The 56,020-nt window shown below is 74.6% G+C and carries 49 protein-coding genes, 1 tRNA gene and 1 pseudogene (1 of these 51 cut by a window edge); 29 read left to right on the plus strand and 22 right to left on the minus strand.

What is annotated here, in order from left to right; genetic code table 11:
• Window positions 1–97 precede the first annotated feature (97 nt).
• From ACFXAM_RS04770 to ACFXAM_RS04780, 3 genes are all read left to right on the plus strand, one after another.
• Entirely contained in the window at window positions 98–1,117 is a 1,020-nt protein-coding gene (locus tag ACFXAM_RS04770; protein ID WP_380287558.1) for an N-acetylglucosamine kinase, read from the plus strand.
• A 118-nt stretch (window positions 1,118–1,235) separates the two neighbouring features.
• A complete protein-coding gene (locus tag ACFXAM_RS04775) occupies window positions 1,236–1,772 on the plus strand; it encodes a hypothetical protein (RefSeq protein ID WP_380287559.1) in 537 nt (178 codons plus the stop codon).
• 92 nt (window positions 1,773–1,864) lie between these two features.
• Entirely contained in the window at window positions 1,865–2,299 is a 435-nt protein-coding gene (locus ACFXAM_RS04780) for a YybH family protein (RefSeq protein WP_380287560.1), read from the plus strand.
• A gap of 89 nt (window positions 2,300–2,388) precedes the next feature.
• Here the strand turns inward: ACFXAM_RS04780 and ACFXAM_RS04785 are convergent, their stop codons facing one another.
• Both ACFXAM_RS04785 and ACFXAM_RS04790 read right to left on the minus strand, forming a co-directional pair.
• Entirely contained in the window at window positions 2,389–2,796 is a 408-nt protein-coding gene (locus ACFXAM_RS04785) for a RidA family protein (protein ID WP_380287561.1), read from the minus strand.
• 85 nt (window positions 2,797–2,881) lie between these two features.
• On the minus strand, window positions 2,882–3,448 hold the full coding sequence (locus ACFXAM_RS04790; protein WP_380287562.1) for a DUF4291 domain-containing protein: 567 nt from the start codon (window positions 3,446–3,448) through the stop codon (window positions 2,882–2,884).
• Window positions 3,449–3,670: 222 nt separating this feature from the next.
• Here ACFXAM_RS04790 and ACFXAM_RS04795 point away from each other — a divergent pair, with 222 nt between their 5' ends.
• The 3 genes from ACFXAM_RS04795 to ACFXAM_RS04805 are packed head-to-tail and all read left to right on the plus strand — an operon-like array spanning window position 3,671 to window position 5,888.
• Complete coding sequence (locus ACFXAM_RS04795) at window positions 3,671–4,114, plus strand: hypothetical protein (protein ID WP_380287563.1); 444 nt, start codon at window positions 3,671–3,673, stop codon at window positions 4,112–4,114.
• Window positions 4,115–4,116: 2 nt separating this feature from the next.
• Complete coding sequence (locus ACFXAM_RS04800; RefSeq protein WP_380287564.1) at window positions 4,117–4,956, plus strand: hypothetical protein; 840 nt, start codon at window positions 4,117–4,119, stop codon at window positions 4,954–4,956.
• Window positions 4,957–4,976: 20 nt separating this feature from the next.
• Window positions 4,977–5,888 carry a transporter substrate-binding domain-containing protein gene (locus ACFXAM_RS04805; RefSeq protein WP_380287565.1) on the plus strand — a complete coding sequence of 304 codons (912 nt, stop codon included), beginning with the start codon at window positions 4,977–4,979 and terminating at the stop codon, window positions 5,886–5,888.
• Here ACFXAM_RS04805 and ACFXAM_RS04810 read toward each other — a convergent pair.
• Both ACFXAM_RS04810 and ACFXAM_RS04815 read right to left on the minus strand, forming a co-directional pair.
• A complete protein-coding gene (locus tag ACFXAM_RS04810) occupies window positions 5,773–7,668 on the minus strand; it encodes a glycoside hydrolase family 3 protein (RefSeq protein ID WP_380287566.1) in 1,896 nt (631 codons plus the stop codon). The genes ACFXAM_RS04805 and ACFXAM_RS04810 overlap by 116 nt on opposite strands.
• Window positions 7,665–8,423, minus strand: coding sequence for a tyrosine-protein phosphatase (locus ACFXAM_RS04815; RefSeq protein WP_380287567.1), 759 nt, complete (start codon window positions 8,421–8,423; stop codon window positions 7,665–7,667). Before ACFXAM_RS04815 ends, ACFXAM_RS04810 begins: the two co-directional genes overlap by 4 nt.
• 201 nt (window positions 8,424–8,624) lie before the next feature.
• On the opposite strand from ACFXAM_RS04815, the gene ACFXAM_RS04820 reads away from it, so the two are divergent.
• Window positions 8,625–9,422: a GntR family transcriptional regulator gene (locus ACFXAM_RS04820; RefSeq protein ID WP_380287568.1), complete on the plus strand. Its 798-nt coding sequence runs from the start codon at window positions 8,625–8,627 to the stop codon at window positions 9,420–9,422.
• A 4-nt stretch (window positions 9,423–9,426) separates the two neighbouring features.
• Here the strand turns inward: ACFXAM_RS04820 and ACFXAM_RS04825 are convergent, their stop codons facing one another.
• Window positions 9,427–10,059, minus strand: coding sequence for a TetR family transcriptional regulator (locus ACFXAM_RS04825; RefSeq protein ID WP_380287569.1), 633 nt, complete (start codon window positions 10,057–10,059; stop codon window positions 9,427–9,429).
• Window positions 10,060–10,295: 236 nt separating this feature from the next.
• On the opposite strand from ACFXAM_RS04825, the gene ACFXAM_RS04830 reads away from it, so the two are divergent.
• The 7 genes from ACFXAM_RS04830 (at window position 10,296) to ACFXAM_RS04860 (ending at window position 17,623) form a co-directional block, all read left to right on the plus strand.
• Complete coding sequence (locus ACFXAM_RS04830; RefSeq protein WP_380287570.1) at window positions 10,296–11,870, plus strand: ABC transporter substrate-binding protein; 1,575 nt, start codon at window positions 10,296–10,298, stop codon at window positions 11,868–11,870.
• Complete coding sequence (locus ACFXAM_RS04835) at window positions 11,867–12,838, plus strand: ABC transporter permease (protein ID WP_380287571.1); 972 nt, start codon at window positions 11,867–11,869, stop codon at window positions 12,836–12,838. Before ACFXAM_RS04830 ends, ACFXAM_RS04835 begins: the two co-directional genes overlap by 4 nt.
• Window positions 12,825–13,688 carry an ABC transporter permease gene (locus ACFXAM_RS04840; RefSeq protein ID WP_380287572.1) on the plus strand — a complete coding sequence of 288 codons (864 nt, stop codon included), beginning with the start codon at window positions 12,825–12,827 and terminating at the stop codon, window positions 13,686–13,688. The genes ACFXAM_RS04835 and ACFXAM_RS04840 overlap by 14 nt, the downstream gene beginning before the upstream one ends.
• Window positions 13,685–14,704 (plus strand): ABC transporter ATP-binding protein, encoded by a 1,020-nt coding sequence (locus ACFXAM_RS04845; protein ID WP_380287573.1) that lies wholly within the window; start codon window positions 13,685–13,687, stop codon window positions 14,702–14,704. The genes ACFXAM_RS04840 and ACFXAM_RS04845 overlap by 4 nt, the downstream gene beginning before the upstream one ends.
• Window positions 14,701–15,729 (plus strand): ABC transporter ATP-binding protein, encoded by a 1,029-nt coding sequence (locus tag ACFXAM_RS04850; RefSeq protein WP_380287574.1) that lies wholly within the window; start codon window positions 14,701–14,703, stop codon window positions 15,727–15,729. Before ACFXAM_RS04845 ends, ACFXAM_RS04850 begins: the two co-directional genes overlap by 4 nt.
• Before the next feature lie 127 nt (window positions 15,730–15,856).
• The gene (locus tag ACFXAM_RS04855) at window positions 15,857–16,978 is read left to right on the plus strand and encodes a PucR family transcriptional regulator (RefSeq protein WP_380287575.1); all 1,122 of its coding nucleotides are present in this window, start codon (window positions 15,857–15,859) and stop codon (window positions 16,976–16,978) included.
• A gap of 186 nt (window positions 16,979–17,164) precedes the next feature.
• Window positions 17,165–17,623: a hypothetical protein gene (locus ACFXAM_RS04860; RefSeq protein ID WP_380287576.1), complete on the plus strand. Its 459-nt coding sequence runs from the start codon at window positions 17,165–17,167 to the stop codon at window positions 17,621–17,623.
• Between the two features lie 41 nt (window positions 17,624–17,664).
• On the opposite strand, the gene ACFXAM_RS04865 is transcribed toward ACFXAM_RS04860, so the two are convergent.
• Together ACFXAM_RS04865 and ACFXAM_RS04870 are read right to left on the minus strand one after the other, a co-directional pair.
• A complete protein-coding gene (locus ACFXAM_RS04865; protein WP_380287577.1) occupies window positions 17,665–19,278 on the minus strand; it encodes an FAD-dependent oxidoreductase in 1,614 nt (537 codons plus the stop codon).
• Window positions 19,279–19,322: 44 nt separating this feature from the next.
• Window positions 19,323–20,240: a diiron oxygenase gene (locus ACFXAM_RS04870; RefSeq protein WP_380287578.1), complete on the minus strand. Its 918-nt coding sequence runs from the start codon at window positions 20,238–20,240 to the stop codon at window positions 19,323–19,325.
• 254 nt (window positions 20,241–20,494) lie between these two features.
• Between ACFXAM_RS04870 and ACFXAM_RS04875 the strand changes: the two genes are divergently transcribed.
• Window positions 20,495–23,038 (plus strand): SpoIIE family protein phosphatase, encoded by a 2,544-nt coding sequence (locus ACFXAM_RS04875; protein WP_380287579.1) that lies wholly within the window; start codon window positions 20,495–20,497, stop codon window positions 23,036–23,038.
• Between the two features lie 100 nt (window positions 23,039–23,138).
• Window positions 23,139–23,375 (plus strand): chaplin, encoded by a 237-nt coding sequence (locus tag ACFXAM_RS04880; RefSeq protein ID WP_380287631.1) that lies wholly within the window; start codon window positions 23,139–23,141, stop codon window positions 23,373–23,375.
• A gap of 332 nt (window positions 23,376–23,707) precedes the next feature.
• Here the strand turns inward: ACFXAM_RS04880 and ACFXAM_RS04885 are convergent.
• Window positions 23,708–24,214, minus strand: a pseudogene (locus tag ACFXAM_RS04885) (TetR/AcrR family transcriptional regulator); the annotation flags it as partial.
• Window positions 24,215–24,361: 147 nt separating this feature from the next.
• Here ACFXAM_RS04885 and ACFXAM_RS04890 point away from each other — a divergent pair.
• Both ACFXAM_RS04890 and ACFXAM_RS04895 read left to right on the plus strand, forming a co-directional pair.
• Entirely contained in the window at window positions 24,362–25,600 is a 1,239-nt protein-coding gene (locus ACFXAM_RS04890) for a glycoside hydrolase family 1 protein (protein ID WP_380287580.1), read from the plus strand.
• A gap of 44 nt (window positions 25,601–25,644) precedes the next feature.
• A complete protein-coding gene (locus ACFXAM_RS04895; protein WP_380287581.1) occupies window positions 25,645–27,906 on the plus strand; it encodes a glycoside hydrolase family 3 C-terminal domain-containing protein in 2,262 nt (753 codons plus the stop codon).
• Window positions 27,907–27,915: 9 nt separating this feature from the next.
• Here ACFXAM_RS04895 and ACFXAM_RS04900 read toward each other — a convergent pair whose 3' ends face one another.
• The 4 genes from ACFXAM_RS04900 to ACFXAM_RS04915 form a co-directional block, all read right to left on the minus strand.
• Window positions 27,916–28,797 (minus strand): ABC transporter ATP-binding protein, encoded by an 882-nt coding sequence (locus tag ACFXAM_RS04900; RefSeq protein ID WP_380287632.1) that lies wholly within the window; start codon window positions 28,795–28,797, stop codon window positions 27,916–27,918.
• A 44-nt stretch (window positions 28,798–28,841) separates the two neighbouring features.
• Entirely contained in the window at window positions 28,842–31,682 is a 2,841-nt protein-coding gene (locus ACFXAM_RS04905) for a hypothetical protein (protein WP_380287582.1), read from the minus strand.
• Between the two features lie 43 nt (window positions 31,683–31,725).
• The gene (locus tag ACFXAM_RS04910) at window positions 31,726–35,061 is read right to left on the minus strand and encodes an FtsX-like permease family protein (protein ID WP_380287583.1); all 3,336 of its coding nucleotides are present in this window, start codon (window positions 35,059–35,061) and stop codon (window positions 31,726–31,728) included.
• Between the two features lie 261 nt (window positions 35,062–35,322).
• Window positions 35,323–35,787 (minus strand): hypothetical protein, encoded by a 465-nt coding sequence (locus tag ACFXAM_RS04915; RefSeq protein ID WP_380287584.1) that lies wholly within the window; start codon window positions 35,785–35,787, stop codon window positions 35,323–35,325.
• A 307-nt stretch (window positions 35,788–36,094) separates the two neighbouring features.
• Between ACFXAM_RS04915 and ACFXAM_RS04920 the strand changes: the two genes are divergently transcribed.
• The 5 genes from ACFXAM_RS04920 (at window position 36,095) to ACFXAM_RS04940 (ending at window position 43,994) form a co-directional block, all read left to right on the plus strand.
• A complete protein-coding gene (locus ACFXAM_RS04920) occupies window positions 36,095–36,535 on the plus strand; it encodes a peptidase inhibitor family I36 protein (RefSeq protein WP_380287585.1) in 441 nt (146 codons plus the stop codon).
• A gap of 112 nt (window positions 36,536–36,647) precedes the next feature.
• A complete protein-coding gene (locus ACFXAM_RS04925; protein ID WP_380287586.1) occupies window positions 36,648–40,418 on the plus strand; it encodes an endonuclease/exonuclease/phosphatase family protein in 3,771 nt (1,256 codons plus the stop codon).
• A 132-nt stretch (window positions 40,419–40,550) separates the two neighbouring features.
• Window positions 40,551–41,903, plus strand: a complete 1,353-nt coding sequence (locus tag ACFXAM_RS04930; RefSeq protein WP_380287587.1) for an NAD(P)/FAD-dependent oxidoreductase — start codon at window positions 40,551–40,553, stop codon at window positions 41,901–41,903.
• Between the two features lie 99 nt (window positions 41,904–42,002).
• Window positions 42,003–43,091: a hypothetical protein gene (locus tag ACFXAM_RS04935; RefSeq protein WP_380287588.1), complete on the plus strand. Its 1,089-nt coding sequence runs from the start codon at window positions 42,003–42,005 to the stop codon at window positions 43,089–43,091.
• 33 nt (window positions 43,092–43,124) lie between these two features.
• Entirely contained in the window at window positions 43,125–43,994 is an 870-nt protein-coding gene (locus ACFXAM_RS04940; RefSeq protein ID WP_380287589.1) for a DUF3592 domain-containing protein, read from the plus strand.
• 48 nt (window positions 43,995–44,042) lie between these two features.
• Here ACFXAM_RS04940 and ACFXAM_RS04945 read toward each other — a convergent pair.
• The 3 genes from ACFXAM_RS04945 to ACFXAM_RS04955 all read right to left on the minus strand — a co-directional run bounded on the left by ACFXAM_RS04945 (window position 44,043) and on the right by ACFXAM_RS04955 (window position 45,220).
• Window positions 44,043–44,126 (minus strand) — tRNA-Leu (locus tag ACFXAM_RS04945).
• A gap of 43 nt (window positions 44,127–44,169) precedes the next feature.
• Window positions 44,170–44,355, minus strand: a complete 186-nt coding sequence (locus ACFXAM_RS04950; protein ID WP_380287633.1) for a DUF397 domain-containing protein — start codon at window positions 44,353–44,355, stop codon at window positions 44,170–44,172.
• Complete coding sequence (locus tag ACFXAM_RS04955; protein WP_380287590.1) at window positions 44,267–45,220, minus strand: helix-turn-helix domain-containing protein; 954 nt, start codon at window positions 45,218–45,220, stop codon at window positions 44,267–44,269. The genes ACFXAM_RS04950 and ACFXAM_RS04955 overlap by 89 nt, the downstream gene beginning before the upstream one ends.
• Before the next feature lie 169 nt (window positions 45,221–45,389).
• Here ACFXAM_RS04955 and ACFXAM_RS04960 point away from each other — a divergent pair, with 169 nt between their 5' ends.
• The 3 genes from ACFXAM_RS04960 to ACFXAM_RS04970 all read left to right on the plus strand — a co-directional run bounded on the left by ACFXAM_RS04960 (window position 45,390) and on the right by ACFXAM_RS04970 (window position 46,850).
• Entirely contained in the window at window positions 45,390–45,851 is a 462-nt protein-coding gene (locus ACFXAM_RS04960) for an ATP-binding protein (protein ID WP_380287591.1), read from the plus strand.
• 83 nt (window positions 45,852–45,934) lie between these two features.
• On the plus strand, window positions 45,935–46,429 hold the full coding sequence (locus ACFXAM_RS04965) for a hypothetical protein (RefSeq protein ID WP_380287592.1): 495 nt from the start codon (window positions 45,935–45,937) through the stop codon (window positions 46,427–46,429).
• Window positions 46,430–46,559: 130 nt separating this feature from the next.
• Window positions 46,560–46,850 carry a hypothetical protein gene (locus ACFXAM_RS04970; RefSeq protein WP_380287593.1) on the plus strand — a complete coding sequence of 97 codons (291 nt, stop codon included), beginning with the start codon at window positions 46,560–46,562 and terminating at the stop codon, window positions 46,848–46,850.
• 54 nt (window positions 46,851–46,904) lie between these two features.
• Here ACFXAM_RS04970 and ACFXAM_RS04975 read toward each other — a convergent pair whose 3' ends face one another.
• The 3 genes from ACFXAM_RS04975 to ACFXAM_RS04985 form a co-directional block, all read right to left on the minus strand.
• Window positions 46,905–47,411 (minus strand): cupin domain-containing protein, encoded by a 507-nt coding sequence (locus ACFXAM_RS04975; RefSeq protein ID WP_380287594.1) that lies wholly within the window; start codon window positions 47,409–47,411, stop codon window positions 46,905–46,907.
• A 188-nt stretch (window positions 47,412–47,599) separates the two neighbouring features.
• On the minus strand, window positions 47,600–48,973 hold the full coding sequence (gene gltX / locus ACFXAM_RS04980; protein WP_380287634.1) for a glutamate--tRNA ligase: 1,374 nt from the start codon (window positions 48,971–48,973) through the stop codon (window positions 47,600–47,602).
• A 129-nt stretch (window positions 48,974–49,102) separates the two neighbouring features.
• Window positions 49,103–50,065: a GlxA family transcriptional regulator gene (locus ACFXAM_RS04985; protein ID WP_380287595.1), complete on the minus strand. Its 963-nt coding sequence runs from the start codon at window positions 50,063–50,065 to the stop codon at window positions 49,103–49,105.
• Window positions 50,066–50,152: 87 nt separating this feature from the next.
• Here ACFXAM_RS04985 and ACFXAM_RS04990 point away from each other — a divergent pair, with 87 nt between their 5' ends.
• Window positions 50,153–50,776, plus strand: coding sequence for a cysteine hydrolase family protein (locus ACFXAM_RS04990; protein ID WP_380287596.1), 624 nt, complete (start codon window positions 50,153–50,155; stop codon window positions 50,774–50,776).
• On the opposite strand, the gene ACFXAM_RS04995 is transcribed toward ACFXAM_RS04990, so the two are convergent.
• Window positions 50,763–51,605, minus strand: coding sequence for an SDR family oxidoreductase (locus ACFXAM_RS04995; protein ID WP_380287597.1), 843 nt, complete (start codon window positions 51,603–51,605; stop codon window positions 50,763–50,765). The two genes, ACFXAM_RS04990 and ACFXAM_RS04995, sit on opposite strands and share 14 nt — an antisense overlap.
• Before the next feature lie 102 nt (window positions 51,606–51,707).
• On the opposite strand from ACFXAM_RS04995, the gene ACFXAM_RS05000 reads away from it, so the two are divergent.
• Window positions 51,708–52,655, plus strand: a complete 948-nt coding sequence (locus tag ACFXAM_RS05000) for a sigma-70 family RNA polymerase sigma factor (protein WP_380287598.1) — start codon at window positions 51,708–51,710, stop codon at window positions 52,653–52,655.
• Between the two features lie 165 nt (window positions 52,656–52,820).
• On the opposite strand, the gene ACFXAM_RS05005 is transcribed toward ACFXAM_RS05000, so the two are convergent.
• From ACFXAM_RS05005 to ACFXAM_RS05015, 3 genes are all read right to left on the minus strand, one after another.
• A complete protein-coding gene (locus ACFXAM_RS05005; RefSeq protein WP_380287599.1) occupies window positions 52,821–54,326 on the minus strand; it encodes a trypsin-like serine peptidase in 1,506 nt (501 codons plus the stop codon).
• A 109-nt stretch (window positions 54,327–54,435) separates the two neighbouring features.
• The gene (locus ACFXAM_RS05010) at window positions 54,436–54,954 is read right to left on the minus strand and encodes a DinB family protein (protein WP_380287600.1); all 519 of its coding nucleotides are present in this window, start codon (window positions 54,952–54,954) and stop codon (window positions 54,436–54,438) included.
• 38 nt (window positions 54,955–54,992) lie between these two features.
• A complete protein-coding gene (locus ACFXAM_RS05015) occupies window positions 54,993–55,568 on the minus strand; it encodes a nucleosidase (protein ID WP_380287601.1) in 576 nt (191 codons plus the stop codon).
• 351 nt (window positions 55,569–55,919) lie between these two features.
• On the opposite strand from ACFXAM_RS05015, the gene ACFXAM_RS05020 reads away from it, so the two are divergent.
• Window positions 55,920–56,020, plus strand: partial view of a hypothetical protein gene (locus ACFXAM_RS05020; protein ID WP_380287602.1) — the start only. Its footprint extends 1,258 nt past the window's final position; 101 of the gene's 1,359 nt are visible here — the first part of the coding sequence; its start codon is at window positions 55,920–55,922; its stop codon lies off the right edge, out of view.

The raw sequence follows: 56,020 nt of genomic DNA on the forward strand, positions 1-56,020 counted from the left end.
GTGGGGGAGCGCGGGCCGGATCGCGGGCGGAGACACCCCACCCCCGGCCGGGAAAGACCCCCGGCCGGGCCACGTACGACGAGCCGCGGGAACCCCAATGACCCACCAGCCCGAACCGCACCTGCCCGGCGTCCTCGCCATCGACGCCGGCAACTCCAAGACCGATGTCGCCCTCATCGGCGCCGACGGCACCGTCCTCGGCTCGGCCCGGGGCGGCGGCTTCGTCCCGGCGGCCGTCGGCGCCGCCACCGCCGTCGACGGCCTCGCCCCGCTGGTCGAGGAGGCCGCCGCGGCCGCCGGCGTCACCGGCTGGAGCGGCCCGCTGACCGGCCACGTCAGCGCCTGCCTGGCCAACGCCGACCTGCCGGTCGAGGAGGAGGCGCTGCGCGTCGCCCTGGAGTCCCACCCCTGGGGCGCCAGCAACACCGTCGTCAACGACACCTTCGGCCTGCTGCGGGCCGGCACCGACGGCCCGCGCGGCGTCGCCGTCGTCTGCGGCGCCGGCATCAACTGCGTCGGCCTGCTGCCCGACGGCCGCACCGCCCGGTTCCCGGCCCTCGGCAACCTCACCGGCGACTGGGGCGGCGGCTGGGGCCTGGCCGGCGCCAGCATGTGGCACGCCGTGCGGGCCGAGGACGGGCGCGGCGGGCCGACCGGCCTGGCCGCCGCCATCGCCGAGCACTTCGGCCTGCCCACCACCGGCGCCGTCGCCGAGGCCGTCCACCTCGGGCACCTGCCGTCCGCGCGGCTGCACGAGATCGTCCGGGTGCTCTTCGCCGTCGCCGGGACCGGGGACGCCACGGCGCTGTCGCTGATCGACCGGCAGGCCGACGAGATCACCCGGCTCGCCGTGGTCGCCCTGCGGCGCCTGGAGCTGCTGGAGACGCCCACCCCGCTGGTGCTCGGCGGCGGGGTGCTCGCCTCCCGGCAGCCGCTGCTGATCGACAACCTGACGGCCCGGCTGGCGGCGGAGGCACCGCTCGCCGAGCCCCGCGTCGTGGTCGCCCCGCCGGTCCTCGGCGCGGCCCTGCTCGGGCTGGACCACCTGGCGGCCGGGCCGGAGGCCCAGGAGCGGGTGCGCCGGGCCTACGACCCGGCGCACCCGGTCGCGGCGTAGCGCCGCGTCCTCACCCCGCCTCCGCCCCCGCCGGGTCCGCACGCCCGGCGGGGGCGGTCCTCCGGATCCCCGGTGCAGGAGCTGTCTCGTCCGGCCGGGTTCCTGGGAGACTCGGCCCATGACCGCGCCCCGTCGCCTGCTCCTCGCCGCACTGCTCTGTTGCGCCGCCACCAGCGGGCTCGCCGCCTGCACCCCGATCGACGAGGACCCGACACTGGCGATGGCCTCGGACGACATCGAGGACCCCGAGGACGGCGAGGACACCGAGGACGAGGAGTTCTGGGACTCCTCCGGGGCCGACGCCCCGCCCGGTCTCGACGCCGCCTCCCCCACCCCCTGCGCCGCCCCGGCCGGCCACCGCACCGTGCGGGTCCTGGCCGTCGTCGGCGGCCGGCTGACCGTCCGCCCCGCCTGCGCCCCCGACGCCGCACCCGCCGTCCATCCGCTCGCCGCGCACGCCACCGCCACCCTGGTCGACCTCCCCCACGACGAGCCCGCCAAGGAGGTCCAGCTCCCCGTCCTGCTGGACCACCTGGACACCTGTCTGGACGGCGGCGAACCCGAGCTCCCGTACGCCTGCTACGGCGACACCTACGACGTGGTGCTGGACGCCCGCGGGCGGATCACCCGGATCCGGGAGCTGCGCGGTCCGTGACCGGGCTTGACCTCAACCGCGGTTGAGGTTGTCGGATGGTCTCCGGCGGTGGTCACCACCGCGGAACGCCGATGCGGGGAGAGGTGCTGGTCGTGGCTGACGGGGTGCTGGTGGCGGGGGACGTGCCGGTGGCGGTGCGGGAGGCGGTGACCGGGGTGGTCGCGGCGCTGGAGGACGCGTTCAACCGCAAGGACGCGCAGGCGCTCGGCGCGCAGTTCGGCGAGCAGGCGTCCTGGACCAACGCGGCCGGCCGGCGGCTGGACGGGCGGGAGGCGATCACCGCGTTCAGCGGGCCGGCGATGCGGGAGTTCCTCAAGGACGCCCACGCCCGCTACGAGGTGGTGAAGCTGCTGGCGGTCGCGGACGGCGTGGTCGCCGTCAACGTGGCCCAGACGCCCACCGACGCCGGGGGCCGCCCGGTGGCGGGCCCGCACGGCCGGGCGCTCTACGTGCTCGCCCGGCAGGCGGACGGGTGGAAGATCGTGGCCGGTCAGAACAACGCGGTCGATGCCCAGTCCGCAGCGTAGGTCCTGACCGGTCCCGGACCGGGGCCGCCTCCCGATCCCGTGATCGTGCCGGGGAGGCGGCCCCCTTTCGTCGTCCGCCGTCCCGGCCGTCAGGGGGCGGGGCGCACCGCGACGGCGTCGATCTCGACGAGCATCCCGGGCAGCGCCAGCGTGGCCACCCCGCCGAGGGTCTGGGCGGGCAGGCGCTCGCCCCAGGTGTAGCGCAGGGCCTTGTTGAGGATCTCCAGCTTCTCCTGGTCGTGGTCCTTGATGAACGAACCGAGCCGGACGACGTTCTCGAAGCCGAGGCCGACGGCGGTCAGCGCCCGCCGGAGGTTCTCCAGGGACAGTGCGACCTGGCCGGCGAAGTCCTCCACCGCCACCTGGCCGTCGGCGTCGGAGGCGTACTGCCCGGCGAGGTACACGGTCTCGCCGGCGGCGGAGACGACGTGGCTGTAGCCGAACGGCCTGGGGTCGTGCAGGTCGGCGGGGTTGGTGATGACGCGGTTGTCGCTCACGAGTGCGGTGCCTTCCGGTGCGGTGTCCACGGTCCGGCCGGGACAACGCCCGACGGACCGGCGGTCATCCCGCCCTGACGGCACATCACCCATTGGCACCAAGGCGCCGGGCGAGCGGGCGCGGCAGCGGGTAGGGGCGCTCCGGGGGCAGCAGCCGCTGCGCCTGGGCGGTGCGGCCCTGCTGGAGCAGCCCGGCGATCCGCCGCACCTGCGGGGTGAGGTCGGTGATCCCGGTGACCCACTCCTCGGCGAAGGTCCGGATCAGGGTGCGGCCCACGCCGACCTGGATGCTGTAGTGGTTGAGCGCGGTGCCGCGCAGCGAGCGCTCCGGGTCCCACTGGAGATGCACCTCGGCGCGGGCGAGCAGCGCCGGGTCGCCGGTGGTCAGGACGGCCCGCCCGAGCGCCTCCTCCCAGCCCGCCCGGGTGATCCGCACCGCGAGGACGCACTCCTGGCCGGGCTTGCGGGCCCAGTTGCTGCGGTGCATCAGCCAGCGGAACGAGGGCTTGATCCACGTCATCCGCCCGAAGGAGAACGGCGGGACGAACCGCCCGGCGGCGAGGGCCGCGTCGGCGACGGCGGGGGCGTACGCCTGGTAGACGACGACGGTGGCGGCGTCGAAGTCCGCCCGGATCGCGTACAGCTGTTCCATGGGGCCCGACTCTGCCACGGGCCCTCGGCCCGGTCGACCGGATTCCCCCTCCACCCGCACGGCGGCCGCGCGGACCGCTCGTGATCCCAACCACTCTTGAAAGATCATCATTTGACCGGCCATCAGCCACGACGAGTGAGGTGCACGACGGTCCCGCTGTCGCTACCATCCCTTCCACACAGCTGGCTGTGTGTGGCCGAGATGCCTGGGGGGCCGGAAGCCATGTCCGAACTGCTGACCGACATCACCGCGATCGCTCCGTACTTCACCGTCGCCGCGACGACCTTCGGAACACAACTGGCCCAGGAGGCCGCCCAGCGCGTCGCCACCGGAACGGCGGACGCGGGCGAGGGATTCTTCCGCCGGCTCTTCGGCCGCCGCTCCGGCGAGGTGCCCGGAGCACTGGTCCGGCACAACCTCCCCGAGGACGAGGTCGACCGGCTGTTGCTGGGCCTGAGCGAGTACGACCGCATCCGCCTGGCCGAGGCGCTCGCCACCTGGCTCGACGGCGGTGCGACGGACGGGCTCGCCCCGGAACGCCTCGTCGAGGCCGTCCGGGCGGTGCACGTCGAACAGCCCGGCCCGGTCACGGTCACCACGAACGGCCCCAACTCGATCGCCGTCAACACGATCGGGAACGGCGCGACCTTCAACCTCGGTCACTGACGATGACCGAGCCTCCGGCTGACGACGACCCGGACAACGACCACGACGACCGGTCGGCCGGCTCCCGGCGGGCGGGCCGGCCTCCGGGCGACGACCACTCCTCGCACAGCACCACCCACGGCGGCCAGTCGATCTCCACGCACCGGATCGGCAACCACGCCACGTTCGTCTGGAAGAGCTTCGACCTGTACGCCGCCGTGGCGCTGCTTCCGCTGCTGCTCGTCCTGGGCATCGCCGGCTACGCGGTCCTGGACTGGCCCGGCGGCCCGCAGGACCAGTACCTCTGGTTCTACCTCGCCATCGGCGTCGGCTTCGCCCTGGCGGTCTGGTGCGCCGTCGGCGGGATGACGACGGCCCTGCGGCGCTCGGGGGACCGGGCCCCGGCGGAGGCGGCCCCGGGCAGGCCGGTCAAGGCCTGGTGGTGGCTGCTGACGGCCACGATGGTGCTCCCGCTGATCGCCCTGGCCGGGCTGACGAACGTTCGGCGCAACGGGGAGGTCCCCGTGGGGATCGTCGTCCAGGACGGTGGCTCCGCGGCCGGAACCTGGAAGCTGCTGGTGCCTCCGGCCGCGCCCGGGAAGGCCCGCAACCGGCTGAGGCTCGAACTGGTCCTCTCGGACGCCAACCCGTCGCTCGGCTCCTGCATCCACCGGACGAAGGCCACCCTGCGGGTGAGCACCCCGGGTGTCACCCCGTCGGAAAAGTCGGTTCAGACCCGCTCGGAGGTGGAGTTCGACCTCGGCGGGCAGCACGGCGGGGTGGTCATCGACGTCGCGGTGCAGACCCCGCAGGGCTGTGGGATACGGGTGGCGAAGGCCGGCGGGACGCTCTTCAACCAGTGACGACAGAACGGGGGACGCACATGACGGGAACGGCGCGAGGAGCGGCGGCGGCCCGGGCCGCCGCCATGGCGGCTCTCCTGGCCGTCGCCGCCGGGGGATGCGGGGCGGATCCGACGCCTTCGCTGTTCGCCAACGCGAAGCAGGTCCGGGTCGGCGCGAAGAACGACCAGCCCGGAACCGGCTTCGAAGCACACGCCGGCGAGTTCAGCGGGCTGGACATCACGGTGACCACGGAACTCCTGAACGAGATCGGAGCCAGATCCCCGATCTTCGGCGGGGTCCTCTCCAAGAACCGGGCCATCGACCTCCACAGCAAGAAGTTCGACCTCGTGGCCGCGACCTTCTCGATCACCGACAACCGGATGCTCCCCCTCGGGACATCCACGGAGGCGGGGGGACTCGACTTCGTCGGCCCGTACGCGTCCACCCTCCAGGGCATGCTGGTGCGGGCGGCGGACAAGGACCGCTACCGCACCCTGGACGACCTCGTCGGCAAACGGGTGTGCGTCTGGGGCGGTACGACCTCCGCCGAACAACTCAAGGAGACCGGCAAGCAGTTCGACACGACCGTGCTGGACGACGCCGGGTACTGCGTCAAGGCCCTCAAGGAGAACAGGACCGACGCGGTCTCCACCGATCTGCTGATCCTGTACGGCTTCATGCAGGCGGACGCGTCGCTGACGGTCGTGCCGGAGCTCGCGTTCGGAAGAGGCAACGACTACGGCATCGCCCTGGCGAAGGGCCACCGCAAGGACTGCGAACGGCTTCGGGACGCGCTGAAGAAGTACGTGGCGGGCAACAACTGGACCCGCGACCTCAGGGACAACCTGAAGCTGGTCCCGCAGGCGATGGCCGACGAGGCCAGGCCGACGGCGACCGAGATCGACGCGCTCTCCTGCCGGGACCATCCGGACCCCGCGTACGCGAAGTGACGACCGCGCGAACCGGGGCGGTCGGGTGGCCGAAGCGGAACAGCGGGTCCGCGGTGTCGAAGGGCACGTCCTCGCGGGCGGCGTCGACGGCGGCGTCCGAGCGGGGCAGGTCGAACGGCAGCGAGCCGGTCAGCGGGGCGCGGCCGAACACCGCGTCCAGCACGACGTCGTCCGCCGCGCCGAACTCACCGACCAGCAGCGCCGCGTGGGGCGCCAGCGGGGTGAGCACGGCGGGGCGTTCCAGCTGGGCGACGACGGCGGTGGGGACGGCGTCGGCCAGGGCGGCGACGCGGGCCGCCTCGGCCGGCTCGAACTCCAGCGAGCCGCTGTGGAAGGCCTGCTCCAGCAGTCCCTCGCGCTTCTCGTACGGCGTGGCCAGGCGCAGCACCGCGACGTCGGCGTCCTCGGGGCGCTCGACGACGGTCCCGTAGCGGGCCGCCACCTCGGCGTCCACGCCCTCGACGTAGATCCGCCCGCCCGCCAGCGGTCCGCCGGCCAGCCGGACCAGCGAGCGGGTCTGCACCCGGCGGCCGAGTTCCCGGCCCTCGGGGGTGCCGACCAGCTCGACGGCGGCGTCCGCGTCCACGTACGGGTCGTCGAACAGGCCGAGGCGGAACTTGTCGCGCAGGATGCGGCGCACCGACTCGTCGAGGCGGGCCTCGGTGACGGCGCCGGAGCGGACCACGCCGAGGATCAGCTCGGGGTCGGTCTCGCCGCCGAGCTGGTCGGCCCCGGCGTGCAGGGTCATCGCGACCTGCTCGGGCACCGACAGCTCCTCGACGCCCCAGTGGCGCGGCGGCAGGCTGACGATGCCGGGGACGTCCATGCCGGTGATGGCGTTGAAGTCGGTGCAGACGACGCCGTCGAACCCGTACCTGCCGCGCAGCAGGCCGGTGATGACGTCATGGTTGAAGTTGGCGCCGACCTCGGCGAGCCCGGAGCCGGAGGGGATCGCGTAGGCGGGCATGATCTGCGCGGTGCCGGCCTCGAAGGCGGCCTCGAAGGGGCGCAGGTGCTGGTCCAGCGCGCCGCCCGGGTAGACCAGGCGCCGGCCGGCCGCGAAGTGCGAGTCCTCGCCCTTGTGCTGCGGGCCGCCGCCGGGGAAGTGCTTGGTCATGCAGGCGACGCTGTGCGGGCCGACGGACTCGCCCTGCAGGCCGCGGATGTAGGCGGCGATGATCCGCGAGGCGCGCTCCGGGTCCTCGCCGAAGGTGCCGCTGATCCGGGACCAGCGGGGCTCGGTGGCCAGGTCGGCCATCGGGTGGATGGCGATCCGGATGCCGACGGCCCGCAGTTCGCGGCCGATCAGGGCGGCGTACTCCTCGACCAGGGCGGCGTCGTCGGTGGCGGCCAGGCCGATCGGCTCGGGGCCGGTGGAGAAGCCGCCGCCGGTGAAGGCGGTGGCGGGGTTGGAGACGAAGCCGTGCCGGGGGTCGGAGGCGAGGGTGACCGGGATGCCGAGGCGGCTCGCCGCGGCGAGGTCCTGGACGTGGTTGTTCCACTCGGCCATCGTGCGGGCGTCGGGGACGGCCATCATGCCGAAGGCGGTGAGGCCGTGCTCGGTGATCAGGTGGGCGTTGGAGGGGAACGGGCCCTGGTCGCCGGGGAGCATCCGGCCGTGCAGCATCTGCGCGGCCTTCTCCTCCAGGGTCATCCGGGACAGCAGGTCCTCGACGCGCTCCTCGACGGGCAGCCGCGGGTCCTCGTAGGGCTCCATGGTGCCGTTGTGGTTGAGGTCGCGGAACGGCGTGCCGTCGGTGTGGTGCAGCACGGCCCTCATGCCGTCGCCCCGGCGGTCTCGGCGACGCCGGCAGCGGCCTTGGCGCGGAAGGCCTCGATGGTCGCGGCGTCCACCCCGCAGTGGGCGAGCAGGCCCTCGGTGCCGCCGTAGCGGGCGTCGACCAGCTCCAGGAAGGCGGCCATCGCGCCGGCCGGGGCCTCCAGCAGCGGGCGGGGGACGGTCAGCGAGCCCGCGTTGTAGTCGTTCAGGGCGTTGCGGTTGCGCTCCGCCAGGCCCTCGAAGATCTGCGCCAGCGCCTCGGAGGTGCGGGCGTAGTCGGCGACGATCTCCTCGGCGGGGACCCCGAGCAGGTCGAGCAGCAGGGCGGTCAGCCAGCCGGTGCGGTCCTTGCCCGCGGCGCAGTGCACCAGCAGGCCGCCGGGGCGGGTGGCGGCCTCGACGGCGAGCTTGACCGCCTCCGGGGCGGACTCCACCATCAGCACGTAGAAGGCGCCGAGGTCCGCGTCGGTGACGATGTCCATGAGGGCCGCCTCCAGCTTCCCGTCGGTGGGCTGGACGCGGGCGGCGACCACCTCGATGCCGGCGGCCCGGGACTGCGCCCAGTCGGCGTCGTCCGCCTCGGCGGCGCCGCGCAGGTCGATGATCGTGCGGATGCCGGCGGCGTTCAGCTGCTCGACGATCGAGGCGTCGTCGGCCGGGAACGGCTGGGCCGAGCGGTGCAGCACGCCCGGGCGCACCCAGCGGCCCTCGGGGTCGGCGAGGGCGGCGGGGTCGCGGAAGTTGACCAGGGTCATGACGGGGGCCTTTCGGTGCGGGAGAACGGGGGTGGGGAGAACGGGGGTGGGGAGAACGGGGGTGGGGGACGACTCCGGGGGCAAGACATCTAGACGTCTAGATGTCTACCTGTCGAGTGGGGCGCCGGGCAAGCGACGACGAGGTGAACTTCCGGACAACCGGGGACGGAAGGCGCCACCCGGCTCCGTAGGATCTGGCCCGTGGCGACGCACCGAACCGAGACCCCGCTGTACCGCCGGCTGGCCCGGCAGCTCCAGGAGCGCATCGACGCCGGGACGTACCCGGCGGGCTCCCGGCTGCCCAGCGAGCCGGAGCTGAGCGCCGAGTTCGGCGTCAACCGGCTGACCGTCCGGCAGGCGGTGGCCGAGCTGGAGCGGGCCGCGGTGCTGGAGATCCGGCGCGGCGTGGGGACCTTCGTGCGCCCGCCGGCGGTGCGGGTGTCGATCACCGTCGACCCGCGCAGCCAGCGCTTCGACCTCGGCAGCGTGCACACCGGGCTGCCGCTCGGCGCGCAGGCGCCGGAGCAGGCGCAGGACGGCGAGTTCGTGGTGGCCGCGCCGCCGGTGACCGGGAGCCCGGAGGACGTCGAGGCGGCCCGTCAGCTGGGGCGCGACAGCGCGGAGCTGTCCCGGGTGGACACGGTGATCCGGCTCGGCGGCCGGCCCCGGGTGGTGAGCAGCTACTGGGTGCCGTCCGGACCGCTGCCGGCCGACCTGCTGCGGCCGGGCCGGCCCGGCAACATGGTGCTCGACCTGGCCCGGGCGGCCGGGGTGGAGCTGGAGTACGACTGGCGGGCGTTCGGCGCGGTCGGCGCGGACCTCGCCGACGCGGAACTGCTCGGGGTGCCGCCGGGCACGGCGCTGCTGGTCCGCGAGGGCGTCAGCTGCACGCCGGACGGCACGCCCGCGCTCTACCTGCGGCGGCGGATCGACGGCAGCAGCGCACGGTTCGTGCTGCACTACCGCGAGCCGGGCGGCGGATCCGGGCCGGCGCGGTAGGCGCTCACCGGACGGCCCCGGCCGCGGCCGCCCGGTCGAACGCCCCGAGCACGTCACGGAAGGCCGCCACCCAGTCGCGCAGCGCACGGACCTCCGCGCCCCCGACGATGCGCTGGCGGGTCATGCCCGCGAGCAGCGCCGCGAACGCCTGCGGCCGCAGGTCGACGGCCGGGTCCACGCCCAGCCGTTCGGCCGCGATCGTCACCGCCCGCTGCGAGAAGGCGTCGATCACGGTCAGCCCGAAGTCGTGCACGCTGCGGACCTCGATGAACCGGCGCCGCAGGGCCCGGCGCCGCACGCTGTGCTCGGCCGGCTCCTCCAACTCGCCGTCGGTGGTGGCCACCGCGTGGTCGAAGGCGGCCCAGAGGTCGAGCCCGGCGGGCGCGTCGGCGAAGGCGTCCAGGACGGCGGCGCCGAAGTCCATGCCGAACAGCAGCGCCTCCTTGCACTCGTAGTAGCGGAAGAAGGTGCGGTGGGCGATGTCGGCCCGCCGGCAGATCTGGTCCACCGTCGTGCTCTCGAAGCCCTGCTCCTCGAAGAGGTCGAGCCCCGCCGTGCGGATGGCCTGCCTGGTCCGCGCCCGCTTGCGGTCGCGCAGCCCGGGCTCCGCCACGGTGTCCGTCCCCTGCCCCTGCATCCTGCTTGCTCCTCGTCAACTGCTCTGCCGCGCACGGCCGTGGTGGTACCGAATCACGCCCGGCGTGGCCCGCTCAAGCCGCGCGCCAAGTCGTCGACATTTCGTCATCCGGAGTTTGCACAACTGCCAGTTGGCAGTTGTGCCACTTCCAAAAGGTGGTGTCCGGCGGCCACCGGTCCGGCTGCGCCCGCCGGTCTCCCCCCTCCCCCGTAGCCCCCGAATCCCCCCGAGGAATCATGAAGCGGCACACCCTCGTCCTGGCGTCCACGGTCTGCACGGCGGCCCTCGCCCTCACCGCCTCCGCCTGCTCCGCGTCCGACGACACGGTCTCCGGTGGCGGCGCGGCCACCGCCGCCGCCAAGGACGACGGCCCCGCCGTCGACGGCGGCACCCTGAGAATCGGCCTCGACCGCCCGTTCACCAGGCTCGACCCGGCCGAGACCACCCTCACCTCGATGCCGATGATGATCCTGGCCAACGCGCTCTACGACCCGCTGATGGTCAACGGCGACAACGGCGCCGTGCAGCCCTACCTGGCCAAGTCCTTCACCGCCGCCAACGCCGACGCCACCGCCTGGACGCTGGAGCTGCGCGAGGGCGTCACCTTCAGCGACGGCAAGCCGCTCGACGCCCAGGCCGTGGTCGACCACGTCAACCGGCTCGCCAAGCCCGAGGCCAAGTGCTCCTGCGCCACCGACGCCGCCACCATCGGCGCCATGACGGTGAACTCCCCGACCTCCCTCGGCTTCGCCCTCAAGTCCCCCAACGCCACCTTCCCCGCCCTGTTCACCCGCTCCCTCGGCTACGTCTCGCAGGCCCCCGCCGGCGCCGACACCCCCGCCGGCGGCTCCGGCCCGTACACGGTGGACAGCGTGCAGCCGGGCGTCTCCGTCACCCTCAACCGCAACCCCTCCTACTGGGGCGCCAAGGGCCACGCCGACAAGCTGGTCTACAAGGTCCTGCCGGACGCCGACAGCCGCTACCAGTCGCTGCGCTCCGGCGACGCCGACGTCATCTGGGCCGAGACCCCCGCCCAGCTCAAGCAGGCCGCCACCGACGGCCTGCGGGTGGCCGCCGGGCCCGGCGCCACCTCCACCGTGATCTTCAACACCAAGGTCGCGCCGTTCGACGACCCGAAGGTGCGCAAGGCGCTGCAGCTCGCCGTGGACCGCTCGGCCGTGGAGAAGGTCGTCTACCTCGACCAGGGCAAGGTCTCGGACGGCCCGATCGGCTCCGCCTCCCCCTACCGGGCCGCCGGCGGCACCTCCGGCTACCCCGCGCACGACCCGGCCAAGGCGCGCGCCCTGCTCGCCGAGGCGGGCCACTCCGACCTCTCCTTCGAGTACCTCGTCGACAGCCGCCCCGAGGGCCAGCAGCGGGCCACCGTGCTCCAGCAGATGTTCGCCGAGGTCGGGGTGAAGATGACCATCAAGCCGCTGGACCCGGCGGGCCTGGGCACCGCGATGTTCCAGCGCAAGTACCAGGTGATGGACTTCGTCACCAGCATGTTCGGCGACACCGACACCGCCATGGCCAGCCTCTACGTGCCCGACGGCCCGTACAACTTCACCGGCTGGAACAGCCCGAAGGCCGGCCAGGCGATCGCCGCCGGGCGCGCCACCGTCGACCCGGCCGAGCGCGCCCGCTCCTACCAGGAGGCCGCGCAGGAGGTCGTCGACGACGCCCCGATGCTCTTCCTGACCGAGAACAAGACCGGCCTGCTGGCCTCCACCAGGATCGGCGGCCTGCCCGACGTCTCCAAGCGGACCGTCGTCAACGTCTCGCCCGCCTCGCTGTGGGTGAAGAAGTGACGCCCACCGCCCTCCGCACCGCGGGACGCACCGCCGGACGGCTCGCACGGGCCGCCGCGGTGCTCCTGCTGGTCACCGTCGCGGCGCTCTCCCTGCCGCACCTGATGCCCGGCTCCCCCGCCCTCGCCGCGCTCGGCCCCACCGCCACCCCGGAGCAGGTCACCGCCTACGAGGCCAAGCTCGGCCTGGACGAGAACGTGCTCGCCGCCACCTGGCGCTGGATCGGCGACGCCCTCCAGGGCGACCTCGGCCACTCGCTCTCCACCGGCGTCTCGGTCACCACCGAGCTCGCCGACCGGGTCCCGGTCACCCTCGAACTGTTCATCGCCGCCCAGGTGGTGGCGCTCGGCCTGGCCCTGCCGGTCGCGCTCTGGTCGGCCTGGCGGCCGGGCGGCGCCGTCGACCGGATCGCCACCGCCGGCGCCTTCGTCTGGCTGGCCGTGCCCGGCTTCGTCCTCGGCCTGCTGCTGATCTGGCTCACCGCCGTCCAGCTGCGGATCCTGCCGGCCACCGGCTGGACCCCGTTCACCGAGGACCCGCTGGAGAACCTGCGCCACCTGGTGCTGCCCGCGCTCACCCTCGGCCTCACCGAGGCCGCCGTCTTCACCCGCACCCTGCGCGGCCAGCTGCTCGACACCCTCGACCAGACCTACGTCGCCGCCGCCCGCAGCCGTGGCATGGGCACCGTGCGGCTGCTGCTGCGCCGGGCGCTGCGGCCCTCCTCGCTGCCGCTGGTCACCCTGGTCGGCATCGGCATCGGGACCTCGCTCGGCGGCTCGGTGCTCGTCGAGACGCTGTTCGCGGTGCCCGGCGTCGGCACCTGGGTCTCCGGGGCGATCAACGGCCGCGACTTCCCGGTGGTGCAGGGGGTGGTGGTGGTCAGCGCCGTCGCCGTGGTGGCGGCCACCTTCGCCGTGGACCTGCTGTACCGCACGATCGACCCGAGGATCGCCGATGAGCGCCGCTGAGACCGTCCCCGCCCCCGCCGCCGCGGCCCCGCGCAGGAAGGCGGCGCGCCGCCGCCCCTCCGCCGGGGTCCTGGCCGCCGGCACCTGGCTGGCCGTCGTCGCGCTCGCCGCCCTGCTGCTCCCGCTGCTGCCCGGCTTCGACCCGCTGCACGGCGACTTCGCCAACCCCGCCGCCGCCCCCGGCCCCGGCCACTGGCTGGGCACCGACGCCGCCGGGCGCGACGTCCTGCAGCGGACCGTGGCCGGCGCCCGCGCCTCCTTCACCGTCGCCGGGCTGACCATCGCCGTCGGCCTGCTCGGCGGCGGGGCGCTCGGCGTCGCGGCCGGCTGGTTCCGCGGGCCGGTGGACAAGCTGATCGGCTTCGCCACCGACCTGCTGATGTCCGTGCCCACCCTGATCCTGGTGATGATCGCGGTCTCGCTGCGCGGGCCCGGCCTGACCCTGATCGGCTCGCTGATCGGCCTGTTCACCGTGCCGCACTTCACCCGGGTGGTGCGCGCCGTCGTGCTGTCGCTCAGCGAGCGCGGCTTCGTCCAGGCCGCCCGGATGATCGGCACCGCTCCGCTGCGGATCCTGGGCCGCGAGGTGGTCCCGCACGTCGCGCCCGCCGCGCTCACCTTCGCGTTCACCGCCACCACGGTCGCCATCGTCGCCGAGGGCTCGCTCAGCTTCCTCGGCTTCGGGCTGCGCCCGCCGGAGCCGTCCTGGGGCGGCATCATCGCCGAGGGCCGGACCACCCTCGGCAGCGCCCCGTGGATCTCGCTCGCCCCGGCGGCGGTGCTCTGCCTGACCGTCCTCGCCCTCAACTACCTGGGCGAGAAGCTCCGTTCGAAGGGAGGGCGAGGATGACCAGCCCGGTTCTGGAGGTCCGTTCGCTCGACACCACCCTGCACACCCCCGACGGCCGGGCGCTGCACGTGCTGCACGGCATCGACCTGACCATCGACGCCGGCGAGTGCCTCGGCGTCGTCGGCGAGTCCGGCTCCGGGAAGTCCGTGCTGGCCCGCACCGTGCTCGGCGTCCACCCGCGCACCACCCGGGCCACCGCCACCGGCGAGGTGCTGCTGAACGGCGAGGACCTGCTCACCGCCGGCGCCGCCCGGCGCGGCGAACTGCTCGGCACCGGCGTCGCCATGGTCCACCAGGACCCGATGACCTCGCTCAACCCGGTCGTCCGGATCGCCGACCAGGTCACCGAGTCGCTCACCAACCGGCGCCGCATCCCGCGCCGCGAGCGGCTGCGCACGGCCGCCGAACTGCTCGCCGCCGTCGACGTCCCCGACCCGGCCCGCCGGGCCCGCGCCTACCCGCACGAACTGTCCGGCGGCCTGCGCCAGCGCGTCGGCATCGCCGCCGCACTGGCCGGCTCCCCCGCCCTGCTGCTCGCCGACGAGCCCACCACCGCCCTGGACGTCACCGTCCAGCGCACCGTGCTCGACCTGCTCGACCGCCACCGCGAGACCCGGGGCCTGGCCACCCTGCTGATCACCCACGACATCGGCCTGCTCTACGGCCGCGCCCGGCGGATCGCCGTGATGTACGGCGGACGGGTCGTCGAGACCGGCCCCACCGAGGCGGTCACCGAGAACCCCGCCCACCCGTACACCGCCGCGCTGCTGCGCTCGGTGCCCCGGGTCACCGGGCCGCTGCGCCGCACCCTGCCCGCCGTGGCCGGCTCGCCGCCGGACCTCTCCAAGCCCATCCCCGGCTGCCCGTTCGCGCCCCGCTGCGAGCGCGCCGAGGCGGTCTGCTCGACGGACGCGCCGCCGCTGCACCGGGCCGGGGCCGGGCACACCGCCGCCTGCCACTTCCCGCTCACGCCGTCGGCCGCGCTGCCGGCGAAGGCCGAGGAGACCGCCGCATGACCCCCACCCCCGCCCCGGACGCCGACACCCCCGTGGTGCTGCGGGCCACCGGGCTGTCCGTGGTCCACCGCACCCGCTCCGGGCCGCTGCACGCCGTCAGCGGCGTCGACGTGGAGCTGCGCGAACGCCGCACCCTCGCCCTGGTCGGCGAGTCCGGCTCCGGCAAGAGCAGCATCGCCAAGGCCCTGCTCCGGCTGCCCCCGCCCACCACCGGCACCGTCACCCTGGACGGCACCGACCTCGCCGCGCTCGCCCCGCGCGCGCTGCGGGCCCTGCGCCCCCGGATGCAGATGGTGTTCCAGGACCCGGTCTCCTCGCTCAACCCGCGCCGCACCGTGCGCGACCTGGTCGCCGAACCGCTGGACGCCCACCGGGACCCGTCGGTCGACCGCGAGGCCGTGGTCGAGCAGCAGCTGGAGGCCGTCGGCCTGCCGGCCGCGCTGTTCGGCGACCGCCGGCCCGCCCAGCTCTCCGGCGGCCAGGCCCAGCGGGTCGCCATCGCCCGCGCGCTCGCCGCCGGGCCGCGGGTGCTGATCGCCGACGAGGCCGTCTCGGCCCTGGACGTCTCCGCCCAGGCCACCGTGCTCAACCTGCTGCGCCGGCTCACCGAGGAACGCGGCCTGGCGAGCCTGTTCATCTCGCACGACCTCGGCGTGGTCCGCGCGGTCAGCGACGACGTCGCGGTGCTCCACCTCGGCCGGCTCTGCGAACAGGGCCCCACCGAGGAGGTGCTCGCCGCCCCCGCCCACCCCTACACCGCCGCCCTGCTGGCCGCCGTCCCCGAGCCCGGCCGCCCGCTCGGCGACACCGGCCTGCTGCCCGCCGACCCGCCGTCCCCGCTCGACCCGCCCTCCGGCTGCCGGTTCCGCACCCGCTGCCCGTTCGCCGACGACCGGTGCGCGAGCGAGGTGCCGGCGCTGCGGGAGGTCTCGCCCGGGCGACGGGTCGCCTGCCACCGGCCGCTGACGCCGCAGCAGCCGGGCACCGCCGTGGACGCCGCAGCGGCCGGGGCGCCGACCGGATAGCATGCCCGGGCTGGGCAGCCGGCAGCCCGACCGACGGCGGAACGCACCGGCTGACCAGGCAAGGAGCCGATCGGCGGGCACGCCGGCCGGCCGGACCACACCGACGGACCGGGCGGGACACGACGACATGACGGTGGCCAACGGAAGCGGCGCCCCCGACATCCCCAACGAGCTGGCCCACCACTGCCTGGACCTGCTCACCGACGTCTCCCGCACCGGCCGCCTGCTGCGCCGCGCCGAACTGGAGCGGCTGCGCGACCTCGGCGAGCGCGGCGCCGAGGCCGGCCACGGCCTGCGCGACCTCGTCGGCGCCTGCCTCGGCGCCACCCGCGCCGCCTGGCAGACCCTCCCCGGCCTCACCTCCGCCACCGCCGCGGAGCTGCGGCGCACCGGTGACGCCCTGCTGGCGGGCATCCAGGCCGCCCTGGGCGCCCTCGCCGAGGGCCACGAACGCGCCCAGCGGATGGCCGTGCGGCAGGAGGAGGCCAACCGGCGCGAGCTGGTCAACGACCTGCTGCACGGCCGCTCCGACCTCGGCCGGCTCGCCGAGCGCGCCGAGCGGTTCGGCCTGCGGCTGGCCGCCGGGTACACCGTCGCGGTCGCCGTCGCCGCCGAGCCCTACCTGGAGGGCGCGCCCGCCGCGCACCGGGTGCTGCGCGAACTGACCGGCCGTTACGACGACCGCACCCTGCTGCTGGCCGCCCGCGACGGGCGGCTGGTCTGCATCGCCTCCGACGGCGAACAGACCGTGCTGACCGCCTTCACCGAGCTGGCCCTGCGGCCCGGCCCCGGGTACCCGCCCGCGCAGCGGGTGGCGACCGGCCGGCGGCACGCCGGCACCGGCGGCATCGTCCGCAGCTACGAGGAGGCGCTCGCCACCCTGGAGTACGCGCAGCGCCTGGAACTGCCGGCGCAGCGGCTGCGCGCCGAGGAACTGCTGGTCTTCCCGGTGCTGATGCGCGACCGGGCCGCGATGGCCGACCTGGTCACCACCGTGCTGGGCCCGCTCACCGCCGCGCGCGGCGGCGCCCGTCCGCTGCTGGAGACCATCACCGTCCAGGCGGAGGCCGGGTACGTGAACGCGGAGACCGCGCGGCGGCTCGGCCTGAGCGTGCGGGCGCTCGGCTACCGTCTGGAGCGCATCCGCGATCTCACCGGCTACGACCCCGCGGACGCGCTGCACCGCTACACCCTGGAGACCGCCGTGATGGGCGCCCGGCTGCTCGACTGGCCGGCTCAGCCGCTCTGACCGGGACGTTGCGTCTTGAACGTTTCAGCGGGCCCTGCGTTGCGTCGGGTTTCCGGATATTTTCCGGTGTCAAAGCACCGACAAGATTGCCAGGTCCTGGCAGTGTGCGGACGCTTTCGTCCTGACAGGATCACCACGGCGCCCGGGGGGTCCGGCGCCCGGAGGAAAGTCGGGGGGAACGGGCGGATGCGGGGGGAATTCAAGGCCGCGCCGGGCTTTCCGACCCTGGTGGTGACCGCCGAGTACTGGATGCTGGCCCTGCTCAGCGGCCTCGGAGCCGACGCCGTGTCCGGGGGGCACGGCGTCGTCCGGCCCACCGGCACCCGGAACGGGGGGCGTGGCGTCGGTCCTCACACCGACGCCGCGCCCGGGGAGCTTCCCGACGACCTGCCCGGTGACCTCCTCGCTTCCGAACCCTTCCCCCTGGTCGGCCGCGCCTGCGTGGTCCTCCCGGGCGGCGCCGGAGCCCACTCCGGCTGGGCCGAGACCACGACCGACGACGGCTCTCCCGCCCTGCTCGCCGTCCGCACCCCGCCCGGTGACCCCGCCGTCCCGGCCGGGCGCACCGCCCTGCTGCACGCCCACGACCCGGCCACCGGCATCTTCTTCATCACCCCCCTCGACCTCGGCGTCCTCTTCAGCTGAGCCCGCGTCCCGCCGGGTCGGCCGTCCGGCCGGGGCGGGGGTCAGCGCCGGGCGGCGGCGAGGAGGGCGGGGACGGTGGGGAGTTTGACGCGGGGCCGGCCGGTGGCCTCGCCGCGGGCGCGTTCGGCGCGGTCGATGGCGCGCAGCTGGCGCAGGCCGAGCGCGTCGGGGCGGCGGGCGCGGACCAGCCGCTCGAAGGACCTGCGGTCACCGGCGGGCACCGGCAGGACGCCCGCGACGGCGTCGTCCAGCAGGGCGTGGACGGTCTCCTCGGCACAGGCGCGGTTGGCGCCGATGCCGCCGGAGGGGCCGCGTTTGGCCCAGCCGACCAGGTAGCTGCCGGGCAGCGGGCGCCCGCTCGCCGGGTCGACGATCCGCCCGCCGGTGTGCGGCACGGTGCCGGCGGCCTCGTCGAAGGGCAGCCCGGGGACGGGCACGCCGCGGTGGCCGATGGAGCGGACCACCAGGGCCGTGCGCAGCAGTTCGCCGCTGCCGGCCAGGCGGACCGCCTCGACCCGGCCGTCGCCGAGGAAGCGCTCGGGCGCGGCGTGGAAGCGCAGCACGATCCGCCGGCCGGGCCGGGGCGGCGCGGCGCCGTCCAGGCGCTCGCGCGGGAGGCCGGCGAGCAGTCCGGTGGCGGCGGCCTCGGGGTCGTCGTCCACCACGACGTCCACGCCCGGCAGCCGGGTGAGGGCGAGGAACTCCGGCGGGCTCCAGGCGGCGTGCTCGGGCCCGCGCCGGGCGACCAGGACGACCTCGTGGACCGGGCTGCGGCGCAGGGCGGCGAGCGCGTGGTCGGCGATGTCGGTGGCGGCGAGCCGGTCGGGGTCGGTGAGCAGGATCCGCGCGATGTCGACCGCGACGTTGCCGTTGCCGATCACCACCGCCCGTCCGGCGCCCGGCCCCGGCCCGGCGTCGAGGGCGACCGCGTCGGCCGGCACCGTGGGTTCGGCGTTGTACCAGCGGACGAAGGTGGTGGCCGGCAGGCTGCCGGGCAGGTCCTCGCCGGGCACGCCGAGCCGGCGGTCGGCGGCGGCGCCGACCGCGTACACCACCGCGTGGTGGTGGGCGGCGAGTTCGGCGTGGCCGAGGTCGGTGCCGACCTCGACGTTGAGGTGGAGCCGCAGCCGCGGGTCGTGGAGGACGGACGCGAAGCTCTCGGCGATCCGCTTGGTGGACTGGTGGTCCGGGGCGACCCCGTACCGCAGCAGCCCGCCGGTCACCGGCAGCCGGTCGATCATGGTGACCTCGGCGCCGGTGGAGCGCAGCAGCGCCTGCGCGGTGTAGCTCGCGGACGGCCCGGTGCCGACGACGGCGACCCGCAGCGGGCCGGCCCCGAGGTCGAGGCCGGCGGGCAGGCTGCGGGGGAAGACCGGCGCGCCCCAGGCGTGGTCGGCGGGGTGGTCGCGGAACCAGTCGCGGTTGAGCGCGCCGTAGACGGCGTCGGGCCCCGTCAGCCGGTCGACCGGGAGGACCGCGTCGACCGGGCAGGCGTCCGCGCAGGCGCCGCAGTCGATGCAGGCGGCCGGGTCGATGTACAGCATGTCGGTGCGGCCGAAGTCCGGCTCGTCCGGGGTGGGGTGGATGCAGTTGACGGGGCAGACGGACACGCACGAGGCGTCGTTGCAGCAGGTGCGGGTGATCGCGTAGGCCATGACGGGGGTGGGGTCCTCGCTGCGGGGGGGCGGGGAAGGGCCGGTCAGAGCATGTGGATGCGCCGGTAGATCTTCGCCGCGGCGCCGGTGAGCAGGCCGTTCTCGGCGAGGAACGCCATCAGGTGGCGGCTGCTGGTGCGCATCATGGCGCGCCGGTGCTCGCTGGCCCGGGCCTCGGCGAGCGCCCGGCCGACGTCCAGCCCGGCGGCCCGGTACACGGACGGGTGCACCATGCTGGTGACGATGACGTAGGCGCCGGCCGCGATGCCGAAGGCGGCGTTGCGGCGGCGCAGCGGGCCGGCGCCGCGCAGCCGTTCGCGGATCTCCTGGCGGGCGAACTTCATGTGCCGGGACTCCTCGACCACGTGGATCCGGGACGTCCCGCGGACGATGTCGAGGACGTCCTCGCCGCGCATCCAGTCGCGCTGCATGACGTCCAGCACCTCCTCGGCCACCAGGATGCCGCCGTAGGCGAGTTCGCCCCGGGCGAGCGACTTGTAGGCGCGTCCGGCCTGGGCGATCAGCCGGTTGGGCCGGTACTGGGGGACGCCCATCCGCTCGCAGGCGCGGGCGAACATGATCGAGTGGCGGCACTCGTCGGCGATCTCGGTGAGGGCGAAGCGGAACTCGGCGCCGGTGGGGTCCTTGAGGTACTGGTCGCGCAGCACCATCTGCTGCAGGATCATCTCGAACCAGATGCCGGTGGTCATGATCGAGCCGACCTCGTGGCGGGTGAGGGTGACCCGCTGCTCCTCGGTCATCTCCGTCCAGAGCGCGGTGCCGTAGAGGGTGCTCCACTCCGGGTTGAGCCCGTAGTGCCCGGGCGGGAGCGGGGCGTCCCAGTCGATCTCGACGGCCGGGTCGTAGGAGAGGAGCGCGGCGGAGTCGAGGAGCCGCCTGGAGACGTCGTCGTCGGCCGCGGTGTGGGTCCGGGTGGGGTTGCGTTCCGCCGGGTGAGCCATGGCTGCCTCCGTCAGGTGCGTGGCCTGCGCGGGAACCCGCACGCCCCGCTTATTGACGGAGATTACAATAAGAGCGGGTGTCCGAGAACCCCCCGCGCGCGGCCTCGTCGTCCCGCGCCCTCGACCGGCGCGCAGCCTCGACGACCGGCGCGCACCGCCCGCCCGCACGCCGTCCGGGACTGGCGGGCCCGCCCGGCCGGGGGATGATGGAGGGGTCGCGGCAGCGAACCCGCCGACGGAGAGGAGCGGACCGGATGGACACGGCGGACGCCCTGTACCGCGGCCGATCCCCCTTCGTCGTCAACGCCATGGGCGCCCTGCTCGACGCGGACGGCCGCATCGTCCGCTGGACCCCGGAGGCGGAACGGCTGCTCGCCCTCGGCGCCGCACAGGTCCACGGCCGGCGCGTGCACGACCTGCTCGCCGACCCCGCGGAATGGCCGGCGATGTCCGAGCTCAGCGCGGAGCAGCGGAACGAGGGCTGGTCCGGCGAGGCGGTGGTGCGCTCCGGCCGGGGCGAGCGGCTCGCGCTCTCCTACCAGGTGCTGCCGCTGAACGCGCCCGAGGCCGGCGACCCCCCGGGGCCGGTCACCGGCACCCCCCGCTACTTCGTGCTCGCCGCCCCCACCCCGCTGATCGCCCGTTCGCGTCAGGACCAGGCCTTCACCCGCGAGCTGTTCCTCCAGGACCGGGTCGGCCTGGCCGTCTTCGACGAGCGGCTGCGCCTGGTCCGCACCAACACCCATCTGCTCCCCTACAGCGGACTGCCGCCGGACCTGCGCGGGCGGCGGCTCGGCGACTTCCTCCAGCCCCAGGACGCCGCCGCCGTCGAACGCGGGCTGCGCGACGTGCTGCGCACCGGCCGGCCGCTGATCGGCGCGGAGGAGATCGTCCGCACCATCGAGGACCCGGCGGGCGGTGCGGTGATGGCGATCTCCGCGTTCCGGCTGGCGGCCCCGGACGGCCAGGTGATCGGGGTGACCGCGCTGTTCACCGACGTCACCGAGCTGCACCGGTCCGGCGAACGGCTCGCCCTGCTGCACCGGGCCACCGCGGCCGTCGGCGGCTCGCTGTCGGTCACCGGGACGGTGGAGGAGCTGGCCGCCGTCCTCGCCGCGCCGCCGCCGGCGGCCCCCGGGGGCGGGGCGGAGGCGGACGGCGGGGCGGCGCCGGGGCTCGCCGACCTGGTGGTGATCGACGTCGCCGAGGCCGTGTTCACCGGCGCGGAGCCGTCGCCGGGACGCGACGGCCGGGTACCGCTGCGCCGCGCCGCCGTCGCGGCCGCCGGGCCGGGCGGCCGGGGGGCGCCGGAGCCCCCGCCCGCCGGGGTGACCGTGCACGCCGACCCCGGCGAGCAGGCCGCGCACACCGACGTCCCCCCGTCGATGACCGTCCCGCTGCGGGCCGGCGGCAGCCTGCTCGGCCGGGTGAGCGTCCACCGCGCGCCGCACCGGCCGCCGTACCTGCCGGCCGACCTGGAGCTGCTGCGCGAGATCGCCGACCGCGCCGCCCTGGCCCTGGACAACGCCCGCCGCTACGCGCGCGAGCACCGCGCCGCCGTCGGGCTGCAGCGCAGCCTGCTGCCGCCCTCGCAGGCCGAGACCACCGCGGTCTCCACCGCCAGCGTCTACCTGCCGACCGACACGGCGAGCGGGATCGGCGGCGACTGGTTCGACGTCATCCCGCTGTCCTCCGCCCGGGTCGCGCTGGTCGCGGGGGACGTGGTCGGCCACGGGCTCGCCGCCAGCGCCACCATGGGGCGGCTGCGCACCGCCGTCCGGACGCTCGCCGACCTCGACCTGGAGCCGGACGAGCTGCTGGTCCACCTCGACGACCTGGTGGCCCAGTTGATGGTGGAGGCCGAACGGCCGGAGGAGGACGAGGACGGCCTCGACCCGGGCCCCGGGGCCGCGGCCGCCCTGCGGCCCCCGGTGAGCCACGGGGTGTGGAGCGACGCCGGGCACGACACCCCGGACGAGCAGCAGACCGTGCCCTTCGGCGCCACCTGCGTGTACGCGGTGTACGACCCGGTCTCGCGGCGCTGCGCGGTGGCCTCGGCCGGGCACCCGCCGCCGGCCGTCGCGGCGCCGGACGGCCGGGTGACCTACGTGTCCCTGCGCCCGGGGCCGCCGCTCGGCGTGAGCGGGCTGCCGTTCGAGGTGACCGAGGTCGAACTGGAGCCCGGCAGCCTGCTCGCGCTGTACACCGACGGGCTGCTCCTCGGATACGCGGACGACCTGGACGAGGGCATGGACGAGCTCGCCCACCGGCTCGCCGCCGCGGCCTCCCCGCCGGACGGCGCCGTCCCGCCCGCCGGGCCGGCGCTGCGGGAGCTCGGGCGGGACCTCGTCGCCGACCTCCCGGCCCACCGGCTCACCGACGACGTCACCCTGCTGCTGGCCCGCACCCGGGAGGTGCCGCCGGAGGCCACCGCGGGCTGGACGCTGGACGCCGACCCGGCGGCCGTCGCCCGGGTGAGGGAAGCGGCCACCGCCCAGCTGCTGGCCTGGGGGCTGGAGGAGCTGGCGTTCACCACCGAACTGGTGCTCAGCGAGCTGGTCACCAACGCGATCCGCTACGCGGGCGGCCCGGTCGGCGTCCGCCTGATCCGCGCCGAACGGCTCACCTGCGAGGTCTCCGACCCCAGCGCCACCCAGCCCCGGATGCGCCGGGCCCGCCTCACCGACGAGGGCGGCCGCGGCCTCTACCTGGTGGCCCAGCTCACCACCCGCTGGGGCAGCCGCTACACCCGCCAGGGCAAGACCATCTGGGCCGAGCAGGACCTCCCGCCCGCCTGACGCCCGGACACGCCCCCGTTCCGACCAATGCGGGGCGATTCGGACTCTCCACCGGTGTGATTGGTGCTCTGATCTGCCAACTCATCTCTTAAGGAGAGACATGCGTACTCGTACCGCGCTCGCCGCCGGTGTCCTCGCGGCCGCCGCCCTGCTGGCCGGCGGCGGGACCGCCGTCGCCGACTCCGTCGCCGAGGGCGTGGCCGCCAACTCCCCCGGCGTCCTGTCCGGCAACCAGATCCAGATCCCGGTCCACATCCCGGTGAACGTCTGCGGCAACTCGATCAACATCATCGGCCTGCTCAACCCGGCCTTCGGCAACACCTGCATCAACAAGTAGCACCCCGGCACACCGCGACGCGGGTCCGCCCTCCCGGGCGGGCCCGCGTCCTGCCGTCCGCGCCGCACGTCACAGAACGGCGGGCCGTTCCGTCCGGCGACCGGTACCGCTTCGAAGGGGCGGAAACCGGCGTGAGCAAGGCCGAGGACGCCCGGCCGCGCCACGACGCCTCGTCCACCCGGCCGGAGTCGGTCACGGCGTTCCCGTCCACTACGGCCGAGCGGACCCGCCGCGCCGGGTCGTGGCCCCCCGCTCAGGCCGGCGGTCCAGTGCGGGCCGACCAGGAGCTCGCCGAGGCGCTCGATGTCGGCGGCCATGTCGATGTCCGGGTCGAGCAGCCACTGGAGCTGGATGCCGTCGGCGGCGGCGATGAAGATCCGGGCGAGCCAGGCCGCGTCCACGGCGGCGGGGTCGTCGACGCCCTGCTCGATGCGCTCGGCGAGCCGGATCCGGAACCGCTCGTAGCGCTGTTCGAAGAAGTCGTGCGCCGGGTGGTCGGGCTCGGCGGCCGCCGCCGCGAGGTCGACGAAGAGCTTCACCAGCCCCGGGGTGGACGCGTTGTGCCGCAGGACCGCCGAGTGCGGCGGCTCGGTGCTCCCGGACCCGGGGCCGAAGCGGTCCTCGGCCGCCGCGTCCCGGGCCTCCAGGACGGCCGTGAGCAGGGCCTCCTTGCTGCCGAAGTGGTGCATCACACCGGCGTAGGTCATCCCGACCCGCTGGGCGATGTCGCGCAGCGAGACATGACGGCTGCCGGCCTCCGCGTAGGCGGCGAGGGCGGCGTCGATGATCTGCTGCCGCTTCGCCGAGGTCTTGGCGTACGGCCCCCGAGGCTTGCTCATGGGGCGGAGTCTACCGGCCGCGACACAAAAACAGATCAACGCCAGGTTTTCACCGGCGAAAGCATTGTGCTGTCAGGTTTTCGTGCTTATGGTGAGGCCACCCCCGCCTCCCGGGCGGCGGAACGCACCACGGAAGAGAGACCCGGCATGACCAGCTCGCCGATCACCCCCCTGCCCGAGGGCTTCCTCTGGGGCGCCTCCACCTCCGCCCACCAGACCGAGGGCGGGAACACCAACAGCGACTGGTGGCCGATGGAGCGCAGCGCGGGCGCGGGCGGCCACCTCCAGGAGCGCAGCGGCGACGCCTGCGACAGCTACCACCGCTGGCGCGAGGACATGGACCTGCTCGCCGGACTCGGCTTCACCGACTACCGGTTCAGCATCGAGTGGGCCCGCATCGAGCCCGAACCGGGCGTGTTCTCCCGCGCCGCCCTCGCCCACTACCGCCGGATGGTGGAGGGCGCCCGGGAGCGCGGCCTGCGGCCGATGGTGACCCTGCACCACTTCACCTCGCCGCGCTGGTTCGCCGATCGCGGCGGCTGGAGCGCCCCGGACTCCGGCGAGCTGTTCGCCCGCTACGCCGAGGCCGCGGCCCCCGTCTACGCCGACGGCGTGGACCACGTCTGCACCGTCAACGAGCCCAACATGATCGCCGTCATGGCGCCGCTGCTCGACCTGATGCTCGGCCGCGTCTCCGCCGCCGAGCTGGCGATCCCCCCGGCCGGCCTGCCGATGCCGGGCGCGCAGGTCACCGAGGCCCTGGTCCGGGCCCACCGGCTGGCCGTCGAGGCGGTCAAGTCCCGCGCGCCGCACGTGCGCACCGGCTGGTCGGTGGCCAGCCAGGTGAGCCACGCGCTGCCCGGCGTCGAGGGCGCCGAGGAGGCCCGCGCCGCCTACCTGCGCCCGCGCGAGGACGTCTTCCTGGAGGCCGCCCGCGGCGACGACTGGCTCGGCGTGCAGTCCTACACCCGCACCCTGATCGGGGCCGACGGCCCGCTCCCGGTCCCGGAGGACGCCGAACGCACCATCAAGGGCTGGGAGTTCTACCCCGCCGCGCTCGGCGACGCGCTGCGCCACACCGCCGCCACCGCACCCGGCGTGCCGCTGATCGTCACCGAGAACGGCATCGCCACCGCCGACGACACCCGCCGCGTCGCCTACACCGCGGGCGCCCTGGAGGGCATGGCCGCCGCGATGGCCGACGGGGTCGACGTGCGCGGCTACTTCCACTGGAGCGCCCTGGACAACTACGAGTGGGGCAGCTTCGCCCCCACCTTCGGCCTGATCGCGGTGGACCGGGAGACCTTCGTCCGCACCCCCAAGCCGTCCGCCGCCTGGCTGGGCGCCGCCGGCCGCAACCGGGTGCTGCCCGTCGCCGGGGCCTGATCCGCACCGCCACCGCGACCCCCCCGACCCGAAGGAGCCCGACCATGACCGACCGGACCCACCACCCCGCCCTGACGACCGCGCAGCAGGCCGCGCTGACCTCCGGCGGCGACTTCTGGCACACCCGTGCCCTGCCCGAGGCCGGCGTCGAGGGCATCATGCTCACCGACGGCCCGCACGGCCTGCGCAAGCAGCCCGAGGACGGCGACGCCCTCGGCATCGGCAGCAGCGAGCCCTCCACCTGCTACCCGCCGGCCTGCGCCCTCGGCTCCTCCTGGGACCCGGCGCTCGCCGAGCGGATCGGGCGGGCCATCGCCCTGGAGGCCGTCGCCAAGAACGTCTCGGTCGTCCTCGGCCCCGGCGTCAACATCAAGCGCTCCCCGCTCGGCGGGCGCAACTTCGAGTACCTCTCCGAGGACCCTCTGCTCACCGCCCGGATCGGCGCCGCCCTGGTGAACGGCGTGCAGTCCCGGGGCGTCGGCACCTCGCTCAAGCACTTCGCCGTCAACAACCAGGAGACCGACCGGTTCCGGGTGAGCGCCAACGTCGACGAGCGCACCCTGCGCGAGATCTACCTGCCCGCCTTCGAGCACATCGTCACCACCGCCCGCCCGACCACCGTGATGGCCGCCTACAACACGGTCAACGGCGTCCCGGCCGCCCGCAACCACTGGCTGCTGACCGAACTGCTGCGCGGCGAATGGGGCTTCGACGGCGTGGTGGTCAGCGACTGGGGCGCGGTCGCCGACCGGGTCGCCTCGCTCGCCGCCGGACTCGACCTGGAGATGCCGCCCTCCGGCCGGGAGGCCCTGGTCGTCGCGGCCGTCGAGGACGGCTCGCTCGACCCGGCCGCCCTGGACACCGCCGCCCGGCGGGTGCTGGACCTGCTGGCGCGCACCGCCGCCGCCCGGGTGCCCGGCGGCGGCTACGACGAGGACGAGCACCACGCACTGGCCGTCGCCGCCGCCGCGCAGTGCGCCGTGCTGCTCAAGAACGACGGCGGCCTGCTGCCGCTCGACCCCGACGGCTCCGCGAGGGTCGCCGTCGTCGGCGAGTTCGCCCGCACCCCGCGGTTCCAGGGCGGCGGCAGCTCGCACGTCGTGCCCACCCGCCTGGAGAGCGCGCTGGACGCGATCGGCGCGACCGTCACCGACCCGGAGCGGATCCGCTTCGCCCCCGGCTTCACCCTCGACGGCGCCGCCGACCCGGCGCTGGTCGCCGAGGCCGTCGAGGCCGTGCGGGCCGCCCGCCACGCGGTGCTCTTCCTCGGCCTGCCCGAGACCCACGAGTCCGAGGGCTACGACCGCACCGACATCGACCTGCCCGCCGACCAGCTCGCCCTGCTCGACGCCGTCACCACCGCCGCCGCGGCCTGCGGCACCGACGTCACCGTGGTCCTCTCCAACGGCGCGCCGGTGCGGCTCACCCCGTGGCAGGACCGGGTCGGGGCGGTCCTGGAGGGCTGGCTACTCGGCCAGGCCGGCGGCACGGCGCTGGCCCGGCTGCTGTTCGGGCTCGACAACCCCTCGGGCCGGCTCGCCGAGACGATCCCGCTGCGGCTGGAGGACAACCCCAGTCACCTCCACTTCCCCGGCGCCGACGGCCAGGTCCACTACGGCGAGGGCCTGTTCGTCGGGTACCGCTACTACGACACCCTCGGCGTGCCGGTCGCCCACCCCTTCGGCCACGGCCTGAGCTACACCACCTTCGGCTACGACGGCCTGGAGGTGACGCCTGCCGGGGACAACCGCTTCGACGTCTCGTTCACGGTCACCAACACCGGCACCCGGGCCGGCGCCGAGGTCGCCCAGCTGTACGTGCACGAGCGCGCCCCGCGGCTGCGCCGCCCCGAGCACGAGCTGAAGGGCTTCGCCAAGGTCCGCCTGGAGCCCGGCGAGAGCACCCGGGTGACCATCGCGCTGGACGAGCGCTCCTTCGCCCACTGGTCGGTGCGCGACCACCGCTGGCGGGTCGAGGGCGGGGAGTTCGAGCTGCGGATCGGTGCCTCCTCGCGGGACGTCCGGCTGCGCGCCGCGGTCGAGTGCGCCGCCGACGGCCACCGCCCCGTGCTCACCGCGGAGTCCACCGTCGGCGACTGGCTGGCCGACCCGGTCGGCGCGCAGATCATCGGCGCGGCGATGCGGGCGATGGCGGACTCGGTCGGCATCGACACCGACGACCCGCTCACCGCCGCGATGGGCGCGAGCCTCCCGATCGGCCGCATCCCGGCGTTCGTGAGCAGCGTGACGCCCGAGGACATCGACCGGCTGGTCGCCGCCCACCGCGAGCCGACCGCCCGGGGCTGAGCGGCCCGCTCACCGGTGCGGCCGGTCCCGGTCCGGCCACACCTCGATGTGGTCGTCCTCCAGGACCAGCCGCACCCGGTGCGCCAGGCCCAGCGACTCGGTGAACTCCCTCGGCAGCTGGAGCCGGCCGACCCGGTCCAGGACGGTGTACTCCTGCGCCGCGAGCGCCCCGTCCGCGCCGGTGGCGTCGGTGCGGCGCAGCACCTCGGTGGCGGTGCGGCCGTCCCGGATCCGCACCGTGCGGCGGACCTGGCCGGCCACCAGGGCGTCATGGGTGACGATCAGCACGGTGGTGCCCAGCTCGCTGTTGGCGGTGCGCAGGGCGCCGAAGATCTCCTCCGAGGTGGCGGTGTCCAGCTCGCCGGTGGGCTCGTCGGCGAGCAGCAGCCGGGGTTCGTTGGCGAGCGCGACCGCGATCGCCACCCGTTGCTGCTCGCCGCCGGAGAGCGCGGCGGGGGTGCGGTCGGCGGCCGCGGCGATGCCCATGAGGTCGAGCAGTTCCCCGGCCCGGGCGGCCCGCCGGCGGCGCGGCACGCCCGCGTAGCCCATCGGCAGCTGCACGTTCTCCCGGGCCGTCAGGTACGGCAGCAGGTTGGCGGCGGTCTGCTGCTGGATCGTCCCGACGGTGCGGCGCCGGTAGGCGGTGCGCGCACGCCCCTTGAGCGTGCCCAGGTCGGTGCCGGCCACCTCGGCGGTGCCGGCGCTGGGGCTGTCCAGGCCGGCCAGGATCCCCAGCAGGGTGGACTTCCCGGAGCCCGACGCGCCCACCAGGGCGAGCAGTTCGCCCTCCCGCACGGCCAGGTCGAGCCCCTGGAGGGCCTGCACCTCGACGCCGTCGCGGCCCCGGGTGCCGGTGCGGAAGATCCGCACCAGGTTCTCGCAGAGCACCATGGGCCGCCCGCCCCCGGCGGCGGGCCCTTCGGTCGGCCGGACGCTCACAACGCCTCCCCCAGTCGTAGCACGGCGCCCAGTCCCCGGCGCCGGGCGATCGCCGCCTCCAGGGCGGCGGCCGTCGTCATCAGCACGGCCAGCGCGACGCCGAGCCCCGCGGTGACCGTCCAGTCGATGTGTGTCGCGGGCTCGAACGGCCCGCCGGTGACGGCCCCCAGCCGCAGGCCGGGGCCCAGCACGGAGGGCAGCAGCAGGCCGAACGCGGTGCCGCCGAGCGCCGCCGCCAGCACCAGCGGCAGCAGTTGGAGCAGCTGCAGGGCGAACACCGCGCGTCCGCCGGTGCCCAGGGTGCGCAGGCAGGACGTCGTCCGGGCGCGTTCGCCGGCCGTGAGCAGCAGGTCCAGGGCGAACGCGGCGAGCCCGAGCAGCAGGCCGAGCACCGTGGTGACCCGGAAGGCCAGGTCCAGCGCGTGGGCCAGCCCGTCCGCGCCCAGTGCCTCCAGCTCGTGCGCACGGTCCCGCAGTTCGGCCTGCGGCCCGGCCGCTCCGCTGGGCGCGAGCTGGGTGGCGGCGGCGGCCCGCACCGCGGCCGGGTCCACGGCCGGTCCGCCCGCGGCCGGGTGGAGCAGGACGGCGGACGGGTCCGTCTGGGCGGGCAGCCGCCGCGCCGACGGGCCGGTGAACACCAGGACCGCGCCGCGCTTCGGCGCGCTGCCGAGCACCGGTCCGAGCACCGGGTCGCGCATCGCCTCCCGGGGCAGGGCGCCGACCACCCGGACCCGCGCCCGGGGCATGCCCAGGGCGGAGAGCACGAAGTCGCCGTCGGGGGCCAGGGCGGCGAGGCCGGGGTCGGCCAGCGCGGTGAGCACCGGAGCGTCGTCGCTGCCGCCGACCGGCGCGTCGGCCCCGGGGGCGGCCGCCAGGGCGCGGGCCATCGGGGAGGACGGCCGGGCGGCGCCGAGGGCGGCGGCGTCCAGCCCGACCAGCCGGGTGCCCTCGAAGGCGGTGCCGTCGGACTGCGCGACGAGGTCGCCGGTCGCGCCGGTGACGGTCACCTGGTGTCCCACGGTGGGGACCTTCGACAGGTCGCCGGCCAGCCGCTCCTTCGAGCCGACCAGCGCGACGGGCGCCCCGCCGGTGCGCCAGTCGGCGAGCTGCTCCCGGCCGTCGGCCAGGGTGCGCGGGATCAGGCCGCCGTAGACGCCGTAGCCCATGGCCGGCACCAGGACCAGCAGGGCGAGCGCCGCCGCGCCGCTCCGCTGCCCGGCGCGGGCCAGCGCCACCAGCGGGACCAGGCCGCGCGAACGGCGCGCCCCACGGCTCGCCCGGCGCAGCGCCGGCGGCAGCAGGCGCAGCAGCAGGCCCACCACGACCAGCGCCAGAAGCACCGGGGCGAAGGCGAGTTGGGGGTCGATGCCGGAGCTCGCGAAGGCGCCGCGGGTGCGCAGCGCGGCCAGCCCGCCGACGGCCGACAGCAGCACCAGGCCCTCCAGGACGAGCCGGCGCGAGCGCGGCCGCGGGCGGCCCCGCCCGGTCCGGGCGAGCAGGACGACGGCCGGCGCGCACCAGACCAGCAGGGCGGCGACCAGGACCGGACCGGACGGACCGAGCCCGGCGCCCGGCGGCGCGAGCGCACGGCCGATCGCCCGGCCCACCGCGACGCCCGCGCCGACCGCCACCGCGGACTCCAGCAGCAGGCGGCCCGCGATGCCGGCCGCACCGGCGCCGCGCGAGCGCTGGAGCGCGAAGGCGCCGGCCCGGCGGTGGACCCCGAGCCTGGCGGCGGCGAAGGCGGTGGCCACCACCACGGCGAGCAGGCCGGCCAGCGCGAAGCCCTGGAGCTGTTCGGTGCGCAGCCGCTGGGCGGCGAAGGCGTCCAGCTCCGGAGTGAGCCGGTCGGCGACGGAGAGCGTGCGCACCTCCTGGCCGGCCAGCAGGCAGGGATCGCTGCGGGAGGCGTCGCAGAGCCGGTCCGAGGGCGTGGCGCGCCACGCGGCCAGGTCCTCGCGTGCCGCGGCGATCCCGGCCGCGGTGGCGCCCGGCCCGGAGCGGTCGACGGTCAGCGGCAGCTCCCAGGTGACGTCGAAGCCGTGCTTCTGCCGGGCGAGCAGCTCGATCCCCCCGGCGCTGGTGAGCAGTTGGGCGTCCATCTCCCACTTGGTGCCGTTGCCGGCCGCGGCCAGCACGGGCCAGGGCCGGACCAGGAGCGGGGAGCGCTGCCAGAGCCGTTGCGCGCCGCGGTCGGTGCGGAAGACCCCGACCAGCACCGCCTCGGTGGACCACTCCGCCCCGGTCAGCTCGAACGGCTGCCCCAGCGCCAGGTTGAACTTCTCCCGGGTCGCCTCGGAGGCCGCGACCTCGACCGGTGGCGGCTTCTCACCCGGGATGCCCGGGGCCAGGTCCTCGGCGGGCTGCTGCGGCGCGCGGCCCCGGAGGTACTCGACCGGCCCGTCCGGGCCGTCGTGCTGGGCGTGGACCAGGGTCACGCCCGGCGGGTCGTCGCCGTAGAACGTGGCCACCCCGGGCCCGCGCACGCTCGCCAGGCCGGTGGTCACCCGGGCCCACGGGGTGCCGAGTACGGCGGTCCGCCGCAGACCGGCGGCGGCGCGCACCGCCCCGCCGATCCGGTCCAGGTCCCGGTCGAGCGTGCCGGGGGCCGGTGCCGGCCGCCACGGCGCCGGAACGGTGACGACGCCGGCGGAGAGCACCGGCCGGGACGGCTCCGCGCGGTCCACCCGGTCCGCGAGCGTGCCCGCCGCCAGCCGGTCGAACCGGGGCGGCCAGCTCAGCGGGACCGCCGTCAGCAGGACGGCGAGCAGCGCCAGCACGGCCGCGACCGGCCAGGCGGTCCGCGCCTCGCGCCGGATCAGGCGCAGTGTCAGCATGCCGGGCTCCCCCCGTCGAAGCGTCCGTCCGCAGGCGCGCCGCTCATCCGTCCTCCCCCGCGCGCAGGGCGCGGACCAGGTCGACCCTGGCCAGCAGCCGGGTGAGGACGACCACCGCGAGGGCGAGCAGCAGCCCGGCGACCAGCGCGGTGAGCACGGCGGCGGGCCGCCCCGGGGCGGTGGCCATGACCGGGAAGAGCGGGCCCGCGTTGTCGTCCAGCACGGTGAACTCCGGCAGCAGCGCGGCGAGCACCAGGCCCAGCAGCCCCCCGAGCAGCACCGGGGGCACGGTCACCGCCACCTGTTCGGCGCGCAGCAGCGCGGTCAGCTCGCCGCGCCGCACGCCCAGCGCGCGCAGCACCGCGAACTCACGGCGGCGGGAGCGGGCGGTGCTCACCGTGTGCAGGGTCAGGGCGGTCACCGCGAACAGCGGCGCGGTGACCAGGACCAGCAGCCAGGCGCAGCGCAGTCCGGTCCGGAACGGGCCGTCCGCCAGGGCGGCGGCCACCTCCGGGACGCTCTGCGGGCGGCCGTACGCGCCGTGATCGTTCACGGCCGCCCAGGTGGCCGCCGGATCGTCGCTGGCCAGCCACCAGCGGGTGGCGGTGGGCGGGGGCGCCCCGGTGAGCGACCGGGCGGCGGCGACCGCGCGAAGGTCCAGCAGCAGGTGGCCTTGGGTCCGGTCGTAGCCGGGCAGCGCGTCGACGACTCCGGTGATCCGGACCTTCTGGGTGCCGCTCCCGTCGTGCTCCCAGGCGAGGTCGACGGTGTCGCCGGCCCTGGCGCGGACGGCGTCGAGCAGCGCGCGGTCGGCGAGCACGGGCAGCACCGGGAGTTCGGGGGCGCCGGTGCCGGTGCCGGGCCGCACCGTCAGGACCACGCCCGTGCGGGCGGCCCCGTTCAGCTCCTCCTGGGAGCGCAGCACCGCGTGCAGCAGATCGGCGCCGTCCGACTCCAGGGCGCAGGCGTCGGCGTGGTGGCCCGAGGCCGACGGGCGGCCGTCACCCCTGGGCGCCCCGGTGCCGGGGCAGCCGAGTGCCGCGGGCTCGACGGGGGCCGTGTCGGCGCGGGCCCAGCTGCGCCCCGGTGGCAGGGTCAGGTCGGTGCGCTGCCCGCCGGTGACGGCGCCGATCCGCTCCACGCGCAGGTCGAGGGTGGTGCGGGTGCGCTGCCGGCCGGTGAAGTCGACGCCGAGCCGGCCCAAAGTCAGCGGGTGGGCGCGCGCCGCGCCGTCGGCCAGCGGGACGGTCACGGTGTGCGGGTGCCCGTCGGCCGTCAGCGGGACGCTCAGCTGCTCGGTCAGCCCGTCGGCGTCCTGGAGCCACAGCCGGAGTTCCGGGCCGGGCGCCGGGAGCGGACGGTCGGCGCTCGCCGTCACGGTCACCTCCAGTGCGCCCGGCTCGCCGGGCACCGGGATCCCCTGGGCGGGGGCGGCGGCGGTCAGCGGGGCCAGCAGCTCGGGGACCGGGCGGTCGGCGAGGTCCCGGCGCAGGAACGGCAGCCCGGCGGCGGAGGCGGCCGCGGTGTCGACGGCGACCGTCTGGACCACGGAGGAGCCCACGAAGGCCGACTGCTCGGCGACCGGGGTGAGCGCCGTGACGCCCGGCAGGGCGGCCAGTGCGCCGTGCTGGCGCACCGGCGGGCCCGACACCCCGGTCAGCCGCAGATCGGCGCCGACCGTGTGGGCCGCCCGGGCGCGGTCGCCGGCCGGCAGCGCGGCCAGCACCCCGGCGGCCAGGCTGCCGGCGGCCACCGCCAGCAGGGTCACCAGCACCGGCACCGCCTGACGGCCGGTGTCGCGGCTCAGCCGCCAGGCCCCCAGCGGCAGCACCAGTCCGCGGGCCCGGGCGGCCGCCCGTTCCAGCAGCCGCCCGGCCACCGGCAGCACCCGCAGCAGCAGGACCGCGCCGGCCACCGCCAGGGCGGCGGGGGCGAGCACCAGCGTCGGGTCGGCCCAGGAGTCGAACCCGGCGTCCGCGCCGCCGGCCACCACGCCCCGGTAGCGCCGCAGTTGGACGAAGCCGAGGGCCGCCACGGCGAGCAGTGCCAGGTCCGCGCCGGCCCGCTGCGGCCCGAGCAGCCGCGGCCCGCGCCGGCGCAGCGCCCGCAGGGCGCCCGGGTCCAGCGCCTGCCGGGCGAGCGGCAGCAGCAGCGCCGCGCCGTGCACCAGCAGCACGAATCCCGCGGCCCACCGGACGGTCCCGCCGTCGTCCGCGGCAAGGCCCCGGGCCCCGGCGGCGTGCAGCACCCCGGCGAGCAGCGGCCGGGCCAGCAGCAGCCCGCAGAGTGCCGCCGGCACCACCGCCACCGCCCACTCGCCGGCCGCCGCCGCGAGCAGCCGGACCGCGCCCGCGCCCCGGGAGCGCCGCAGCGCCTGGTCGGCGGCGAGGACGTCGGCCAGCCGGCGGGCCGTCAGCACCAGGACCACCGCGGCGAGCAGCGCGAGCAGGGCGCCCGGGACGGCGACCTCGGAGCGGACCGTCAGGGCCGGCAGCACCTGGCCGTCGACCGCGGCGGGCAGGGTGCTGAAGACCGTGGTGTCGGCCAGCGCCGGTTCGGCGCCCCGGTAGACCGAGCGGCCGGTGTCCGAACGGGTGAGGACGGCCACCCGGCCGCGCAGCGCGGCGAGTTCGGACAGGCTCGACCCGCCGGTGTCGGGCAGGGCCAGCCAGACGGCGAGCGCCCGGTCGCCGTAGCGGGGCAGTGCGGTCAGTGCGGCGCCGTCGGTCAGCAGCAGCGGGCGGCCCGCGCCGTCGGCGCCGCCGAGGCCGGTCCAGAGCGCGGCGGCGTCCGGGTCGGGCCGGTAGACGCCGGTCACGGCGAGGGTGAGCGGTTCGCCGGTGCCCGGGTGCCGGACGGCCAGGGTGACGCCGCTGTCCACACCGAGCCGGTCGGCGGCGTCGGCGGGCAGGGCGACGCGCAGCGCGCCGTCGGCGGCCGGGGCGGTGCCCGGGGCGTCCGGCCAACTGCCGCTGCGCAGACGGGCGTAGCGGTCGGCGCCGGGCAGCGAGACCGGGACGGCGGCGAGCACGGTGTCGTCGGCCCGCTGGCGGGCGGCGGGCGGCAGCGGCAGGTTGACCGCGGCGGCGCCGCGCACCGCGGTCTCGGTGCGGAACGGGGTGCCGGCCATCGTCCGGGCCAGCGCCGCGCGCACCGCCGGGTCGGCGGCGGGCAGCCCCTGCGCCGACCAGCGTCCGCTCACCTCGACCGCGTGGCCGGCGTCGGCGGCGAGCCGCTCGCGCACCCCGGCGGTGGCGGCCGACCGGGCCAGCCCGGCCACCGCGGCGAGCACCGCGGTGGCCACCAGGACGCTCACGGCCACGGCCGCGAGCACCGGTCCGCGCTGCCGGATCCCGCGCCCGACTCCCACCAGTAGCATCCGCCGCTCCCCTCGCCGCCCTCCCCACCGAAGGGGCGGACCGCGCCACGGGCCCCTCTGTGGCTCGGAGTTGAGGTTCTACCACAGTGACCCGCATGTGGTCTGTACCAATCCTGGTACGATCCCGGATCCTGCCCGACGGACCGACAGGTCACGTACGGGAAGGGCGGTTTGTGTCCGTCCGGGCCGACTCCCTGCCCGGAAGGACAGACTGCGGACGGACCGGCTGCGGGCGGACCGCGCTGCGGGCCGGCTGCCGGATCAGGGGGTGGTGGGGAGGGCCGGGTCGAGAACCGGCCCGCCCGGGACGAGAACAGGCCCGTTCGGGTCGACGACGGGCCCGGTCGGAACCACCGGCCCGCCCGGGTCGACGGTGGTGTCGGACGGGACGTAGTGCAGGTCACCGGAGAAGAAGATCTGCGCACCGGTCGCGAGGGTGGTCGGCGCGCTGAGGCAGACCTTCAGCTGGGTGACGGCGAACGGCCCGCCGCCGACCCAGTAGTTGACGTTGTAGGCGTTCCTGCACTGCTGCTGCCGCGAGAGCTGCAGCATCGAGGGGAACGACGGCAGGGTCGCGAAGCCGGGATCGGGCGCCTGCGCCACGTTCACGGGCCCGGGATCGGTGGCGGGCCCCTGCGCGGCCTGCGCGGTCCCGGCGGCCAGCGCCAGCAGCGGGGCCAGCACGGCCGCGGTGGCCGCCGCGGAGACCGATCGGCGAAGACTCATGGGAGAACGCTCCTTCGGGAGGACGGAATCGCCGGCGCCCGGCGCCCTCTCGGCGGCCGGCGCCACGGACCGAAATCCTCGCGGTCCCGGCCGGTTCGGCGGTATCCCATGTTTCTGGTCCGTTTCCCGGCGCGACGCATCACCGCCTCGGGCGCCTTGGCCGTCCGCAGTCATTTGACTGATGCCGCGGCCCGCGTCCGGGCGGCAGTCTCGTGGTGCGGCGAGCCCGGCCCGGGGCCCGTCGCGCCCGAGCACTGTCATCCGCCTGTGCCACAGCCGCAGGCAGACCCGGAAAGCGAGTCCCATCGTGGCCCTCAAGTCCTCCAAGCCGGCGACCGTCCTCGCGGGCGCGGTCGCCGCGGCGGCCCTGCTCCTCACGGCGACGCCGGCGTCCGCCGCCAACCCCCCGTACGACGGCTGCCCCGGCTGGGCGCTCTGCCTCTACCAGAACGGCGGCGGCACCGGCTCGAAGGCGATCGTCACCGCGCCGCCGGCCGGCAGCGGCTCGATCGTGCGGCTGACGCAGGTCCACTTCCTGAACGGGGACCTGGCCAACAACCAGGTGTCGTCCTGGATCAACAACACGCAGTGCGGGATCGAGTTCTGGGACGACCCCTACGGCGAGCTCCACCCCTCCATCCTGGACTACGCGCCGGCCTGGAGCTGGGGCTACAAGGGCGACTACGACGCCGGCACCAACCACAACTACCTCAACGACCGGATGTCCGGTCTGCGCTTCTCCTGCTAGCGGCCGCGTCCGGTCCGCGGGCACCGACCCGCCGGACCGGACCGTTCGCCACCCGCCCCCGTCCCGCAAGGAGCCGGGGGCACTTCCGTGACTCCCCCCGGAACGAGGTCCCGTGAAACGTCCACGTCCAACGGCCGCACTGCTGTCCGGCCTGCTGCTCTCCGCCGTCCTGCCCGCGCTCGTCCCCACGGCTCCGGCCGTCGCGGACCCGCTGCCGGCCGGCACCGTCACCGCCGGTCCCGGAGCCGAGGGCCCGGACCTGAGCTTCGCCAACCGCACCGGCCCGGCTCCGGGCATGCCCGACTGGTCCCGCGCGGGCTTCCGCGGCGGCCGGCAGCTGCCCGGCAGCGGCGGCCTGACCGGTGACGCCGGCTGCCGCATCACCCCGGACAGGCTCGCCTCCCAGTACTCCGTCCGGCCCGACGACGGGGTCGACGACACCACCGGCCTGCAGCGGGCGATCGACGACATCAAGGCCAACTGCTCGCCCAACGCCAACTTCGACAGCCTCTCGCTGATCTCCCTGCCGGCCGGCCGGATCGACCTCTCCCGGCAGATCTACGTGGACGCCGACTACCTCGTCCTGCGCGGCCAGGGTTCCGGCGCCGGCGGCACCCGCCTGGTGTTCCGCCCCGACACCAACACCCGCTACGACACCCTGGTCAACGGCCGCTGGGACCAGGACAGCATGAAGGCCGGCAGCGGCAGCGACGTCGGCACCGGCGGCTGGATCTGGCCCGGGCGCGGCCTGTTCCGCGTCCAGACCCGGGACATCGCCGAGCGCTACCAGGACGACTGGGCCGCCGCCCCGGCGAACCGCAAGGACATCTTCGAGGGCAGCGTCAACCAGCACTGGGCCTCCGGCATCAAGGTCGCCGCCAAGGCCGCCGACCCCGGCTGGGCGGCCCGCCAGGGCCAGGACGTCGTCCAGCTGGACCCCAAGGCCGACATGAAGAAGTTCGCCCCGGGCGGCTACGTCTGGGTCGGCGCGGCCAACAGCGTCAAGTTCTACGAGCAGCAGGGCGTCTCCGACCGCAGCCAGATGGACAACCTCCACATGCGGCAGCAGATGTTCCGCGTCAGCGCGGTCGACGCCACGGCCAGGACGGTCACCCTGGACCGCCCGCTGGAGTGGGACCTGCCGGTCGACTCCACCTCGGACGGCTCCCCCGCGCTCGGCGACAAGCCGTACGCCAGCAAGGTCACCCCGCTGAAGGTCGTCCAGGGCGTCGGCTTCGAGGACTTCGCCTTCACCCAGGACATGAACGGCCTGCCCAGGCTCGGCGGCGGCAGCTACAACCTGACCCCCGACCAGGCCGTGCACAACTACGGCAACATGGCGCCCGAGTACGCGATGCACGGCATCGTCTTCAAGTGGGCCGCCAACGACTGGGCGCGCGGGCTGAAGGCCGAGATGACCGGCTCGCACCCGATCGTCACCGAGGACGCCCGCAACCTCCAGATCGAGCGCAACAGCTTCGACGGCGCCTGGAACAAGGGCAAGGGCGGCAACGGCTACCTGCGCGGCAGCCGGGTCTGGGACTCGCTGTACGCCTACAACCTCAGCCGCAACCTGCGCCACTTCACCTTCCAGTGGTCGGCCAGCGGCAACGTCGCCTTCCGCAACGACCTCGACTCCGACCTCAACCTGCACGGCGGGTGGGAGCACAACAACCTCTTCGAGCAGAACACCCTGCGGGTCCCCTACGAGCACCGCTCCGGCAACTGCCAGACCAACTGCGGCGGCGAGGGCGGCGAGATCGACGAGGGGACGTGGTACCCGGTCTGGTGGGCGGCCGGCCCCAAGGCGGTCAAGTGGTCCGGCTCCTCGGGCCCGCAGAACGTCTTCTACAACAACACCATGGTCAAGCAGGCGACGCCGGGCGGCCCGTTCGCGCCGTACGCCCCGTACGGCAGCCAGTCCGGCACCGCCTTCCAGTTCGGCTCCGCCAACGGCAACCCGCAGCGGTTCCAGCCGCTGAGCCAGGGCGGCCAGGCGATCCCGGACTGGACCGGCCGGGAGACCCTCGACTTCGCCGGCCAGGGCGTCGTCCCCACCGACGTCGGCAAGCGGCCCTCGCTGTTCCTGCGGGACACCGGCGGCGAGCTCGACCCCCGGACGAACAACCGCCGCAAGATCGCCACCTGGAACATGCAGGGCGCGGGCACCGGCGGCGGGACGGGCGAGGGCTCCGCCGCCTACGAGAGCAAGTACACGCTGGGAGTGAACCAGCTGGCGGTGCAGAACCGGGCCGACATCATCGCCCTCCAGGAGGCCGGCGCCCCGCCCAGCGGCGCGACGTTCTCGCAGGACATCCCGCAGAACCCGGAGGTGTTCTTCGACTGGATCGGCCACGCGCCGCCGGTCCGCGAGTACCGGTACGGGGGGACGGCCGCCAGGCCGCAGAACTACCTGTACTGGCTGCACACGGACACCGATCCCAACACCTCGACGGGCCGGGTCAACCTGGCCATCATGACCCGCTCCCAGGTCCCGTCCCAGGACGTGTACGTCGTCGGGGCCGGGCTGTACAGCGGCTCCACCGGCCGGCCCGCGCTCGGCGTCAACGTCGACGGCGTCGTGTACTTCACGGTGCACGGCCTCTCGGGGAGCGGCGGCGACGATCCCGACCTGCTGCGGAACATCCGGACGCGGATGGCCACCGCCGGCCCCAACGGGACCCCGCTGCCCTGGATCGCCCTCGGCGACTACAACCGTGCGCCGCTGCCCCCGGCCGACCCGACCGAGCCGGACAGGTCGCTGGCCACCGCGGTCGCCGGTGAGTTCACGGTGCACGCCCCGGCGGTGCCGACCCATCCGACCGTCCGGCGGCTGGGCTCGAACACCCCGGACCGCGTCCTCGACTACGCGGCCGTTCCCGTCGGCAACGCGAATCCCACCGTCCTCGGGCTCAACCGGGCCGACATCCTGCTGTCGGACCACTACCCCGTCGTGATGGAGGTCGGCAACCTGCCGAACCCGCCACGGTCGCAGACGGTGACGGTGCCGGTGCCGAACTCCGCCGTCCTGCGCAACGCCGCCACCACCAACGTGGCCGCCCCCGGCAGCAGCACCCACGTGGTCAGTGACCAGCCGGTCAACCGGGCCGACATCCAGGGACAGGCGTTCAGCCTGGCGCCCGACCCCGAGTACAGCGGCTACTACCGCCTGTTCCATGCCACCGTGCCCTACCCCGGCCGCTACCTCGGGCAGGAGGGCGGGGCCCGCGACGCCCGGACGGTGCTGTGGCCGAGCCCGGCGCTCGACCAGCTCTGGCAGCCGGTCTCCCACGGCGACGGCACCTGGACCCTGCAGAACTACGTCACCCGCCAGTTCCTCACGGACCTCGGCCCGGGCCTCGGCGTCGTCGGCCTCGACCAGACCGGCTCGGCGGCCCAGCGCTGGTTCCTCCAGGACCCCCAGGAGAGCACCCGGCTCACCGAGATCGTCGCGACGGACTCCGGCGACGCGAACACCACGCTCTCGGTCGACGGCATGGACACCGCGCCCTACCCGGTCTACCTGGCCCCGGACCTGCACGGGAACAACCAGCGGTTCAGCACCATCGCCGCAGGACCGGACGGCGACGACAACTGCGTGTACCTCGTGTACGGCCGCCAGTACGTCAACTCCACGACGGCCCACCCCGGGACCCCGCAGAACGGCGACGTCGTCACCATGGGCGACTACCGCCCCAACGACAACGGCTACCTGTGGTGCAGGACCAACGACGGCCCGAACGGGACGCTGCTGTCCAACTTCTCCAGCCCCTACGAGCACCTCGACCTGACCCGCAGCACCGTGGTCGACACGGTCACCATCACCCGCCCCGGACTCGCCACCGCCCGGCTCCACTGGCTCTTCCGCTCGGTCACCCAGTAGCCGGCGGGCCCCCGGGGCCCACACGCCCCCGGGGACCCGGCCCCGGCAAGGCGTGGCGCACGGTGAACATTCGCACACGCACCGTAGGCTTCGGGGCAGTCGGGCCGCCCGCCGCCCGCAAGGAGGAGCGTCATGTCGAAGTTCAAGGCCACGATCTCGGCGAAGACCAAGGACAGGAAGGTCGAACGGATCAAGCGGTACCTGGAACTCAACGACTACGACGTCGAGTTCTCCCCCAGCCTGGACGCGGACATCGTGGTGACGGGCGTGGGCCCGGCGCCTCTCAAGAACCCCACGATCGCCAAGCTTGCCGAGCAGCTGGGCCTGCTGCTCCCCAGGACGAAGGAGGCGTACGACCTCGTCGTGATCGGGGGCGGCCCCGCCGGCCTGGCCGCGGCCATCAACGCCCGGAGCCTCTACGGCCTCACCACGCTCATCATCGAGCAGTACGCCCCGGGCGGGACGGCCGCCACGTCGATCAACGAGATCGACAACTACTTCGGGTTCGATGACGGAATCGAGTCCAGGCTGCTGTGCCACAAGGCCGTCGTCCAGGCGAAGAAGTTCGGGACCGAGTGGCTGCCCGGCTACGGTGTGACGAAGCTGGAGCTCAGCAAGGATCCGAAGACGACGAAGCACAAGATCACCGCGACCAACTCCGAGGGCTCCCCGGACGTCACGGTGGAGGCCTCGCTGGTCCTGCTCGCCACCGGTCTCGTCCCGCGCAAGCTGACGCAGAAGACCGCCGCCGACTTCGAGGACCAGGGCATCTCCTACTACGCCCTGCCCGGGGACGCGGAGGGCGTGACGAAGAAGGACACGATCATGGTCATCGGTGGCGGCGACTCCGCCGGACGGGCCGCCCTGATGTTCTCCGCCACGGGGGCCGACGTCATCCTGCTGATCCGCGGCAAGACCGCAGGCGCCGACATGCTCAAGGTGGTCTACGACAAGGTCAAGGAGGACAAGAACATCACGGTCGTGGCCGACACCGAGGCCATCGAGTTCAAAGCCGCCACGTCCGCGAACGCGAAGCTGACAGTGAGCACCGGCGAGACCGGCAAGACCATCGTCACCAAGTCGTACGACGTCACCGCCGTCTACGCCGTCATCGGTGCCGACCCCGACACCAAGTGGATCGAGGACGCGGGCGTCACCGTAGTCCGCAAGCGGAAGCCGGACGGCACGAAGGCGAAGTACGGACTGGTCGCCACCGACCTGGACATCTACTACGACGCGATGAGGGACGGCACGTTCGACCCCAAGACGCACGCGGAAGAGCTCACGAACGTGACCGCCATGGCCACCAACAAGCCCGGCGTCTTCGCGGCCGGCGACGTCCGTTTCCGCAGCGAGCGCCGCATCCCCAGCGCCGTGGGCGAGGGTACGGCCGCCGCCCTGGCCATGAGCAACTACCTGCTGGGCAAGCCCGAGGTCCTCTACGCCCTGGTGCGCCGGGCGGCACCCGCCTACTACCTGTCCTGATCTCCCGTTCGACCGGCAGAGAACGGACCGGACGGTCCCCACCGACGAGGTCGTCCGCGAGCCTGTCGGCCGTCACCCGCACCGTGCACAATCAGCCGTATGACGATCACCACGGTCGCGCCACCCTCGCGCACCACGCCCGCGGGCCTCGCCCTGGGGTTCCTGACGGGTGGCGCGATCGGGGTGTCAGTGACCGCGTTCATCGGCGGGTGCGTCGTCGGGAAGGCGCCGCTGATCGTCCTGGGGCTGGCTCTGCCCGCGGTCTACGGCCTGGTCTTCCACCTCTGCACCCTGCCGCACCGCTCCCGTGAGAGTGCCGTCGCGCCGAGCACGGCGCTCGCGATGATCGAGAGCCGGGAGGCCGTCGGGAGCGACACCAGTGACGTGCCGGTGCGGTTCGAGCTGACCGTCGCACCGGACGACGCGCCGGCGTACCGGGTCGAGATCCGGCAGGACGTCAACCTCGTGGAGCTGCCCGACTACCGCCCGCGCGGGATCGTGGTGGTCGAGTACCAGCCGGACCGGCCCTGGAAGGTCCGGATCGTGACGCGGCCGACACCGGCGTGGGAGGAGCGGGCGGCCGGCGCGCGCCTGGACTCGGCGCCCGGTCCGGCCATGAGGAACGATCCCCCGGAGAGCCGTGCCGGTGGGTTCCTCACCCTCCTCGGCCTGCTGCTCGGCGTGGCCGGCGTACTTCTGCTCTTCCGCGCCGACCTGTTCGGCCACGGGGGAAGCGGCGCCGCCCCGAATCCGCCCGTCTCCTCCTCGTCGTCCTCGTCGTCCACGACCACCGTCACGTCGGCGACCGGCACGGTCACCCTCGGGCCGGGCCAGTCGATGCTCGACCGCGGCGAACTACGCAAGGCCGTCGAGTCATTGACGCAGGACGGGGACACCCGCCAGGCACTCACCGTCGTCGTGCAGGACCGCCTGCTGACGGTCGTCTTCTCCCCCACCGGCGTGCGGACCGCCGGGTTCGACCCCCGCTCGCTGCCCTTCGATCGCGTCGCCGCGCTGGTCGAGGAGGCCAGGACCGGCCTCGGCGTCGACTCCCCGCGAAGCTGGCAGCTGACCGCCGACGCCGTCGGCGGCTCGCTCACGCTCAGGGTCGTGGTGACCGGCGACCGGGGCACCGGAAGCCTGGAAGCGGACGGGCAGGGCACAGTACTCCGGCGCAACGGCAGTTGACCGGATCGGACCGGATCGGCCGGAGGAGAACGCGTGGGGTGGCATGAGTCACTGGTGCTGTGGTGTGCGGTGTGGGGTGCGGCGGCGCTGATCGGGGTCGGCATGTCGCTGGCCGGCGTGACCAAGGCGCAGCGGACGGTCCGGCTCACGGGGCGGATCGACCGGGTGCGGGCACCCCGGCACGGCGGGTCCCGGTCGGGCGGGATATCGGTGGTCGTCTCCTACCGCGACCCGGCCTCCGGGCAGGACGTCATCGTGACGAACGACGGTGAGCGCGGCGAGATGATCACCTCGGCGTGGGAGGGCCGGGAGATCGGGCTCAACCATCCGCGGGGCAGGCCGCACGCCTACCGGTTCTCCGACGTCCCCGAGAAGCCCGCGCGCGGGCTGGGCCTGCCGAGCTGCGCGGCCTTCCTGGTCTACGCCGGGCTGGTGGTCCTCGCCTCGGTCGACTGGGGGTGGCCGTGGGCGCTGATCGGTTCCGGCGGGCCGCTGGCACTCCTCGGCGCCGTTCAGCTGCCCGGGGCGGTGCGTGCCGGGAACGACCGCCTCGGCAGGCTGGCCGCGATGGAGACCGTGCAGGGGCGGGTCGTCGCCGTCCTGAAGGACGTCAGCGTCGACCAGGACGACGGCCACACCACGACCACGATCACCCCGGTCGTGTCGTTCGTGACGCGCGGGGGCACCGTCGTCACGGCCCACTGCACGTCACACCTCCCGGACCCCGCCGGCGCGTACGGCCGTGAGGTCACGGTCCACTACACGGCCGCCGACCCGGCCGAGTTCACGCTGGACCGTGCCGCTGAACACCGCTCGAAGCAGTGGGACGTGAGGGTCCACGCCCTGGTGATCGCCGTGCTCGCGGCGGTGGCCGTGGCGGGCATGGTGTTCCTTCGGGTCTGAGAAACAGAACAGCCGGTCGATCCGAGGATCGACCGGCTGTTCTCTGTGTGCGCGAGGGGGGAGTTGAACCCCCACGCCCTTTCGGGCACTGGAACCTGAATCCAGCGCGTCTGCCTATTCCGCCACCCGCGCAACTGGGTGATGGGTAAATAGTAGCCCACCCCCGGGGGTGCTCCTAACCAACGGGGAGGGAGCCGTCCCGGAGGGAGGTGAGGAAGGCCTGCCAGGAGGCGGCGGGGAAGAGGAGGACTGGACCGGAGGGGTCCTTGGAGTCACGCACCGGAACGACGCCGGGGGTAGAGGACGCGAGAGCTACCTCGACACAGTCGCCCCCGTTGCCGCCGCTGTAGCTGCTCTTGATCCACTCTGCGTCGGCGAGCACGTTCCTCTTCATTTCTGAACCCTTCCAGCGCCTCGGCAATCAGCGCGAGCGAGTCGTCCGTCGAGAGCACTTCCCCGCGGAGGCGATCATAGCTGCGCTGATGACCCGACACGACGGCCGGAACGTTGCTCGGATGGCCGCGATCGAGGCTCTCCGAGTAGACCCAGTGCTGGCCGTCCGGCATCTCCAGCAGAACCATGGACTTGTCGATGATCGTCCGCCGATCGGCGAACGGCGCCACCTGGATGACGATGTTGGGCAACCTGGCCACAGTCAGAAGGTGTTCCATCTGGCGCCGCATCACCCGAGGCCCCCCGTAAACCGTACGGATGGCGCTCTCATCAAGAATGGCCACCACCAACGGGCCTACAGGGTCGAGGAAACGCCTCTGTCGACCCAGGCGAGCCGCCGTGCGTTCTTCGATCAGCACGGAATTGCCCGCCGCATCACTGGCCTCGAAGATGGCTCTCGCATACTCGGGGCACTGCAACAGGCCATGCATGACGGAGTATTGGACCAATCGTAGCGCGACCGCCTCGGCCTCCATCTCCGCGTGATCCTGGAACCAGTCCGGATGCTCGATCCCCGCATTCCAGTCCACCCGGTCCCACAGCCGCTTCAGTGAGCCGCCCGTGTCCAGCAGCCGGTCCGCATCCTCGACCATCTCGGGCTGCATCCGGCGCTTGCCGCTCTCGCAGCGCGTCAGCACGGTGCGGTCGCAGTGCAGGAGTTTGGCCAACTCCTCCTGGGTGTAGCCGGCCAGCTCCCGATAGAACCGCAGCTCCTCGCCGAACATCACGGCCGAGCTCGCCGTCGGCCCCCGCTTGATCCTCCGGTGTGCCATGACCGCTCCCCTCACGTGCCGCACACACCCCGCACGGCGATTTGGTCGTCACCGTACCTCCGAAAGCCGATGATTGATCTCGGAACGGAGTTATTCGCTTGCACAGCGTGATTCCCGCGCCCCATTTCGCGCGCCCGTTCGCAATCCCCCCTCATCCCCGGAGGTCCCCATGCCCTGTCGCCGGCCGCGCGAGTTCGCCACCCGACTCATCCCTCGGACCGAATCCACCCCCCTCGCCCGCACCATCCTCCGCGCCTATCTCGCCGGGATGCCGCAGGGCGAACGCTTCTCCGACGTCGGCGAGTTGATCCTCGGAGAACTCTTCGCCAACGCCGTCCGGCACGGCGACGCGCCACCGGACCGCCTCATCGAGATCCGGTTCGCCGTCACCGCCGGCCGCCTCCGCGTCGAGGTCCACGACGCCGGCACCGGCCGCCCCACCCTCCGACCCCCGGCCTCTCCTGACGACGAGCACGGCCGCGGCCTCTTCCTCGTCGACGAGCTCGCCGAACGTTGGGGCTGCCGCCCCCGCGCCGGCGGCATCGGCAAGTTCGTCTGGGCCCTCATCGCCCCCACCCCCGACTTCACCGATCTCAGCCTCGACAGCACCCCGAAGCTCGCCCCGGCCTGACCCAGGGCGACCACACCGCCGACCTGGCATGGTGTACTTCTTCGGGCGCCCAACTCCCTTAGGAGACAACGTTGTTCCGTGGCATGACACCGAAGGACTTCCACTTCCCCACCGACCGGGAGACCGCGCTGGCGTTCGGCGAGCCGGTGGCCGTCCTGCGGGACGCGCCCGCCGACTGGCCCGTCGCCATGGGCCGCCATTCCTTCAACGACTTCCTCTACCAGATCGATGTCGGCTACCACCTGCCGGACGGCGAGCCGGTGGGCACGGTCTCGACCGTCCTGCAACTCGCCGAGCCGACCAATGAGTTACTCAACTTCATGGTCAACAGCGGGCGGTCCGCCGAGGGCGTCACCGACCAACTTCCCTACCTCGGCCGGGACATCAGCCTCGACTCGCTCCTCATCCCCGTGCACGCCCACCATCACCAGGACTGCTTCAGCGCCCACCTCCCCCGGCTCCCCCATGAGACCGGCTGCATCGTGGTGACCGGCGTGTCGGCGTACTGGTCCACGCTCTCCGCGCTCGTCCTGCGCGCGCCCGCCGACTTCCCGGACACCCACCTCCACAGCCGATAGCCGCCCACACCCATTCGTGCGCACACAGATCACCCGCTCGGCGCGCGCGGATTGCGGCCGCTCCTACGGGCGGAGAGGTTGTGTTCGGGGCACGTCCGCCCCTGATCCCCCGACCCCCAAGGAGTCATCCGTGCGACGTCTCACGGCCGTTCTCGGCACCCTCGCCGCCGGGACCGTGGCCCTCGCCCTGCCCACCACAGCCCTCGCCGCCACCGGAGAACTCGTCATCGCGCCGGACACGGTCATCACCAACCCCAGCGGCTGCTACAACTCGACGATCTCCCCGCTCATCGTGTTCAACGAAACCGACGGGTACGCCCTCGTGTACAGCGGCCCGAACTGTACCGGCAACGTGATCGCGGTCGTTCCCCCCGGCGGCGGGACGACCCAGGAGTTCGGCTCCTCCGTGCAGATCAGGTAGGACCCGCCGCGCAGGAAGTCGGCCAGTCCGACTTCCTACGCAACCGCGCCGGCCTCACGCGACGGCACCGGCCGCCGCCTCCAGGGTGGCGCGCCACAGGGGGCTGTCGACGTAGTGGTTGTCGTACAGCTCGGAGGAGTCCTTGATCTCCTGGGGGCTCGCCTCCCCCCGCATCACGCGGCCGAGGAGGCGCAGGTAGTCGAAGCGCGGCATGCCCGGGGTGAAGACGAACAGGACGTCGGCCTCGCGGCCGGGGGCGGCGGCGAAGGCGTGCGGGGTGTGCGGGGGGACGAGCAGGAGGTCGCCGGCGCCGAGGAGCTCGACCTTGTCGTCCAGCAGGACCTGGAGCGAGCCACCGATCACGAAGAACAGCTCGGAGGCCCGGGTGTGGAAGTGGGCCGGGGCACCGACGGCGCCCTCGGCGAAGGTGGAACGGTAGCTGGTGACCGGGCTGCCGTCGGTGCCGCAGTCGGCGAGCAGGGTCATCACGCTGCTCGGGTCGCTGGTGGTCTCGGCGGTGGCGGCGCGGGTCAGCAGCGGCTTCTGCGGGCGGGCGTTCATGGTGGTTCTCCCCGGTCTCGGGCGGTCCCGGCTCCCCTGCCGTGACCTTCTGATGATCACTCTAGGGAGGATGGAGACCGGGGGTGAGGGGCATTTCCGGAGCAGAATCATGGGTCAATTCCGCGCCGGAAACGCCCGAGGGCCGTACCCCGCAGCGGCGGGGTACGGCCCTCGGAGAGGCACTGCCGTCAGGCGGCCAGACGCTCCGCCGCCGCGTCCAGGCGGGCCAGGGTCCGCTCGCGGCCCAGCACCTCCAGCGACTCGAACAGCGGCAGGCCCACCGTGCGGCCGGTGACCGCGACCCGGATCGGCGCCTGCGCCTTGCCCAGCTTCAGCCCGTGCTCGGCGGCCACGGCCTCCAGCTCGTCCTTCAGTGCGGCGGCCTCGAAGGCCTCGACCGCGGCGAGCTTCTCCCGGGCGGTGCGCAGCAGGGCCAGCGCGACGTCCTTGTTCTTCATGGCCTTCGCCCACGACTGCTCGTCCTGGACCGGCTCGGCCAGGAACAGGAAGTCGACCTGCTCGACGATCTCGCCCAGCACCGCGATCCGGGACTGCGCGAGCGGCGCCAGCTCGGCGAAGGCCTTCTCGTCGAAGGCCTCGGCGGCCCACGGCGCACGGTCGGCGGCCAGGTACGGGGCGCAGGCGGCGATGAAGGCGTCCACCGACAGGGCGCGGATGTACTCGCCGTTGAACGAGCGCAGCTTCTGCACGTCGAAGAAGGCGGAGGCGGCGTTCACGTCCGACACCCGGAACAGCTGCTCCAGCTCGGCGTACGGACGGATCTCGACGTCGTCCTTCGGGCCCCAGCCCAGCAGCATCAGGTAGTTGACCATCGCCTCGGGCAGGTAGCCCTCGGCCAGGTAGTCCTCCAGCGCCACCTTGTCGCGGCGCTTGGACAGCTTCTGCCGCTTCTCGTTGACGATCACCGGCAGGTGCGCCCAGACCGGCGGGGTGGCGCCGAGCGCCTCCCACAGCAGCTGCTGCTTCGGGGTGTTCGAGAGGTGCTCCTCGCCGCGGATGACCTCCGTGACGCCCTGCTCCAGGTCGTCGACCACGTTGGCCAGCAGGAACACCGGGCTGCCGTCGCCGCGGGCGACCACGAAGTCCTCGATCGCGGAGTTCGGGAAGGCCGGCTCGCCGCGGATGAGGTCCACCACGACGGTGGTGCCCTCGTCCGGGGTGCGGAAGCGCAGCGCGCGGCCCTCGGCGTACTCCAGGCCCCGCTCGCGGCAGAAGCCGTCGTAGCCGGTCTGGGCGGAGCCGGAGCGCTCGGCGACCTGCTCGCGGGTGCAGTCGCAGTAGTAGGCCCGGCCGGCGGCGTACAGCTTCTCGGCGGCGGCGCGGTGGCTGGCGGCGTTGGCGGACTGGAAGTACGGGCCCTCGAAGCCCGGATCCCCCTCGTGGATGCCGATCGCGGCGAGGGCACTGATGATGCCGTCGGTCCACTCGGGCTTGTTGCGGGCCGCGTCGGTGTCCTCGATCCGCAGGACGAAGACACCGCCCTGCTGTCGTGCCGTCGCCCAGTTGTACAGCGCCGAGCGGGCACCGCCGACGTGGAACATGCCGGTGGGGCTCGGAGCGAAACGGACGCGGACGGGACGGGATACCTCGGTGGTCATGAAACCCAAGGGTATCGGGCCGGGGCGGGGTGCCCGGCACGCGCACCCTGCATCCGCCCGCATCCGCCCGGGTCAGCCCGCGTCACGCCCCCGGAAGGTGCGGCGGTACTCGCGGGGCGGGACGCCGAGGCGGGCGGTGAAGGGCGGGCGCAGCGAGACGGCGGAGGAGAAGCCGCAGCGGGCGGCGACGGTGTCGACGGGCAGGTCGGTGTCCTCCAGGAGGCGCTGGGCGGTGAGGATGCGCTGGTCGAGGAGCCAGCGCAGCGGGGTGGTGCCGGTGGTGGCGTTGAAGTGGCGGGCGAAGGTCCGTTCGGACATCACGGCGAGGGCGGCCATCCGGCGCACGGTCCAGGGCGTGTCGAGGGCGGCCAGGACCTCGGTGCGGACGCGGGTGAGGGGGTCGTCGGACTCGGTGGGCTGCGGGACCGGGGAGGGGATGAACTGGGCCTGGCCGCCGGAGCGGAAGGGCGCGGTGACCATGGCGCGGGCGATCGCGGCGGCCGCCCGCTCGCCGTGGGCGGCGCGGACCAGGTGCAGGCAGAGGTCGATGCCGGCCGCCACCCCGGCCGAGGTCCAGAGCCCGCCCTCGCCGGTGAACAGCACCTCCGGGCGGACGTCCACCGCCGGGAAGCGGCGGGCCAGTTCGTCGGTGAAGGCCCAGTGGGTGGTGGCGGGGCGGCCGTCGAGGAGGCCGGCCTCGGCGAGCAGGAAGGCGCCCGCGCAGAGCGAGGCGAGGGCGATGCCCCGCGCGTGGACGGTGCGCAGGGCGGCGAGGACGGCGGGGTCGGCCGGTTCGTCGGGTCGCTGCATGCCGGGCACGACGACCAGGTCGCAGCCGGCCAGCGCGTCCAGCCCGAAGTCCGGGACGCGCTCCAGCCCGCCGTCGAAGCGGACCCGGGCGCCCTCCGGTCCGCAGATCCGCAGCTCGAACGGGGGCAGGCCGGGGCGGCTCCCCCGGTTGGCCCAGACCTCGCCGATCACGGCGTAGTCGAAGGGCCGGACACCGTCGAAGATCACGCACCCCACCGTCCGCATGGGGCGCCATGGTAGTGGCAGGATCGTATCGATGGGTGGCTCCACTGCCGCTCACCGCGCCGTCCGGGCCCGCCGCAGGATGGACGCATGACGAACACCAGCGTCCTCGACGCCCCGCTCACCATCGACTCCGACGCCGTTCTGGTCGTCATCGACGTCCAGAAGGGCTTCGAGGACTCCGCGTTCTGGGGCGAGCGCGACAACCCCGCGGCCGAGCAGCGGATCGGCGAGCTGATCGACGTGTGGCAGGCCACCGGACGGCCGGTCGTGACCGTCCAGCACGCGTCCGCGGCGGGCCCGCTCGCGAAGGGCACGCCCGGCTACGAGCTGAAGGACTTCGTGGCCGCGGTCACGCCCGACCTGCACGTCACCAAGACCGTGAACAGCGCCTTCTACGGCACCCCGGACCTGCACGCCTGGCTCCAGGAGCGGGGTGCCCGGCAGGTCGTCATCACCGGGATCATCACCAACGTCTGCAACGAGACCACCGCGCGGATGGCCGGCAACCTCGGCTACGACGCGGTCTTCCCGGTCGACGCCATGCACGCCTTCGACCAGACCGGCCCGGACGGCGTGACCGTCCCCGCCGCCGAACTCGCCCGCGCCACCCGGACGGTGCTGCACGCGATGCGGTTCGCCAAGGTGGTCACCACCGAGGCCGTGGTGACGGCGGCGAAGACCGGCGAGCCGGCCACCGTCAGCTGGTCCTGACCCGGCCGGCGGCGCCCGCCGCGGCCCCCGCCGGGAAGGTCCCGGCGAGGAACGCCTCCCAGCTGCGGGCGCCCCGGTCGGCCCCGGGCCCGGCCAGGTTGACGCCCTCCCGGTAGCAGCGGCCCACCTTGCCGGGGGCGCGCAGCGGCAGCATCGGACGGCGCTTGCCGGCGGCCGCCAGGTAGTCGCGGGTCAGGTCGCCCAGGGTGCGCACCGCCGGGCCGGCGAGGTCGGTGACGAGCCCGGCGGGCGCCTCCAGGGCCAGTTCGACCAGCCGCTCGGCGACGTCCCGGGCGTCCACCGGCTCCCAGCGGATGCCGTTGACCGCCGGGACGACGGGCAGCTTGGCCATCGCGGCCGCCGTCTTGAGCGCGAGGTCGTGGAACTGGGCGGCGCGCAGCGTGGTGAACGGGACGCCCGAGCCGGCGACGGCCTGCTCGGCGGCGTGCTTGGCCCGGAAGTAGCCGAGCGGCACCCGGTCGGCGGCGATCACCGAGATGTAGACGATGTGCCGCACCCCGGCCCGGCGGGCGGCGGCGACCAGGGTGCGGGTGGTGGCCTCGTCGTGCTTGGCGTCACCGGCCAGGTGCAGCACCACCTCGGCGCCGGCCACCGCCGCGTCCACGCCCTCCCCCGTCATCAGGTCGCCGGCCAGGTGGCGGACGCCGTCGGCGGCCGGGCGGGGGTTGCGGGTGAGCACCCGGACCTCCCGGCCCGCCGCGCGCAGCAGCGGCACCACGTGCCGGCCGAGGGTGCCGGTGCCGCCGGTCACCAGGACGGGGGCGGTGACCGGGCTGCCCGGGTTCGCCTGGCTGGTCGGGTTCGTCATGGTGGTCTCTCCTTCGTCGGCCGGAAGCCTGGCCTCCGGTGGAGCCGCTAGGTTTCGTGGTTCCGGAGCTTTGACTGACGGCGACGAAGGAATGTGACACGGGTGGACGAGAAAATTCTGACCGCCGGATCCGCCGGATCCTCCCAGGCCGCGGAGCTGTTCGAGGCGCACCGTCCGCACCTGCGGGCGGTGGCCTACCGGATGCTGGGCTCGCTCGCCGAGGCGGAGGACGCCGTCCAGGACACCTGGCTGCGCTACGACCGCACGGACACCTCCGGGGTGGAGAACCTCGGCGGCTGGCTGACCACGGTGATCGGGCGGCTCTGCCTCACCCAGCTGCGCGCGCGGGCGCAGCGCCGCGAGGAGTCCTTCGAGTCGCGCACCGAGACCGCCGGCGCCGAGCCGCCGCCGCGGATACCGGACCCGCTGATCGCGCGGGCGGACGCGCCGGACCCGGAGCAGGAGGTGCTGCTCGCCGACTCGGTGGGGCTGGCGCTGATGGTCGTCCTGGAGTCGCTCTCCCCCGCCGAGCGGGTCTCCTTCGTGCTGCACGACATGTTCGCCGTGCCGTTCGAGGAGATCGCCCCGCTGATCGAGAAGACGGCGGCCGCGACCCGTCAGCTGGCCAGCCGGGCCCGCCGCAAGGTGCAGGGCCGGGCGCCCGCGCCGGACCGGGACCTCGCCCGCCAGCGGGTGGCCGTCGACGCGTTCTTCGCCGCCACCCGCACCGGGGACCTCGACGCGCTGCTCGCCGTGCTGGACCCGGAGGTGGTGCTGCGGGCGGACGGCGACGTCGGCCGGGAGCGGCGTCCGGTGGTGCTGCGGGGGGCCCGGACGGTCGCGGGGCAGGCGGTCATGTTCCGCGGTCTGTCGCCGTACGCGCGCCCGGCACTGGTCAACGGCGCGGCGGGGGTGGTCGTCATCGGCGCCCACGGCCGGGCGGTGTCGGTGATGGCGTTCACCGTGCTGGACGGCGTGATCGTGGCGATCGACGTGCTCAGCGACCCGGAGCGGCTGGCCGCGCTCGACCTGGCGGCGTTCGCGGACTGAGCCAGCACGGCGGCCGGGCCCCCCCCCCCCCCGGGGGGGGGGGGGGGGGGGGGGGGGGGGGGGGGGCGCGCCGCTGTTTGTGTTTTAGTGTTACGCCGCGCCCACCCCGGGCGGCCGCCCCCGCGCCCCGCAGGGGTGCGCGGGGACGGCCGTGCCGGGAGGGCGTCAGCCCTTCTTGGAGATGAAGTCGTACGCGCCGGCCGCGACGTCGTCCAGGTACGGGCCGGCCTGGAACTTCGGGTCGCCGGTGTGCTTGCCGACCGAGACGTTGCTGACCAGCGCCGGCTTGCCGTCCTTCACCGCCAGCCAGCCGCCGCCGCTGGAACCGCCGGTCATGGTGCAGCCGATGGTGAGCATCGGCGGGCGGGCCGGGTCGTAGGAGAGCCGGGTCGGCTTGCCGCTCTCGCAGCGGTTGAGCTCCATGCCGTCGTACGGCGGGGCCGCCGGGTAGCCGAACTCGGTGATGCTCAGCTGGTCGCGCGGGGCGTTGAACCAGACCGGCAGCGCGCCGCCGACCGCCTCCTCCAGCGACTTGCCGCCGTCGGCGGGCTGCACCCGGATGATCGCGAAGTCGTAGTGGGTGGCCGGGGAGCCGCCGTCGCCGCCCTCGGCCTTCCACTGCGGGGAAGTCACCGCCTGGGTGGCGTTCCAGACGCCGAACGGCGCGTACTGGGCCTCCTCGGCCTGCTTGCCGCCGCTCAGCGCGCCGGTGCTGTTGAAGGCCGGGATGAAGGAGATGTTGCTGTAGTACGAACCGCCCTTGCCCTGGTGGACGCAGTGACCGGCGGTCCACACCAGGTTGCTCTTGCCGGGGTGGGCCGGATCGGCGACCACCGTGGCGGAGCACTGGTAGTGGCTCAGGCCGGCGGCCGCGTCGGCGCCGCTGCCGGGGGCGTCCGCGAACAGCTTGCCGTGCACGCCGGGCTTGGCGTACGGGTGCGGCAGCGGCTGGGCGTTGACGGTCCTGGGCAGCGGGTCGTTGCCGTTGTCGGCGGGCTGCGCGGGCGGGGCCGGCGGCTGCGCCGGGGCCTGCGACGGCTGGCCGGGCTGGGCCGGCGCCTGCGACGGCTGGGCCGGGGCCTGGCTGGGCGGGGCCGGGGCCTGGGTCGGCTGCGCGGGCGGCTGGGCCGGCGGGGCCGGGGCCTGCGAGGCCGGCTGCTGGGTGTTGGACGGCTTGGGCGCCGCGGGCGGCGGCGTCGGGTGCCCCGGCTGGGTCGGCTGTCCGGCCGGCGGCTTGCCGGTCGCGGTGGACGGCGCGGACGGCGCACCGGGCGGGCTGGGCTGCGCCGGGGCCTGCGACGGCTGCGCGGGCGGGGCCGGCGGTGCGGCCGTGGGCGGGGCCGGCGGTGCGAGGGGCTCCGTGGGCTTGGCCTTGAGCAGCTTGTCCAGCGTCCAGAAGCCCTTGGCGGCGGCCGGGAGGGCGTAGTCCTTCGCCCACTTCTCCCAGTCCTCGAACTTCCACTTCTTCAGATCGTCGAGGTTGGCGGGCAGTCCCAGGTTCGGCCCCCCGGCCGGACCCGCTGCCGCGGTGACGGCCGAGTCGGCCGAGCTGTTGTCCGGCCCGCAGGCCGCGGTGGTGACCAGCGCGAGCGCGAGCGCCGAGGCCCCGAGGGCCGTCCTGGCGGTGCGCACGGTGCGGCGCCGGCCAACATTTCTGTCAGTCGATGACATGAAGTTCTGTTCCCCCTGTATGAAAAACACCCGGCGCCGCCGGAGCGGCGCCGGGTACTGCGCGGGGGAGTATTCCACTGATCGTCGGCCGGCCGCACGCCCCGCCCCGTCAGCGACCGACCGCGCCGTCCAGCCGCTCGCGCAGGATGTCGGCGTGACCGGCGTGCCGGCCGGTCTCCTCGATCATGTGCACCAGCAGCCAACGCATCGACGGCGCTTCGGAGTTGGGCCGGAGCGAGCGTGCGCCCGGGCGGTCGAGACAGTCGGCCGCCGAGGCGATCACCGCATTGGTGCGGGCGATCGCCGCCCGGTACGCGGCGACCGACTCCGCCACCGTCTCGTCGCCCGGCGAGGGCGCGTCGTCGTCCCACGGCTCGACGTCGTCGCCCCGGTAGGCCCAGAGGAACCAGTTGAGTTCGACGGCGGTGAGGTGGCGCACCAGCCAGAGCAGGCTGGTGCCGGAGGCGACGCCGGGCCGCCGGGCTTCCTCGTCACCGAGCCCGTCGGTCTTGGCGATCACGCTCTCGCGCAGGTAGTCGAGGATGGTGAGCAGGGTGCTGTACTCGTCGGCGTTGATCCCCGGCGGGCGCAGGTCACCCCGCCCGCTCGCGGCGGTGGAGTCGGTCATTGCGCCACCTTAACCACCGTCCTCAAACAGACGTACCGTCACCAGCCCTGGCCGTGCAGCCAGTCGGCGAGGTGGCGGGCGCAGTCGTCGACGCTCTCCCGCCAGGTGTGCCCGGCGCCGTCGCCCGCCTCGTCGCTGACGTGCTTGACCAGCCGGACCGGCAGACCGGCCCGGTGGGCGACGGTGGCGACGGCGTAGCCCTCCATGTCGACCAGGTCGGCGTGCCCGGCCAGGCGGTCGCGGGCGGCCGCGTCGGAGACGAACAGGTCACCGGTGGCCAGCACCGGGCCGTCGCCCTTGCCGACGACCAGCGGGGCGCCGTAGACGCGGCCGGTGAGGGCCTGGAGGGTCGGGGTGTCCAGGTCGTGCTGGATCACCTGGGTGACGGTGTGGGTGCCCTCCCAACCGGGGCGCAGGGCCCCGGCGGTCCCGAGGTTGACGACCTCGGAGGGGTGCGGGCCCCCGGCGAGGACGGTGGCCAGCGCGGCGGCGGCGTTGACCTTGCCGATGCCGGTCAGCAGCACCGGCAGGTGGTCGCCGAGATGGGCGGCCTCCTCCCGGACGGCGACGACGAGCAGCGGTCGGTCGGCGGAGATCGTTCCCAGAAGGCGCATGCCGCCATCGTACGGAGGCCCCGGCCGTCGCACCGGCGCACGAACCGCCCGCGCCGGGGAGTCACCCGCGCAAACGGACCCGGACCCTCCGCTACGCCCGGGAACCGCGTAGGGTGCGTGCCGCGTCGACCCGTTCGCCGCCCGCCCGCGCCTCGGGGGCGGACCGGGCCGGGACGGACGGGAAGCCGCGGAGCACCGCGGGCAAGCAGAGCTCAAGATCCGCGCAACTCGGGTGTGGCCGCCGGGAGTGACGGCCATACTGCTGGCAACGGCCGGGCCCCGGAGACGGAGGGCGGGCCACTGGGGAGGGGGATGCTGGTGGCGACACCGGTGCGTATCGAGGGGCCGCGGGTGCCCGCGCCGCGGTCCGGCGGCACGGGGGCGGCGGTGGCCCCGCGGCCCGGGCCCGTCACCCGGCTGGGACGGGCCGCCCGGACGGCGCCGGGGCGGCT

The sequence above is a fragment of the Kitasatospora sp. NPDC059462 genome (assembly GCF_042749955.1).
In the GTDB taxonomy this organism is placed as follows: Bacteria; Actinomycetota; Actinomycetes; order Streptomycetales; family Streptomycetaceae; genus Kitasatospora.

Coding starts and splice junctions, on each gene's coding strand:
- ACFXAM_RS04770 (WP_380287558.1), top strand. CDS start 98: ATGACCCACCAGCCCGAACCGCACCTGCCCGGCGTCCTCGCCATCGAC.
- ACFXAM_RS04775 (WP_380287559.1), top strand. CDS start 1,236: ATGACCGCGCCCCGTCGCCTGCTCCTCGCCGCACTGCTCTGTTGCGCC.
- ACFXAM_RS04790 (WP_380287562.1), bottom strand. CDS start 3,448: ATGGAACAGCTGTACGCGATCCGGGCGGACTTCGACGCCGCCACCGTC.
- ACFXAM_RS04795 (WP_380287563.1), top strand. CDS start 3,671: ATGTCCGAACTGCTGACCGACATCACCGCGATCGCTCCGTACTTCACC.
- ACFXAM_RS04800 (WP_380287564.1), top strand. CDS start 4,117: ATGACCGAGCCTCCGGCTGACGACGACCCGGACAACGACCACGACGAC.
- ACFXAM_RS04805 (WP_380287565.1), top strand. CDS start 4,977: ATGACGGGAACGGCGCGAGGAGCGGCGGCGGCCCGGGCCGCCGCCATG.
- ACFXAM_RS04810 (WP_380287566.1), bottom strand. CDS start 7,668: ATGAGGGCCGTGCTGCACCACACCGACGGCACGCCGTTCCGCGACCTC.
- ACFXAM_RS04815 (WP_380287567.1), bottom strand. CDS start 8,423: ATGACCCTGGTCAACTTCCGCGACCCCGCCGCCCTCGCCGACCCCGAG.
- ACFXAM_RS04825 (WP_380287569.1), bottom strand. CDS start 10,059: ATGCAGGGGCAGGGGACGGACACCGTGGCGGAGCCCGGGCTGCGCGAC.
- ACFXAM_RS04830 (WP_380287570.1), top strand. CDS start 10,296: ATGAAGCGGCACACCCTCGTCCTGGCGTCCACGGTCTGCACGGCGGCC.
- ACFXAM_RS04840 (WP_380287572.1), top strand. CDS start 12,825: ATGAGCGCCGCTGAGACCGTCCCCGCCCCCGCCGCCGCGGCCCCGCGC.
- ACFXAM_RS04845 (WP_380287573.1), top strand. CDS start 13,685: ATGACCAGCCCGGTTCTGGAGGTCCGTTCGCTCGACACCACCCTGCAC.
- ACFXAM_RS04850 (WP_380287574.1), top strand. CDS start 14,701: ATGACCCCCACCCCCGCCCCGGACGCCGACACCCCCGTGGTGCTGCGG.
- ACFXAM_RS04855 (WP_380287575.1), top strand. CDS start 15,857: ATGACGGTGGCCAACGGAAGCGGCGCCCCCGACATCCCCAACGAGCTG.
- ACFXAM_RS04860 (WP_380287576.1), top strand. CDS start 17,165: ATGCGGGGGGAATTCAAGGCCGCGCCGGGCTTTCCGACCCTGGTGGTG.
- ACFXAM_RS04865 (WP_380287577.1), bottom strand. CDS start 19,278: ATGGCCTACGCGATCACCCGCACCTGCTGCAACGACGCCTCGTGCGTG.
- ACFXAM_RS04870 (WP_380287578.1), bottom strand. CDS start 20,240: ATGGCTCACCCGGCGGAACGCAACCCCACCCGGACCCACACCGCGGCC.
- ACFXAM_RS04875 (WP_380287579.1), top strand. CDS start 20,495: ATGGACACGGCGGACGCCCTGTACCGCGGCCGATCCCCCTTCGTCGTC.
- ACFXAM_RS04880 (WP_380287631.1), top strand. CDS start 23,139: ATGCGTACTCGTACCGCGCTCGCCGCCGGTGTCCTCGCGGCCGCCGCC.
- ACFXAM_RS04890 (WP_380287580.1), top strand. CDS start 24,362: ATGACCAGCTCGCCGATCACCCCCCTGCCCGAGGGCTTCCTCTGGGGC.
- ACFXAM_RS04895 (WP_380287581.1), top strand. CDS start 25,645: ATGACCGACCGGACCCACCACCCCGCCCTGACGACCGCGCAGCAGGCC.
- ACFXAM_RS04900 (WP_380287632.1), bottom strand. CDS start 28,797: ATGGTGCTCTGCGAGAACCTGGTGCGGATCTTCCGCACCGGCACCCGG.
- ACFXAM_RS04905 (WP_380287582.1), bottom strand. CDS start 31,682: ATGCTGACACTGCGCCTGATCCGGCGCGAGGCGCGGACCGCCTGGCCG.
- ACFXAM_RS04910 (WP_380287583.1), bottom strand. CDS start 35,061: ATGCTACTGGTGGGAGTCGGGCGCGGGATCCGGCAGCGCGGACCGGTG.
- ACFXAM_RS04915 (WP_380287584.1), bottom strand. CDS start 35,787: ATGAGTCTTCGCCGATCGGTCTCCGCGGCGGCCACCGCGGCCGTGCTG.
- ACFXAM_RS04930 (WP_380287587.1), top strand. CDS start 40,551: ATGTCGAAGTTCAAGGCCACGATCTCGGCGAAGACCAAGGACAGGAAG.
- ACFXAM_RS04935 (WP_380287588.1), top strand. CDS start 42,003: ATGACGATCACCACGGTCGCGCCACCCTCGCGCACCACGCCCGCGGGC.
- ACFXAM_RS04955 (WP_380287590.1), bottom strand. CDS start 45,220: ATGGCACACCGGAGGATCAAGCGGGGGCCGACGGCGAGCTCGGCCGTG.
- ACFXAM_RS04960 (WP_380287591.1), top strand. CDS start 45,390: ATGCCCTGTCGCCGGCCGCGCGAGTTCGCCACCCGACTCATCCCTCGG.
- ACFXAM_RS04965 (WP_380287592.1), top strand. CDS start 45,935: ATGACACCGAAGGACTTCCACTTCCCCACCGACCGGGAGACCGCGCTG.
- ACFXAM_RS04975 (WP_380287594.1), bottom strand. CDS start 47,411: ATGAACGCCCGCCCGCAGAAGCCGCTGCTGACCCGCGCCGCCACCGCC.
- gltX (WP_380287634.1), bottom strand. CDS start 48,973: ATGTTCCACGTCGGCGGTGCCCGCTCGGCGCTGTACAACTGGGCGACG.
- ACFXAM_RS04985 (WP_380287595.1), bottom strand. CDS start 50,065: ATGCGGACGGTGGGGTGCGTGATCTTCGACGGTGTCCGGCCCTTCGAC.
- ACFXAM_RS04990 (WP_380287596.1), top strand. CDS start 50,153: ATGACGAACACCAGCGTCCTCGACGCCCCGCTCACCATCGACTCCGAC.
- ACFXAM_RS04995 (WP_380287597.1), bottom strand. CDS start 51,605: ATGACGAACCCGACCAGCCAGGCGAACCCGGGCAGCCCGGTCACCGCC.
- ACFXAM_RS05005 (WP_380287599.1), bottom strand. CDS start 54,326: ATGTCATCGACTGACAGAAATGTTGGCCGGCGCCGCACCGTGCGCACC.
- ACFXAM_RS05010 (WP_380287600.1), bottom strand. CDS start 54,954: ATGACCGACTCCACCGCCGCGAGCGGGCGGGGTGACCTGCGCCCGCCG.
- ACFXAM_RS05015 (WP_380287601.1), bottom strand. CDS start 55,568: ATGCGCCTTCTGGGAACGATCTCCGCCGACCGACCGCTGCTCGTCGTC.